General features: G+C 41.7%; 58 protein-coding genes, 2 tRNA genes and 1 pseudogene. 60 read left to right on the top strand and 1 reads right to left on the bottom strand.

The window, feature by feature from the left end; all coding sequences use genetic code 11:
- Positions 1-130 precede the first annotated feature (130 nt).
- From AC20OE_RS18460 to rsmI, 13 genes are all read left to right on the top strand, one after another.
- Positions 131-322: a sigma factor G inhibitor Gin gene (locus AC20OE_RS18460; protein ID WP_024425620.1), complete on the top strand. Its 192-nt coding sequence runs from the start codon at positions 131-133 to the stop codon at positions 320-322.
- 128 nt (positions 323-450) lie between these two features.
- On the top strand, positions 451-1,065 hold the full coding sequence (locus tag AC20OE_RS18455) for a 5-bromo-4-chloroindolyl phosphate hydrolysis family protein (protein ID WP_039175866.1): 615 nt from the start codon (positions 451-453) through the stop codon (positions 1,063-1,065).
- An 18-nt stretch (positions 1,066-1,083) separates the two neighbouring features.
- A complete protein-coding gene (locus AC20OE_RS18450) occupies positions 1,084-2,148 on the top strand; it encodes a toxic anion resistance protein (protein WP_487269073.1) in 1,065 nt (354 codons plus the stop codon).
- A 75-nt stretch (positions 2,149-2,223) separates the two neighbouring features.
- Positions 2,224-3,633 (top strand): aminotransferase class I/II-fold pyridoxal phosphate-dependent enzyme, encoded by a 1,410-nt coding sequence (locus AC20OE_RS18445; RefSeq protein ID WP_487269072.1) that lies wholly within the window; start codon positions 2,224-2,226, stop codon positions 3,631-3,633.
- The gene (gene tmk, locus AC20OE_RS18440; RefSeq protein WP_099662810.1) at positions 3,630-4,268 is read left to right on the top strand and encodes a dTMP kinase; all 639 of its coding nucleotides are present in this window, start codon (positions 3,630-3,632) and stop codon (positions 4,266-4,268) included. Before AC20OE_RS18445 ends, tmk begins: the two co-directional genes overlap by 4 nt.
- Positions 4,269-4,347: 79 nt before the next feature.
- Complete coding sequence (locus tag AC20OE_RS18435) at positions 4,348-4,677, top strand: cyclic-di-AMP receptor (protein ID WP_024425625.1); 330 nt, start codon at positions 4,348-4,350, stop codon at positions 4,675-4,677.
- A gap of 12 nt (positions 4,678-4,689) precedes the next feature.
- The gene (locus AC20OE_RS18430; protein ID WP_039175878.1) at positions 4,690-5,130 is read left to right on the top strand and encodes a YaaR family protein; all 441 of its coding nucleotides are present in this window, start codon (positions 4,690-4,692) and stop codon (positions 5,128-5,130) included.
- A gap of 11 nt (positions 5,131-5,141) precedes the next feature.
- Complete coding sequence (gene holB, locus AC20OE_RS18425; RefSeq protein WP_024427206.1) at positions 5,142-6,131, top strand: DNA polymerase III subunit delta'; 990 nt, start codon at positions 5,142-5,144, stop codon at positions 6,129-6,131.
- Between the two features lie 2 nt (positions 6,132-6,133).
- A complete protein-coding gene (ricT, locus tag AC20OE_RS18420; protein WP_024425628.1) occupies positions 6,134-6,961 on the top strand; it encodes a competence/sporulation regulator complex protein RicT in 828 nt (275 codons plus the stop codon).
- Between the two features lie 14 nt (positions 6,962-6,975).
- On the top strand, positions 6,976-7,329 hold the full coding sequence (gene yabA / locus AC20OE_RS18415) for a DNA replication initiation control protein YabA (protein WP_039175883.1): 354 nt from the start codon (positions 6,976-6,978) through the stop codon (positions 7,327-7,329).
- 55 nt (positions 7,330-7,384) lie between these two features.
- Complete coding sequence (locus AC20OE_RS18410; protein WP_024427205.1) at positions 7,385-8,128, top strand: tRNA1(Val) (adenine(37)-N6)-methyltransferase; 744 nt, start codon at positions 7,385-7,387, stop codon at positions 8,126-8,128.
- Complete coding sequence (locus AC20OE_RS18405; RefSeq protein WP_059376749.1) at positions 8,115-8,414, top strand: GIY-YIG nuclease family protein; 300 nt, start codon at positions 8,115-8,117, stop codon at positions 8,412-8,414. The genes AC20OE_RS18410 and AC20OE_RS18405 overlap by 14 nt, the downstream gene beginning before the upstream one ends.
- Entirely contained in the window at positions 8,389-9,270 is an 882-nt protein-coding gene (gene rsmI / locus AC20OE_RS18400; protein ID WP_058838216.1) for a 16S rRNA (cytidine(1402)-2'-O)-methyltransferase, read from the top strand. The genes AC20OE_RS18405 and rsmI overlap by 26 nt, the downstream gene beginning before the upstream one ends.
- A gap of 45 nt (positions 9,271-9,315) precedes the next feature.
- Here rsmI and abrB read toward each other — a convergent pair whose 3' ends face one another.
- The gene (abrB, locus tag AC20OE_RS18395) at positions 9,316-9,606 is read right to left on the bottom strand and encodes a transition state genes transcriptional regulator AbrB (protein ID WP_087975202.1); all 291 of its coding nucleotides are present in this window, start codon (positions 9,604-9,606) and stop codon (positions 9,316-9,318) included.
- Positions 9,607-10,126: 520 nt separating this feature from the next.
- Here abrB and metG point away from each other — a divergent pair.
- The 47 genes and pseudogenes from metG (at position 10,127) to lysS (ending at position 54,854) form a co-directional block, all read left to right on the top strand.
- Positions 10,127-12,127, top strand: a complete 2,001-nt coding sequence (metG, locus tag AC20OE_RS18390) for a methionine--tRNA ligase (RefSeq protein ID WP_058838217.1) — start codon at positions 10,127-10,129, stop codon at positions 12,125-12,127.
- 81 nt (positions 12,128-12,208) lie between these two features.
- Positions 12,209-12,976, top strand: a complete 768-nt coding sequence (locus AC20OE_RS18385) for a TatD family hydrolase (protein ID WP_058838218.1) — start codon at positions 12,209-12,211, stop codon at positions 12,974-12,976.
- Between the two features lie 244 nt (positions 12,977-13,220).
- Positions 13,221-14,423, top strand: coding sequence for a G5 and 3D domain-containing protein (locus AC20OE_RS18380; protein WP_099662811.1), 1,203 nt, complete (start codon positions 13,221-13,223; stop codon positions 14,421-14,423).
- 161 nt (positions 14,424-14,584) lie between these two features.
- A complete protein-coding gene (gene rnmV, locus AC20OE_RS18375; protein WP_017359323.1) occupies positions 14,585-15,145 on the top strand; it encodes a ribonuclease M5 in 561 nt (186 codons plus the stop codon).
- Positions 15,138-16,016 carry a 16S rRNA (adenine(1518)-N(6)/adenine(1519)-N(6))-dimethyltransferase RsmA gene (gene rsmA, locus AC20OE_RS18370; protein WP_039175905.1) on the top strand — a complete coding sequence of 293 codons (879 nt, stop codon included), beginning with the start codon at positions 15,138-15,140 and terminating at the stop codon, positions 16,014-16,016. The genes rnmV and rsmA overlap by 8 nt, the downstream gene beginning before the upstream one ends.
- A 134-nt stretch (positions 16,017-16,150) precedes the next feature.
- Positions 16,151-17,035 carry a sporulation peptidase YabG gene (gene yabG / locus AC20OE_RS18365; protein WP_024427198.1) on the top strand — a complete coding sequence of 295 codons (885 nt, stop codon included), beginning with the start codon at positions 16,151-16,153 and terminating at the stop codon, positions 17,033-17,035.
- Positions 17,036-17,248: 213 nt separating this feature from the next.
- On the top strand, positions 17,249-17,506 hold the full coding sequence (gene veg / locus AC20OE_RS18360; protein WP_024425637.1) for a biofilm formation stimulator Veg: 258 nt from the start codon (positions 17,249-17,251) through the stop codon (positions 17,504-17,506).
- A gap of 163 nt (positions 17,507-17,669) precedes the next feature.
- Positions 17,670-17,855, top strand: a complete 186-nt coding sequence (locus tag AC20OE_RS18355; protein WP_012008653.1) for a small, acid-soluble spore protein, alpha/beta type — start codon at positions 17,670-17,672, stop codon at positions 17,853-17,855.
- Between the two features lie 146 nt (positions 17,856-18,001).
- On the top strand, positions 18,002-18,871 hold the full coding sequence (ispE, locus tag AC20OE_RS18350) for a 4-(cytidine 5'-diphospho)-2-C-methyl-D-erythritol kinase (protein WP_019743558.1): 870 nt from the start codon (positions 18,002-18,004) through the stop codon (positions 18,869-18,871).
- A 55-nt stretch (positions 18,872-18,926) separates the two neighbouring features.
- Positions 18,927-19,760 carry a pur operon repressor gene (purR, locus tag AC20OE_RS18345; RefSeq protein ID WP_024425638.1) on the top strand — a complete coding sequence of 278 codons (834 nt, stop codon included), beginning with the start codon at positions 18,927-18,929 and terminating at the stop codon, positions 19,758-19,760.
- Positions 19,761-19,798: 38 nt separating this feature from the next.
- The gene (ridA, locus tag AC20OE_RS18340) at positions 19,799-20,176 is read left to right on the top strand and encodes a 2-iminobutanoate/2-iminopropanoate deaminase (protein WP_024425639.1); all 378 of its coding nucleotides are present in this window, start codon (positions 19,799-19,801) and stop codon (positions 20,174-20,176) included.
- A 224-nt stretch (positions 20,177-20,400) separates the two neighbouring features.
- Positions 20,401-20,697: a septation regulator SpoVG gene (gene spoVG / locus AC20OE_RS18335; protein WP_008357439.1), complete on the top strand. Its 297-nt coding sequence runs from the start codon at positions 20,401-20,403 to the stop codon at positions 20,695-20,697.
- Between the two features lie 198 nt (positions 20,698-20,895).
- The gene (gene glmU, locus AC20OE_RS18330; RefSeq protein ID WP_059376744.1) at positions 20,896-22,266 is read left to right on the top strand and encodes a bifunctional UDP-N-acetylglucosamine diphosphorylase/glucosamine-1-phosphate N-acetyltransferase GlmU; all 1,371 of its coding nucleotides are present in this window, start codon (positions 20,896-20,898) and stop codon (positions 22,264-22,266) included.
- 22 nt (positions 22,267-22,288) lie between these two features.
- Complete coding sequence (locus AC20OE_RS18325; protein WP_024425641.1) at positions 22,289-23,242, top strand: ribose-phosphate diphosphokinase; 954 nt, start codon at positions 22,289-22,291, stop codon at positions 23,240-23,242.
- Positions 23,243-23,380: 138 nt separating this feature from the next.
- Positions 23,381-24,007, top strand: a complete 627-nt coding sequence (locus tag AC20OE_RS18320; RefSeq protein ID WP_039175914.1) for a 50S ribosomal protein L25/general stress protein Ctc — start codon at positions 23,381-23,383, stop codon at positions 24,005-24,007.
- Positions 24,008-24,147: 140 nt separating this feature from the next.
- Positions 24,148-24,714, top strand: coding sequence for an aminoacyl-tRNA hydrolase (gene pth, locus AC20OE_RS18315; protein WP_024425643.1), 567 nt, complete (start codon positions 24,148-24,150; stop codon positions 24,712-24,714).
- Positions 24,715-24,769: 55 nt separating this feature from the next.
- The gene (gene fin / locus AC20OE_RS18310; protein WP_003217967.1) at positions 24,770-25,000 is read left to right on the top strand and encodes an anti-sigma-F factor Fin; all 231 of its coding nucleotides are present in this window, start codon (positions 24,770-24,772) and stop codon (positions 24,998-25,000) included.
- A 68-nt stretch (positions 25,001-25,068) separates the two neighbouring features.
- On the top strand, positions 25,069-28,602 hold the full coding sequence (gene mfd, locus AC20OE_RS18305; RefSeq protein WP_039175917.1) for a transcription-repair coupling factor: 3,534 nt from the start codon (positions 25,069-25,071) through the stop codon (positions 28,600-28,602).
- A 139-nt stretch (positions 28,603-28,741) separates the two neighbouring features.
- Positions 28,742-29,278, top strand: a complete 537-nt coding sequence (gene spoVT / locus AC20OE_RS18300) for a stage V sporulation protein T (RefSeq protein WP_003217990.1) — start codon at positions 28,742-28,744, stop codon at positions 29,276-29,278.
- Between the two features lie 190 nt (positions 29,279-29,468).
- Positions 29,469-31,073, top strand: coding sequence for a putative polysaccharide biosynthesis protein (locus AC20OE_RS18295; RefSeq protein ID WP_212044550.1), 1,605 nt, complete (start codon positions 29,469-29,471; stop codon positions 31,071-31,073).
- Positions 31,063-32,547: a bifunctional methyltransferase/pyrophosphohydrolase YabN gene (yabN, locus tag AC20OE_RS18290; RefSeq protein WP_212044548.1), complete on the top strand. Its 1,485-nt coding sequence runs from the start codon at positions 31,063-31,065 to the stop codon at positions 32,545-32,547. The genes AC20OE_RS18295 and yabN overlap by 11 nt, the downstream gene beginning before the upstream one ends.
- Positions 32,544-32,804 carry an RNA-binding S4 domain-containing protein gene (locus AC20OE_RS18285; protein ID WP_008341839.1) on the top strand — a complete coding sequence of 87 codons (261 nt, stop codon included), beginning with the start codon at positions 32,544-32,546 and terminating at the stop codon, positions 32,802-32,804. Before yabN ends, AC20OE_RS18285 begins: the two co-directional genes overlap by 4 nt.
- Positions 32,805-32,877: 73 nt before the next feature.
- Positions 32,878-33,186 (top strand): sporulation protein YabP, encoded by a 309-nt coding sequence (gene yabP, locus AC20OE_RS18280; RefSeq protein WP_024425646.1) that lies wholly within the window; start codon positions 32,878-32,880, stop codon positions 33,184-33,186.
- Complete coding sequence (yabQ, locus tag AC20OE_RS18275) at positions 33,183-33,821, top strand: spore cortex biosynthesis protein YabQ (RefSeq protein WP_106025932.1); 639 nt, start codon at positions 33,183-33,185, stop codon at positions 33,819-33,821. Before yabP ends, yabQ begins: the two co-directional genes overlap by 4 nt.
- An 18-nt stretch (positions 33,822-33,839) precedes the next feature.
- On the top strand, positions 33,840-34,214 hold the full coding sequence (locus AC20OE_RS18270) for an FtsB family cell division protein (protein ID WP_003217952.1): 375 nt from the start codon (positions 33,840-33,842) through the stop codon (positions 34,212-34,214).
- A gap of 82 nt (positions 34,215-34,296) precedes the next feature.
- Entirely contained in the window at positions 34,297-34,692 is a 396-nt protein-coding gene (locus tag AC20OE_RS18265) for a S1 domain-containing RNA-binding protein (RefSeq protein ID WP_008357409.1), read from the top strand.
- Positions 34,693-34,869: 177 nt separating this feature from the next.
- A tRNA-Met gene (locus AC20OE_RS18260) sits at positions 34,870-34,943 on the top strand.
- Between the two features lie 25 nt (positions 34,944-34,968).
- Positions 34,969-35,040, top strand: a tRNA-Glu gene (locus tag AC20OE_RS18255).
- Between the two features lie 203 nt (positions 35,041-35,243).
- The gene (gene spoIIE, locus AC20OE_RS18250) at positions 35,244-37,727 is read left to right on the top strand and encodes a stage II sporulation protein E (RefSeq protein ID WP_058838225.1); all 2,484 of its coding nucleotides are present in this window, start codon (positions 35,244-35,246) and stop codon (positions 37,725-37,727) included.
- 76 nt (positions 37,728-37,803) lie between these two features.
- On the top strand, positions 37,804-38,541 hold the full coding sequence (locus AC20OE_RS18245) for a vWA domain-containing protein (protein WP_034325063.1): 738 nt from the start codon (positions 37,804-37,806) through the stop codon (positions 38,539-38,541).
- Entirely contained in the window at positions 38,525-39,532 is a 1,008-nt protein-coding gene (locus tag AC20OE_RS18240) for a protein kinase domain-containing protein (protein ID WP_144490967.1), read from the top strand. Before AC20OE_RS18245 ends, AC20OE_RS18240 begins: the two co-directional genes overlap by 17 nt.
- Before the next feature lie 96 nt (positions 39,533-39,628).
- Positions 39,629-41,051: pseudogene (tilS, locus tag AC20OE_RS18235) on the top strand (tRNA lysidine(34) synthetase TilS).
- The gene (hpt, locus tag AC20OE_RS18230; RefSeq protein ID WP_008357399.1) at positions 41,048-41,587 is read left to right on the top strand and encodes a hypoxanthine phosphoribosyltransferase; all 540 of its coding nucleotides are present in this window, start codon (positions 41,048-41,050) and stop codon (positions 41,585-41,587) included. The pseudogene tilS and the gene hpt overlap by 4 nt, the downstream one beginning before the upstream one ends.
- A 95-nt stretch (positions 41,588-41,682) precedes the next feature.
- Positions 41,683-43,584: an ATP-dependent zinc metalloprotease FtsH gene (ftsH, locus tag AC20OE_RS18225; RefSeq protein WP_034284252.1), complete on the top strand. Its 1,902-nt coding sequence runs from the start codon at positions 41,683-41,685 to the stop codon at positions 43,582-43,584.
- Between the two features lie 161 nt (positions 43,585-43,745).
- Complete coding sequence (locus AC20OE_RS18220; protein WP_039175940.1) at positions 43,746-44,522, top strand: type III pantothenate kinase; 777 nt, start codon at positions 43,746-43,748, stop codon at positions 44,520-44,522.
- Between the two features lie 14 nt (positions 44,523-44,536).
- A complete protein-coding gene (hslO, locus tag AC20OE_RS18215) occupies positions 44,537-45,412 on the top strand; it encodes an Hsp33 family molecular chaperone HslO (protein ID WP_024425653.1) in 876 nt (291 codons plus the stop codon).
- A gap of 46 nt (positions 45,413-45,458) precedes the next feature.
- Positions 45,459-46,367, top strand: coding sequence for a peptidyl-prolyl cis-trans isomerase (locus tag AC20OE_RS18210; RefSeq protein ID WP_039175942.1), 909 nt, complete (start codon positions 45,459-45,461; stop codon positions 46,365-46,367).
- A gap of 77 nt (positions 46,368-46,444) precedes the next feature.
- The gene (gene cysK, locus AC20OE_RS18205; protein ID WP_024425655.1) at positions 46,445-47,368 is read left to right on the top strand and encodes a cysteine synthase A; all 924 of its coding nucleotides are present in this window, start codon (positions 46,445-46,447) and stop codon (positions 47,366-47,368) included.
- 124 nt (positions 47,369-47,492) lie between these two features.
- Positions 47,493-48,911 (top strand): anthranilate synthase component I family protein, encoded by a 1,419-nt coding sequence (locus AC20OE_RS18200; RefSeq protein ID WP_099662821.1) that lies wholly within the window; start codon positions 47,493-47,495, stop codon positions 48,909-48,911.
- 13 nt (positions 48,912-48,924) lie between these two features.
- Positions 48,925-49,518, top strand: coding sequence for an aminodeoxychorismate/anthranilate synthase component II (gene pabA, locus AC20OE_RS18195; RefSeq protein ID WP_059376328.1), 594 nt, complete (start codon positions 48,925-48,927; stop codon positions 49,516-49,518).
- Entirely contained in the window at positions 49,515-50,363 is an 849-nt protein-coding gene (pabC, locus tag AC20OE_RS18190; RefSeq protein ID WP_059376330.1) for an aminodeoxychorismate lyase, read from the top strand. Before pabA ends, pabC begins: the two co-directional genes overlap by 4 nt.
- A gap of 9 nt (positions 50,364-50,372) precedes the next feature.
- Positions 50,373-51,230 (top strand): dihydropteroate synthase, encoded by an 858-nt coding sequence (gene folP / locus AC20OE_RS18185; RefSeq protein ID WP_487269071.1) that lies wholly within the window; start codon positions 50,373-50,375, stop codon positions 51,228-51,230.
- On the top strand, positions 51,223-51,585 hold the full coding sequence (gene folB / locus AC20OE_RS18180) for a dihydroneopterin aldolase (protein WP_024425659.1): 363 nt from the start codon (positions 51,223-51,225) through the stop codon (positions 51,583-51,585). Before folP ends, folB begins: the two co-directional genes overlap by 8 nt.
- Complete coding sequence (gene folK / locus AC20OE_RS18175) at positions 51,582-52,085, top strand: 2-amino-4-hydroxy-6-hydroxymethyldihydropteridine diphosphokinase (protein ID WP_059376336.1); 504 nt, start codon at positions 51,582-51,584, stop codon at positions 52,083-52,085. Before folB ends, folK begins: the two co-directional genes overlap by 4 nt.
- Complete coding sequence (locus AC20OE_RS18170) at positions 52,037-52,270, top strand: helix-turn-helix domain-containing protein (RefSeq protein WP_024425661.1); 234 nt, start codon at positions 52,037-52,039, stop codon at positions 52,268-52,270. The genes folK and AC20OE_RS18170 overlap by 49 nt, the downstream gene beginning before the upstream one ends.
- Positions 52,263-53,264 (top strand): tRNA dihydrouridine synthase DusB, encoded by a 1,002-nt coding sequence (gene dusB, locus AC20OE_RS18165; protein ID WP_039175955.1) that lies wholly within the window; start codon positions 52,263-52,265, stop codon positions 53,262-53,264. Before AC20OE_RS18170 ends, dusB begins: the two co-directional genes overlap by 8 nt.
- Before the next feature lie 90 nt (positions 53,265-53,354).
- Positions 53,355-54,854: a lysine--tRNA ligase gene (gene lysS / locus AC20OE_RS18160; RefSeq protein WP_034284259.1), complete on the top strand. Its 1,500-nt coding sequence runs from the start codon at positions 53,355-53,357 to the stop codon at positions 54,852-54,854.
- The last annotated feature ends 273 nt before the right edge of the window (positions 54,855-55,127 follow it).

The raw sequence follows: 55,127 nt of genomic DNA, 5'->3' as shown, positions 1-55,127 counted from the left end.
TTTTTAAGAAAAGGAACAAACACTCGATCTGACATGGATACATATACTAAACTACCATCTAAAACATTCTTAATTTTGTATACAATTGAAAGCGCTAGGGCATACTGAAGCTATAAGTGGAGGTGTCACAATGAGCAAAAAAGAGCGAGAAGCGATTTGTTTGATTTGTGAAGAGAAAAAAACAAAGGGAATTTATTTATATCATCAGTTTTTGTGCCGAGAATGTGAGCGAAAGTTAATTTCTACATCGACCTCGGATCCTAGCTATGCCGATTATGTTAGAAAGCTTAAAAATCTTCATACGCCGCCTTTGTATTCATAGACCATTAGATGGTCTTTTTTTATGAGCCATGAAGGATTGGGCCTGTTTTTTGGAACTTAGTTTGGACATCATCCGTAATTAATAATAAGATAAACAGAGAGCCTGATTATTCATAGGAGTCGATGAACATGAAATCAATTTTTTATACATTTATATGGGCCATCCTCTCTACTTTTTTTTCGCTTGTGATTTTAACCGTCAGTATTGGGGTTTTCCATCATCATGTTGGATTATCGATACTGTATGCGATGATAGGGTGGGGCGTGATGTTTGCAGGGAGCAGATGGGTTGCTTTCCAGTTGTTTTTAAAGAAACACGGACTGTCTCGTAGTGATTATGTATATATCAAACAGCATTTAAAAGAAGCAGGACAAAAGCTTGTACGTTTAAAGAAAGCTTTATTTGCTGTGAAAAACGTACAAACGATCAAACATAATTATGAAATTCTCAGACTTGCACGACGAATCTATACGATTACAAAAAAAGAGCCGAACCGGTTTTATGATGCACAGCGTTTTTATTTCGAAAGCTTGGATTCTGTTGTTGAACTAACTGAAAAATATGCACTATTGTATAATCAGCCTGATCGCAGTCATGAGCTGGAAATGACACTTAGCCAAACTCGAGTGACGCTGACAGAGCTGCAAAAGCAATTGACGAATGATTTGCAGCAAGTATTAGGAAGAGACATAGAAGCTCTTCATATTGAGCTTGAAGTGGCAGATAAAATGATAAAGAAATAATGAAAGGAGTCAAACGCAATGAAACCAGAAGATCACATCCGATCATCAACTGCTTCCACTACAAATCTTCAGTTTCGGGTGTTTGATACCTTATCTGATGAGGAGAAACAAGAAGCCATACAGCGTGCCGAGCAGATCCCTGACAATCCGCAAAAGCTGCTTTTCTATGGTACACGTGTTCAGGAACGATTATTGGAACAATCACAACAAATGATGAAATATGTTGAGAAAAAAGATATCGATCAAATAGGAGATGTGCTTGAGGCCTTTTTGCACCAGCTGCATATAGTAGAACCTGAGGATTTACTGCCAAAGAAGCAGGGCTTTTTTTTGAAGTTGTTTCAGCGGGAGAAGCGTTCTACTCAGGAAATCATATCGCGTTTTCAACATGCAAAATCACAGATCGAGAGATTATCAGCAAGACTTCGTTATGCAAAAGGCGGATTAATCTCGGATCATATGTTATTAGAGCGTTTATTTGAAGAAAATCAAACTTATTTCCAAGAGATGACGATGCAGGTTGCAGCAGTTGAAGCGAAAATGACAACTTTAGAAAAGCAGATCATATCAGAAACTCAGCATATTGGTAATCGGACTATAGAGGAGAAATTGATGAGTCAGGAATTCAATGCAGAAGAGTATATGGAGAGGTTGAAGGAACGGAAATATGATTTGCTGTTAAGCCGGCAGATTGCGTTGCAATGTAATGCCCAAATTCGAATGATCCAGCATACGAATCATACATTGGCCAATCACATTCAATCAACTGTTTCTGCATCCATTCCTCTATGGATCAACCAAATGTCGATTGCGTTAACGCATATTCAGCAGCGTGCCAATTCAGCTCTTCAGAATCGTATCCAAAAAACATACGAAAAGGTATCAAAGCAGCAGGGAGAACTTCTTGAAGAAGCAGCTTTTGCACCTATAGATACGTTGAAAAAGGTTCAACGCCAATTAGCAGAAACCTTACAGGAAACGTTACAGGTGAAAGAGCATGGAAGCCAAGAGCGTGCTCAATTGAAAAACAGCATGTATGAGGCAGAACAGAAGCTGACAAATCACCAGCCAATAAAGGAATGAGAATCCATCTTTCGGTTCCCTTGTATGAACGTTATAATAGACATAAGATATCGAAAGTGAAAAGGATCGATTTGTTTGAAAACACCTTTATATACAGCATTAGTACAACATGCGGAAAAGAAACCTTATTCTTTCCACGTTCCAGGACATCACAATGGAGATGTCTTTTTTGATGAGGCACGGACTTATTATGACTCAATTCTTCAGCTGGATGTAACAGAGCTTGAAGGATTAGATGATCTTCATCATCCAACTGGTGTGATTCAAGAGGCTGAACATTTATTGGCAAAGCTATATGGATCAGATCAAAGCTTTTTCCTTGTGAATGGGACAACTGTCGGAAATTTAGCGATGGTGATGACAGCCTGTCGTGCGGGAGATGAGATTTTCGTCCAGCGAAATTGTCATAAGTCTGTTTACCATGCGATTGAGCTTGCAGGAGCAAGACCTATTATGGTAGAAGCTGAGATAGATCAACACCTGCATGTTCCAACACATGTGACGGATGAAACAGTCAAAAAAGCCATAGCCAAACATCCTAATTGCCGGGCGATCGTTTTGACTTATCCGAACTACTATGGTCATGCAGCTGATTTATCAAAACTGATTCACATGTGCCACGAAGCAGGCATGATCGTTTTGGTTGATGAGGCACATGGTGCACATTTTGTATTAGGCGGCGCTTTTCCTCCATCTGCTCTTTCCTATGGAGCTGACGTGGTGGTACAATCAGCACATAAAACCCTTCCGGCCATGACGATGGGATCCTACCTTCATCTTCAGGGGGAGCGAATGGATGCAAAACGTTTGAAAACATTCCTCACGATGCTTCAAAGCAGTTCTCCATCCTATCCAATTATGGCCTCATTAGATGTGGCAAGGGCCTATGTCGAGGAGATCAAGAAAAAAGGGATCTTGGATGGAATGATGAAAGGGCTGGCAGAGCTGAAAAATGAGTTCAACCGTATACCTCAGCTTGAAGTAGTCGAGTCTGAATTGCTTTCTAACGATCCATTAAAATGTGTGATTCGATCAACAAAAGGGCTGACGGGTTATGAACTAAAACGAGTGCTTGAATCAGTGGAGGTTCACCCAGAGCTTGCGGACGAACATCAAGTTTTACTTGTCTTTGGTTTAGGACAGAAGAAGGATATTCCTTTTAACCGAATAGAGCAGGCCCTTAATCAAAGCGATTCATTTCTCAAAGGAAAAGATCATATCCAAAGAGAGGCACTGGCTATTGAGAACAATGAGCATAGACAGGATATAGAAGCCGTCCCATTTGAACATGCAGCAGGCCGGATTAGTGCAGAATCGGTTATACCATATCCACCGGGTATTCCTTTGATCGTTAAGGGAGAACGTATTGAAATCGATCAAATCGCGGCTTTAAGCCGTTTGCTTGGACATCAGGTTCATGTTCAAGCGAGTCAGGTGATTCATCAGAGAAAATTATATGTTTATATAGAAGAGGAGACACTATGAGCGGTATGTTTATTACGTTTGAAGGGCCAGAGGGTGCCGGAAAAACGACAGTGATTCGAAAAGTGTATGAAGAAATGGAACGCCAAGGATATGCAGTCATGGCGACACGTGAGCCTGGCGGCATTGACATTGCAGAGCAGATTCGTGAAGTCATTTTAAATGAAAAAAACACAAAAATGGATGCGAAAACGGAAGCTTTGCTATATGCAGCGGCGAGAAGGCAGCATTTGGCTGAGAAGGTAGAACCGGCATTACAGCGCGGGCAGACAGTTTTATGTGATCGTTTTGTTGATAGCTCCCTTGCTTATCAAGGCTATGCGAGAGGGCTTGGGATTGAAGCAGTAAAATCAATTAATGATTTTGCTATCAATGGCACGATGCCGCAAATGACCATTTATTTTTCTATTACACCTGAGGAAGGGCTAAAGCGAATTGATGCCAACCAGGGAAGAGAAAAGAATCGATTAGACATGGAGACGCTGAATTTCCACCAGCTGGTCAGAGAAGGCTATGAACTGCTTATTGCACAATCACCAGAACGATTCCGTGTAGTGGATGCGTCTCAGCCGATGCAGTCTGTCTATGAAGAAGTCCTCCAATTAATTCAGGACACATTAAAGCAAAATCAAATATGACCTAATTCCCAATCGTTGTTATAATATAGAGGAAGACATCGGCATGTCATCTGTGCCTAAAATAAAGGAGGCCAATCAAATGAAATTAATTGTTGCCGTTGTACAGGACCAAGATAGCAGCAAGTTGTTGAAAATATTGACTGAACATCATTTCGGCGTGACAAAATTAGCTTCAACTGGTGGGTTTTTAAAGTCTGGGAATACGACTTTTATTATTGGTTGTGATGATGTCCGGGTGGATAAAGCATTACAGCTTATAAAAGAAAATTGCCGTAAACGTGATCAAATGATCGCGCCTGTATCCCCAATGGGTGGAAATGCAGATTCATACGTACCATACCCTGTTGAGGTTGAAGTTGGCGGAGCTACTGTATTTATTCTGCCAGTTGAACAATTTCATCAATTTTAAGGATGGGTTGCTGTGAAAATTAATCAAGATATGCGGCTGCGTCTAGAAAAGCGTGAACTTCAAGCATTGAAAGGAAACCAGACATCTGCTTCCTTTAAAGCTTCGATGGAGACGCAAAGCGGCAAACTGCGCTTAGAACAGCTGACGGTCATGCTCAGTGATATCGAAGTGTTCGGTAAAAAGCTGGCGAAGTCACGAAACCTAAAGGATTTGGCTAGGTTTAAAGGACTGGTGAAGCGCTTTGTGAAAGAGACAGTCGATAATGGATTAAATATAGAAACATCAAGGAGCTTTGACATTTATGGCAACACACGTACACTTGCTTTAGTCAAAGCCTTAGATGAAAAGCTGATTGAATTAACCGAGGAAATGATGGACCAAGAGAAACCATCTATTGATTTGCTTGAACGTATTGGAGAAATAAAAGGTTTATTGATTAACCTTTACACATAGAGAGTGATAACATGGCAATTAGCTGGGATGACATGAATGATTTGCAGCCGCGCGTCATGCGGCTGATTTTTAATAGTATTGAAAAAGACCGACTTGCGCATGCCTACTTATTTGAAGGGAAAAAAGGAACCGGTAAGCTGGATGCAGCGATGCTGTTGGCTAAGAGCTTTTTTTGTTTGGAATCAGGAGTGAAACCATGTGAATCCTGTCAAAACTGCAAAAGGATTGCATCAGGAAACCATCCCGATTTACATCTTGTGCAGCCCGATGGCCAATCAATTAAGAAGGCGCAAGTGCAGGCACTGCAGGAGGAATTTACAAAAGCGGGTGTAGAATCTCACCGGAAAATGTATATTATTCTTCATGCGGACAAAATGACGGTCAATGCCGCGAACAGTTTATTGAAGTTCCTAGAGGAGCCCAATCGGGAAACGATGGCGGTTTTAATCACTGAGCAATCGCATAAAATGCTGGATACGATTATTTCAAGATGTCAGATGCTCAGCTTTCAGCCACTGCAGCCACAATCCTTGGAGCAGCAGCTTTTACAAGAAGGCGTATCTCAGCATCTCGCAAGGCTTTTGTCGAATTTAACCAATAATTTAGCAGAAGCACTCGAATTAAGTCGAAATGATCAGTTTGCAGAGTCTAGAGCGAAAGTGATAAAATTGTATGAAGTCTTACACCAGCGAAAAGAACATGCATTTTTTTATATACAGGATCAATGGATGCCTTTTTTCAAAGAGAAAGACCTTCAAGAAACAGGTCTGGATATGCTTTTATTTATATATCGTGATGTATTGTCGATTCAAATAGGAAATGAAGATAAAGTCATTTATCAAGACTTATTCCAGACAATGAAGCAGCATGCGCTGCATTCCACACAGCAGATGGTGACCAGCCAGATCCTTGCTGTATTAGAAGCGAAAAAGAGACTTCAATCCAACGTGAATGCCCAAGGGCTGATGGAGCAATTGGTGTTGATGTTGCAGGAGGGATAAGCTTGTACAACGTAATTGGTGTTCGCTTTAAAAAAGCGGGCAAAATCTATTATTTCGATCCTAATGGATTTCATATAGAAAATGATAGTTGTGTCATTGTAGAAACAGTCAGAGGGGTTGAGTACGGACAAGTGGTCATCGCCAACAAAAAAGTAGATGAACACGATGTGGTTCTCCCTCTGCGTAAAGTCATTCGTGTAGCAGACGAACGAGACCGGCTCATCGTTGAGGAAAACAAAGAAGCAGCGATGACAGCCTTTGATACATGTCTTCAGAAGGTAAGTGAACATGGGCTGGAAATGAAACTTGTCGATGTTGAGTTTACATTTGACCGCAACAAGGTCATCTTCTACTTCACAGCAGATGGCAGAGTTGATTTCCGTGAGCTAGTGAAGGATCTTGCATCAATCTTCAAAACGAGAATTGAACTTCGCCAGATTGGTGTAAGAGACGAGGCAAAAATGCTTGGAGGCATTGGTCCTTGCGGGCGAATGCTCTGCTGTTCGACATTCTTAGGAGACTTTGAACCAGTGTCGATTAAGATGGCAAAGGATCAAAATCTATCGTTAAATCCTACAAAAATTTCAGGACTTTGCGGCCGTTTGATGTGCTGCTTGAAATATGAGAATGATGAGTATGAAACAGCGAAGGAACAATTACCGGATATCGGCGAAACGATTCAGACGTCTAATGGCTCTGCAAAGGTAGTAGGGCTCAATATTTTAGAACGAATTTTGCAAGTTGAATTAACCGGGCAAGAAAAAGTGATAGAATATACATGGGAAGAATTATTACAAGAAGGCGTTGTATCTGCACAAACAACTGAGTAACGAGGTGTGCCACCTTGGATAAAAAGGAACTATTTGATACGGTGATTAATTTAGAAGAACAAATCGGTTCTCTTTATCGCCAGTTAGGTGATTTGAAAAATCATATTGGTGAAGTGATTGAAGAAAATCATCAGCTGCAGATGGAGAATCAGCACTTGCGTGAACGTCTGGATCAGTCCGATCGAGACAAATCGTCTGAGGCAGAGAATGATTCTGCCCAGAAGGCAAGTCATTCTGATATAGGAGAAGGTCATGATAACCTGGCCCGATTATATCAGGAGGGCTTCCATATTTGTAATGTACATTATGGGAGCATTCGTAAAGAGGGAGACTGTTTGTTCTGTCTGTCATTTTTAAATAAAAAATGAGAAAAGGCTTCCGCTGAATCGGAAGCCTTTTTCACAGGAAAAGAAAGGATACATCATGGTTTCGTTAAGAGAAGATGAACGTTTAGATTACCTGCTCGCCGAAGATATGAAGATTATTCAAAGTAAAACTGTGTTTGCCTTTTCATTGGACGCAGTGTTATTAGCTAAATTTGCTTATGTGCCAATCCAAAAAGGGGAAATCATTGACCTTTGTACCGGAAATGGCATTGTGCCATTGCTGCTTTCGACTCGATCTAAGGCCTCGATTACGGGTGTTGAAATTCAAGAACGGTTGTTTGATATGGCCAAAAGAAGTGTGGAGTATAATCAACTTGCGCACCAGATCGAATTGATTCATGGTGACTTGAATGATATGCCGGAACGCTACGGCAACCATAAAGTTGATGTGATTACATGTAACCCGCCATATTTTAAAACACCTTCTAAGGATGAAATCAATGAAAATGAATACTTGGCGATTGCCCGGCATGAAATTCATTGTACATTAGAAGATGTGATTCGTGTTTCTTCCACGCTGCTAAAGCAAGGGGGGAAACTGGCGATGGTTCATCGACCAGGACGGCTGCTTGAGATTGTGGAATTAATGAAGAAATACCGAATTGAGCCGAAACGAATTCAATTTGTTTATCCCAAACAAGGGAAAGAAGCCAATACCATCTTGGTAGAGGGCATAAAAGATGGAAAACCAGATCTGAAAATTCTCCCGCCTCTTTTTGTTTATGGGGAAGATCAGGAGTATACAGATGAAATCAGGACGATACTGTATGGAGAAGCATAATCATTACTTCTATGTATTAAAATGTGTAGATGGCAGCCTGTATGCAGGTTATACAAATGATTTACAAAAAAGATTGATGACCCACAATAGTGGAAAAGGAGCAAAGTATACAAGAGCGAGACGGCCGGTTGAGCTTTTTTATCATGAATGTTTTGCAACCAAAAGAGAAGCCATGCAGCAAGAATATCGTTTCAAAACGTGGACACGGAAAAAGAAAGACATGTATATAGAAGAAATGCGAATGGAAAAGGAGGCGGCACATGAAAAAGACACAGAAAAGCTTTGATGGTCAATCTGACATGGGCATTCTTTATCTCGTCCCAACCCCGATTGGAAATCTAGAAGATATGACGTTCCGAGCGATACAAACGTTAAAAGATGTAGACTATATTGCCGCAGAAGATACAAGGCAAACGAAAAAGCTTTGTCATGTATACGAAATTGATACACCCTTAACGAGTTATCATGAGCATAACAAAGACAGCAGCGGCCACAAGTTAATCGAATGGCTAAAAGAAGGGAAAAGTATCGCGCTCGTGAGTGATGCTGGTTTACCGACGATTTCAGATCCAGGGGCTGAAGTGGTAAGAGATTTTACTAGCATCGGAGGCTATGTCATTCCGTTACCTGGCGCAAATGCTGCACTAACGGCACTCATTGCATCAGGAATCGCGCCTCAGCCATTTTTCTTTTATGGTTTTCTCGACCGTCAAAAAAAAGAAAAGAAAAAGCAGCTTGAAGCCTTGAAGAAACGCCAAGAAACGATCATTTTCTATGAAGCGCCTCATCGGTTAAAAGAAACGCTGACTTTGATGAAGGAAGTGTGGGGAAATCGGAACATCGCCATTACGAGAGAACTAACGAAAAAATTCGAAGAGTTTATTCGTGGGGATTTAGAATCTGTGCTGACATGGGCTGCGGAGAATCAAATTCGGGGTGAGTTCTGTCTTGTAGTGCAAGGAAATGATCAAGCTGAAGAAGAGCTGAATGAAGAAGCATGGTGGACGTCCTTATCTGAAAAAGAACATGTGATTCATTACATAGAGGAAGGATTAACGTCGAAGGAAGCCATTAAACGTACAGCTGTCGAACGTGGTGTGCCAAAGCGCACGATATACGATGCCTATCATATTGAACAATAAAGAAAGGTTCTTGCAAACGGTGCAAGAACCTTTTTTATATGAAACTTATTTTTGTGATTGAAGTTGGTTTTGGATTTCGTTAATGATTTGCTCTGCACCTTCACGGCTAAGAACTAATTTACCATTAGCAAGTTTAAGGTTATCGTCTGATACTTCACCTGTTACTTGGCAAGTCATGTTTGGTTTATATTTTTTTAGGATAATTTTTTCATCATCAACATAAATTTCCAAAGCGTCTTTTTCAGCGATTCCTAGCGTACGGCGAAGTTCGATTGGAATCACCACGCGTCCTAATTCGTCAACTTTACGTACAATACCTGTAGATTTCATCTTCATTCTCCTCCCAAAAAGTTCTTATTACTAAAATAATATTATCTTCGTCATTATTCGACAAATTCCTTACATTCCTAGCATAACAAGGTTTCCATAAATCGTCAATCATTTTGTTTACTATTGTTTGTAAAATATGACTCTTAAAGTCAAAAGACCTTGAAACTACTGCTGTATAAGGATTTTGTAGGCTTTTTCTATGAAAATATAAGAAATGACGAGATCAGATTAACAAGACTTTTGCCCTAATTTAGCCAATTGTAAATCTGGAAATAGATTTCATACGACAATATTCGACAAAATGTCGACGGGTTTGTCGTTTTTTTCGAAAAACTCATCTTTTTCGATCATTTCATCTCGTTCTATGTATATATGCTTGATCTTAAAGGCTAAGATGGTATCATAGAGAAAGCACAAGTGCAAAATTAAATGAATTGATCTGACACATTTTCATGTAATGATGATAACCGCTCTCGTCCATTGGGCGGGAGTTTTTGACATTTACACACACGCAGGAGGTTCCGACATGCCAGAAAAGAAAAAAACGTTTTATCTGACAACACCTATTTACTATCCGAGCGGAAAATTACATATTGGACATGCTTATACGACAGTAGCAGGAGATGCTATGGCTCGTTATAAACGTCTTCAAGGCTATGATGTGATGTATTTAACGGGTACAGATGAGCACGGACAAAAAATTCAGCAAAAAGCTGAAGAACAAAATATCACACCAATCGAGTATTTAGATCCAGTCGTTGAAGACATTAAATCATTATGGAAGAAACTCGACATTTCGAATGATGACTTCATCCGTACAACAGAAAAAAGACATACGAAAATCATCGAGCAGGTATTCCAAAAACTTCTTGATCAAGGCGATATTTATTTAGATCAATATGAGGGCTGGTACAGTATTCCTGATGAGACATTCTATACGGAAACACAGCTTGTTGATGTTGAGCGTAATGAGAAAGGGGAAGTCATTGGCGGAAAAAGCCCTGACAGCGGACACCCTGTTGAATTAATTAAAGAGGAATCATATTTCTTCCGTATGAGTAAGTATGCGGATCGTTTGCTCGATTATTACGAAAAGAATCCATCGTTTATTCAGCCTGAATCAAGAAAGAATGAAATGATTAATAACTTCATTAAACCAGGTTTAGAGGATTTAGCCGTATCAAGAACAACCTTTGATTGGGGAATTAAAGTTCCTAACAATCCAAAACACGTCATTTATGTATGGATTGATGCGTTATTCAACTATTTAACTGCGATTGGCTATGGAACAGATCAAGATGAGAAATATAAAAAATATTGGCCTGCCAACGTACATCTCGTAGGAAAAGAAATTGTACGCTTCCATACGATTTATTGGCCGATTATGTTGATGGCATTAGATCTGCCTCTACCGAAGCAAATTTTCGCACACGGCTGGCTGCTCATGAAAGATGGCAAAATGTCTAAATCAAAAGGGAATGTGGTAGATCCGGTCACATTAATTGATCGCTATGGCCTCGATGCCCTCCGTTATTATCTGCTTCGCGAAGTACCATTTGGTGCGGATGGTGTGTTTACACCAGAAGGATTCGTGGAACGTGTAAACTATGACCTTGCCAATGATTTAGGTAACTTGCTTAATCGTACAGTTGCGATGGTCCAAAAATATTTTGACGGCACTTTAAGCAGCTATAAGGGCCCTGTTAATGAGTTTGATGAAGAGCTGAAAGCAGTCGCTGAGCAAACCGTCAAAGCCTATGAAGAGGCGATGGAAAACCTTGAATTCTCTGTGGCTCTTTCAAATGTTTGGACATTAATCAGCAGAACCAATAAATATATTGATCAAACAGCTCCATGGGTGCTGGCAAAGGATGAAACAAAACGAAAAGAATTGCATTCTGTTATGTATCATTTAGCAGAATCACTTCGAATCACAGCAGTCCTCTTAACGCCATTCCTAACGAAAACACCTGAGAAAATCTTCTTCCAGCTTGGAATTGAAGAAGAGAAGCTCAAAAGCTGGGATAGTATCCTATCATTTGGTGCAATTCAACATGCGACGGTACAAAAAGGCGAGCCTTTGTTCCCGCGTTTAGAGGTTGAAGAAGAAGTAGCCTACATTAAAGAAAAAATGCAGGGAAGTACACCTAAGGTAGAAGAAGAGAAAGTGGAAATCGAAGAAACGGAATTACCTGAGCTGGAAGCTGAAATTGCATTTGATGATTTCTCGAAAGTCGATCTTCGAGTCGCACAGGTTTTGGAAGCAGCCCCAGTGAAAAAAGCGGATCGTCTTTTAAAGCTTCAGCTTGATTTTGGATTTGAAAAAAGACAAATAGTCTCAGGGATTGCCAAACACTATCAACCAGAAGAATTAGTAGGGAAAAAGCTCGTTTGCGTAGCGAATCTTACACCAGTTAAACTCAGAGGGGAAATTTCCCAGGGAATGATTTTAACTGGGGAAACAGGCGGGAAATTGCAGGTTCTTGAAGTAGATCAATCTCTAGCAAATGGAACAAAAATTTTATAAATCAACAAAGGTGTTCCACGTGTAACATTTCGTCGAACACCTTTTGTTTTTTAGGAGAATTGTCGAAAGGAGCAATCAACAATGTTATTTGATACACATGCCCACTTGAATGCAGAACAATATAAGGAAGACTTAGAGCAGGTGATCGAAAGAGCGAAAAGCGAAAAAGTTGAGAAAATCGTGGTGGTGGGGTTTGACCGTCCGACAATTACGAGAGCGATGGAATTAATTGAAGAGTATGATTTCATATATGCAGCTATTGGCTGGCATCCAGTCGATGCTATTGATATGACAGATGAGGATTTGGCTTGGATTAAAGATTTATCTCAACACGAAAAAGTGGTTGCGATTGGAGAAATGGGTCTGGATTACTATTGGGACAAGTCACCAAAAGATGTACAAAAGGAAGTCTTTAGACGCCAAATTGCTCTTGCGAAGGAAGTGAATCTTCCAATCGTTATTCATAACCGTGACGCAACGGAAGATGTCGTGACGATTTTAAAGGAAGAGGGAGCAGCTGAGGTCGGAGGTATTATGCACTGCTTTACGGGCAGCTTAGAAACTGCAAAAGCGTGTATGGATATGAATTTTTACATCTCATTCGGTGGACCCGTGACATTTAAAAATGCCAAAAAGCCAAAGGAAGTTGTAAAAGAGATACCAAGTGACCGGCTTTTGATTGAAACAGACTGCCCATACTTAACGCCAGTGCCATTTAGGGGGAAACGTAACGAGCCAAGTTATGTCAAATATATCGCAGAACAGATTGCGGAGCTGAGAGAAATCAGCTTTGAAGAGCTTGCCGAATTGACAACAAAAAATGCAAAAAAAGTTTTCCGTATAAACTGACAGTATATGATGTCAATCCTTGTTTAAGCTTGTCCAATTGTGAAACATAACGAAAAAGTTCTACACGTTTGCGCCTCCTCATAGGATAAGTTGTCGATAAGTCTTTCTTCCCTTCTTTCCATAAATCTCCCATAATAGGTTTACAATCGAGCATTTTTGTACAGTGGGTGGAAGGGTTGACAGGTTTTGAGATACTCTATATAATCTCTCCGAGGAGAAGGAGGCGTTTTTCATCGTACAAAAAATGAAAAATCTGTTTTCTGTTAAGCTAGGAAAAGGCAAGGTTTTATTACTAGTTGTTTGCTTGCTTTTAGCTGGAACTGGGACGGCTTACGGTGCGCATGAGCTCACTAAGCAGTCTATTACCATTTCAATCAATGGTAAAGAGAAGACAATTCGTACACATGAAGAGACAGTAGCACAGCTGCTTTCAGACCTTGGCATAAGGACCAAGGCGGAGGATTATATCTCTCCAAGTCAAAATACAAAGATTCAAGACAATATGAACATTGTGTATGATGCGGCTATACCGGTTCATCTGACCCTAGATGGGAAAGAGAAAACGATATGGACAACAGATCAGACGGTTGGAGCATTATTGAAGAATGAGAAGATAGATATCGGGAAGCACGATCAAGTCACTCCAGGAAAGAATGACAAGTTAACAAAGGATATGAAGCTTGTGGTTCAGCAGGCCTTCCAGGTCAGCTTAAATGATGGAGGAAAAGATAAAAAAGTGTGGACCACTTCGACTACGGTCGCTGACTTTTTAAAGCAACAAGAGCTGAAGCTCAAGAAGCACGATAAGATCAAGCCTGCGTTACATAGTAACCTTTCTAAAAAGAGCGCAGATATAAAGATCACTCGGGTGGAAAAAGTCACCGATGTAGTGGAAGAGAAAATTGCTTTTGATACCAAACATAAAAAGGACCATTCTCTTGAAAAAGGGAAAGAGAAGGTACTTAAAAAAGGTGAAGAAGGTAAATTGAAGAAGCACTATGCCATTGTGAAAGAAAACGGCAAAGTGGTGTCTAAAGAATTGATTAAAGAAGTGACCGAAAAAGATAGTAAGGACCGATTAGTGGCTATTGGTACACAAGTGACCAAAAAGGAGCCTACAGCGTCCCCTGTGGTTTCACGAAGCAATGAGTCTTCAGGAAAAGAATTTTATGTGGCGTCAACAGCCTATACAGCGAGCTGTGCTGGATGTACGGGCAGAACGTCTACAGGTTTTGATTTAAAAGCGAATCCGGGTGCAAAGGTCATAGCAGTTGATCCGAGTGTCATTCCGCTGGGCTCAAAAGTGTATGTGGAAGGCTATGGTTATGCCGTTGCATCAGACACTGGATCTGCTATAAAAGGGAATAAAATTGATGTGTTCGTCCCAAGTAAGTCGGCAGCTTATCAATGGGGAAATAAACGAGTGAAAATTAGAGTGCTCAAATAAACACATCAAATCATTTATATGAACAGAGGGCTTTGCGCACCCTCTGTTTTTTTGGTTATAATAGAAGCACTGTTTTCTAATTAATTAGACGCAAAAACAGCATGAAAGGTTTCGTTTTTTTAACCAAAAAATGTAGATTGTTTTTGCAAGCGGAGGAATACATGAAAATCAAAGAAATCATTGTGGTGGAGGGTCGTGATGACACTGCCAGAGTGAAGATGGCGGTTGATGCAGATACAATCGAAACAAACGGATCTGCCATTGGCGATACAGTCATACAACAAGTGCGTCTTGCTCAGGAGACGAGAGGGGTCATTATTTTAACAGATCCTGATTTTCCTGGTGAGAAGATCCGTAAAACCATCGCAGAGGCGGTTCCTGGCTGTAAGCACGCTTTTTTGCCAAAGCATCTTGCGAAGGCGAAGCGGGATAAAGGAATTGGTGTCGAGCATGCTTCCTTGGACAGTATTCGTGAATGTCTTGCCCATGTCCATGAAGAAATGGAAGAATCGGAAAGTGACATTACATTAGACGACTTATTTGACGCAGGCCTTATCGGAGGCGAAGCATCGAAACGCCGCCGCGAACGACTAGGAGTGCTTTTAAATATAGGATATACCAATGCGAAGCAGCTGCAAAAGCGCCTTCACATGTTCCAAATAACCAAACATGATTTTATTGCGGCCTTAAAGACCGTCATGCAGGAGGAAGCCGATGAATAAAGATATTGCGACACCCGTCAGAACGAAGGAAATACTGAAGAAGTACGGTTTCTCTTTTAAAAAGAGCTTAGGGCAGAACTTCTTAATTGATACAAATATTTTAGATCGCATTGTCGATCACGCAGAGGTTACAGATGAGACCGGCGTCATTGAAATTGGGCCTGGTATCGGCGCATTGACAGAGCAGCTCGCTAAACGTGCAAAGAAAGTCACCGCTTTTGAAATCGATCAGCGTTTATTGCCTATTTTAAACGATACGCTTTCTCCATATGATAATGTCACGATTATTCATCAAGATGTATTAAAGGCGGATGTGAGAAAGGTCATCGAAGAAAATTTTGCTGACTGTAAAGAAGTGATGGTCGTAGCCAACCTTCCGTATTACGTGACAACACCGATTATTATGAAATTGCTTGAAGAAAACCTTCCATTGAAAGGGATCGTGGTCATGCTGCAAAAAGAAGTAGCAGATCGTATGGCAGCTGTCCCTTCATCAAAGGAATACAATTCATTGTCTATAGCAGTTCAATTTTATACGGAAGCAAAAACGGTGATGGTTGTGCCTAAAACGGTTTTTGTTCCTCAGCCAAATGTTGATTCGGCTGTGATTAAGCTGACTGTTCGTGAAACGCCTGCTGTCTCAGTAGAAAATGATGCGTTTTTCTTTCAATTGATCCGAGCGAGCTTTGGCCAGCGCCGGAAAACATTGATGAATAATTTGATGAACAATTTTCCTGATGGAAAAAAACATAAAGCGATCATCGAGGAAGCTCTTCAAACAGCAGATATTGATGGAAAGCGCCGCGGAGAATCATTATCCATTGAGGAATTTGCCAGATTGTCGAATGTTTTACAAAAAGCCCTATCGTAAGGGCTTTTTTCTTTTGTTCTTCACCACTTCAACTGTTCAGGCATAGGCTAGAAAGAACAGCACATATGAAAGATGAATATGTTTAGGGCAAGACGATACCAACAGGATATGAGCCTGATTGTGGAGTGAAAAGCATGCAATTTCAAATAGGAGATATGGTGACGAGGGCATCCTATCAAATGGATATTATGTTTCGAATCATTCGAATTGATGAGACAGATCAGCACGAAGCCACTGCCATATTGCATGGGAATGAAGTGAGGCTGATTGCTGATGCTAAGATGTCGGATCTCGTCTTGATTCAAAAAGAGGAGCAGTTGACAAGGGAGAAGGACGACGAACGGAAGATTAATGAATCGCTCGACTTACTAAGACAGGATTATCAGCTGCTGCGTGAAAAACAAGAGTATTATACTTCTGGACAATATCAGCATCAGGAGCAGTATTTTCACATGCCTGGAAAGGTCCTTCATTTAGATGGAGATGCTTCATACTTAAAGAAATGCTTAGATGTATATGAACGAATTGGTGTGCCTGTGTACGGAGTGCATTGTCATGAGAAGAAAATGCCAAGTGTGATTGACTCGTTACTTGATCAATATCGGCCTGATATTTTGGTCATTACAGGGCATGACGCGTATTCCAAGCAAAAAGGCGGCGTAAATGATATCGGTGCTTATCGCCATTCTCGTCATTTCGTTGAGACGGTTCAAAAAGCAAGAAAGAAAATTCCTCATTTAGATCAGCTTGTGATCTTTGCTGGTGCCTGTCAATCTCATTTCGAATCATTGATCCAAGCAGGTGCCAATTTTGCAAGCTCACCTTCACGTGTGAACATCCATGCGCTCGACCCCGTCTATATCGTTGCGAAGATCAGCTTCACTCCATTTGTAGATCGAATCAATGTGTGGGATGTGCTTCGTAATACATTAACAAGAGAAAAAGGTCTCGGAGGCATTGAGACGAAGGGTGTTTTAAGGGTAGGTATGCCATATAAAAAAGACCATGAATCGACATAACCCGACTGATTTCAGTCTGGTTTTTTTTATGTGTAAAAAGAAATTTCAAATGGATACATAATTCACCGGAATTTGAGAAAAATAGGGAGGAGAAAAGGTAGAAGTTTGTCAAAATTATTTTGTTGACAATGGCTCGTGTTGGTTGATATAATTTAATTTTTATTTGACAAAAATGGGCCGTTGTTGTATAATTATCTCAGTGAGGTGGATGCAATGGCGAAGACTTTGTCCGACATCAAAAGATCGCTTGATGGTAACTTAGGTAAACGTTTGACGTTAAAGGCTAACGGAGGCCGCCGTAAAACAATTGAGCGTTCGGGCATTTTAGCTGAAACGTACCCTTCTGTATTTGTGATTCAATTAGATCAAGATGAGAATTCGTTTGAAAGAGTTTCTTACAGTTATGCAGATATACTGACTGAGACGGTCGAATTAACGTTCGATGATGCCGCTAGCTCAGTCGCCTATTAATGGGCAGTGAACTTCTTGTTTACTGCTTTTTGTTTTGCCTTTTTTTCTGAATGGGAGTCTGTCCATTTTTTGAAAGGGGTAAAACAAAGGATTCGATACAAAATAAGAAAGCCACAAAAGCAGTGGCACTGATTCGAATTCTCGACTAAAGGGGCTGTTTCGTTTGGGTAGACGCCGAGGCATTATGTCAGATGAGTTCAAATACGAGCTGGCGAAGGATCTTGGATTTTATGATACCGTCAAAAATGGAGGCTGGGGAGAAATTCGTGCGCGTGACGCAGGTAATATGGTCAAACGTGCCATCGAGTTAGCTCAGCAGCACATGGCTCAGGATGAGAATCAACGATAGAAAAATGGTCAGGGATACCTCGGGTGTCTCTGGCTTTTTTTGTTGAAAAAGTCAGTGTGCTGGGCGTAAAAGCCAATATTCATCAGAACCATCAAATGTGATACAATATTGATACTTATGTTTAGATGGAGAAGTAGGTGAAATGTTTGCGTATTTTAGAAAAAGCACCGGCAAAAATTAATCTCTCACTTGATGTTCATGGAAAAAGACCGGATGGATATCACGAAGTGGAGATGGTGATGACAACAATAGACCTTGCAGATCGACTTGAGCTGACGGAGCTGGACAAAGATGAAATCCGTGTATCATCTCATAATCGATTTGTGCCAGATGATCAGCGTAACTTGGCTTATCAGGCGGCTAAATTACTCAAAACAAGGTTCGGTATTCAAAAAGGGGTATCGATTGTCATCACAAAAGCAATTCCTGTGGCAGCAGGTTTAGCTGGAGGCAGCAGTGATGCTGCAGCAGCGCTTCGCGGGTTAAACCGTTTGTGGAAGTTAAATCTCACGTTAGATGAACTAGCTGAGCTTGGAGCGGAGATCGGCTCAGATGTGTCTTTTTGTGTACACGGAGGCACAGCACTAGCGACAGGACGTGGAGAAAAACTGAAGCATATCGCGACACCGCCGCATTGCTGGGTGATTTTAGCGAAGCCGGTGATTGGGGTATCTACAGCTGAAGTTTATAGACAATATGACGCAAGCAAAGTAGAACACCCAAATGTACAGCGTATGATTGAAGCCATTGAAGCGAAAGATTATAAAGAGATGTGCGGCTCACTCGGTAACGTTCTGGAGTCTGTGACATTAAAGATGTATCCGGAAGTAGATATGATCAAAAGACAGATGAAGCGTTTCGGTGCTGATGCTGTATTAATGAGTGGAAGCGGCCCAACTGTATTTGGCCTGATTCAATATGAATCGAAGGTACAAAGAATATATAACGGACTGAGAGGATTTTGTGATCAAGTATACGCTGTCCGCATGATCGGCGAACAAAATGCCCTTGATTAAATCCGTATATTAAGTTATATTATTCATAAATTATTCGGGTTCTGGGGGTAAGTTCATGAAGTTTCGTCGAAGCGGCAGATTGGTGGACTTAACAAATTATTTGTTAGCCCACCCGCACGTACTAGTACCTTTAACTTTTTTTGCAGAACGATATCAATCTGCAAAGTCCTCCATTAGTGAAGACTTAACGATTATCAAACAGACCTTCGAACAGCAGGGAATCGGCACATTGCTTACTGTACCTGGCGCTGCTGGCGGAGTGAAATATATTCCAAAAATTCACCTAAAAGAAGCAGATGACGTAGTAAACGATATCGGAGAGGCATTATCAACTCCTGAACGTGTACTTCCTGGCGGTTATTTATATTTAACCGATGTTTTAGGCAATCCATCGATTCTTGCGAAAATCGGTAAGCTGTTTGCGACCATCTTTGCGGACCGTGCGATTGATGTCGTCATGACCGTTGCGACAAAGGGGATTCCAATTGCCTATTCTGTTGCGGGTTATTTAAATGTGCCTGTTGTGATCGTTAGAAAAGATAATAAGGTAACCGAAGGATCAACTGTCAGTATTAATTATGCGTCAGGTTCTTCTAACCGAATTCAAACCATGTCCCTTGCAAAGCGCAGCTTAGATAAAGGCTCCAATGTGTTGATCATTGATGATTTTATGAAAGCGGGCGGAACCATTAACGGCATGATGAATTTGCTTGAGGAATTTAATGCAAATGTTGCGGGAATCGGTGTTCTTTTAGAAGATGAAGGCGTAGATGAACGTCTTGTTGATGAATATGTCTCGTTGTTAAAGCTTTCAACCATTGATATGAAGCAAAAAATCATTGAGATCAATGAAGGCAACTTCCACGAGTTTTTTCATTCGAAAGCGTAAGCTTTAATTAAACATGTATTTGAATGGGAGAGATTGATATGACAAAAGTTGTTCAAACCAAACATGCACCAGCAGCCATTGGACCTTACTCTCAAGGAATTATTGTCAATAACATGTTTTACAGCTCAGGGCAGATTCCATTAACCCCAGCTGGAGATTTTGTTAATGGAGATATTAAAGAACAAACACATCAAGTATTCCGTAATCTTGAGGCTGTACTTGAAGCAGCAGGTGCTTCCTTTGAAACAGTCGTGAAAGCAACTGTTTTCATCAAAGATATGGAACAATTCGCTGAAGTGAATGAAGTGTACGGTGAGTATTTCCATACACATAAGCCAGCTCGTTCATGCGTGGAAGTGGCAAGACTTCCAAAAGATGCGCTTGTAGAAATAGAAGTAGTTGCATTAGTAAAATAAACAGGCACTCTCGATGAAAGCCGTTTGGTTTCATCATATGCAGGGAAAGACATCATCATGATGTCTTTTTTCATGCTGAGGATGTAAGCGCCGTCACTAATATGACAAATAATGTATAAATATCCCGATATTTCAAAAAAAGTTTAAAAAAAGAGCAGGAGAATCACCACGATCGTTGAATACCTAAGTAATGCTTTTATATTGGGAAAAGGTGGTGAACTACTGTGGAAGTTACTGACGTAAGATTACGCCGCGTGAATACCGATGGTCGCATGAGGGCGATTGCATCCATCACGCTGGACCACGAATTTGTTGTTCATGATATTCGTGTGATTGATGGAAACAATGGGTTGTTTGTTGCAATGCCTAGCAAACGCACGCCTGATGGAGAGTTTCGCGATATTGCACATCCAATTAATTCAAGCACTCGGGGTAAAATCCAAGATGCTGTATTAAATGAATATCATCGCTTAGGCGAAGAGGAAGAGACAATTGAATATGAAGAAGCTGGAGCTTCTTAATCATACTTAAACCTAAAAAGACGGCTTTAAGAGAAAATGAATGTTTTCTTTTAAATGCTGTCTTTTTTGCGTTCTTTCTCTTGTTTCTTAAGTCTTTCATCTGTTAGAAAATTATTGTACTTCCTTTTGTATCCTTGAAATCAGTCTTTATTTAGGATATATTTTTCTATGGATAATAGGGATATTGGAGGCCAATCAATGGATAAGCGGTTCGCAGTGATTTTAGCAGCGGGAAAAGGAACGAGAATGAAGTCGAAGCTATATAAAGTACTTCATCCAGTTTGCGGAAAGCCAATGGTCGAGCATGTGGCAGATGAAGCGTTAAAGCTTTCTTTAGCCAAGCTAGTGACGATTGTCGGTCATGGAGCAGAGGACGTCAAAGAGCAGCTTGGAAACAGAAGTGAGTATGCACTTCAAGAAGAACAGCTGGGAACAGCCCATGCCGTCAAACAAGCAAAGTCGTTCCTCGCGCAGGAAAAGGGAACAACCATTGTCATTTGTGGTGATACGCCATTATTGACAGCGGAAACAATGGAAGCCATGTTAAGCGAGCATCAAAAACATCAAGCGAAAGTCACTATTTTAACAGCACATGCGGATGATCCGACAGGCTATGGCCGAATTATTCGTGACGAAACAGGTGCTGTCGTAAAAATTGTGGAGCATAAAGATGCGAACGATGCAGAGCGTCAAGTGAATGAAATTAATACAGGGACTTATTGCTTTTCAAATGAAGATCTCTTCCGTGTGATTGAGCAAGTGTCGAATGAAAATGCACAGGGTGAATACTACTTGCCAGACGTCATTGAAATTTTAAAAAATGAAGGGCAAACAGTTGCAGCTTATCAAACACCGCATTTTGAAGAAACACTTGGAGTTAATGACCGTATCGCTCTATCACAAGCAGAGCAATTCATGAAGCGACGTATTAATCATCAGCATATGAAGAATGGTGTGACCTTGATTGATCCTGAGAACACGTATATTTCGCCAGATGCTGTCATCGGTGAAGATACAGTTATTTATCCTGGGACGGTCATCAAAGGGAATGTAAAAATCGGTGCAGACGCCACTATCGGGCCAAACACTGAAATTGTTGACAGCATCATCGGAGATCGAACAGTCATTAAGCAATCTGTCGTCTGCGATAGTGAGGTTGGAGTTGATGTGACAATTGGACCGTTTGCTCATATTCGCCCGTTGTCGAAAATTGGCGATGAAGTGAAAATCGGGAATTTTGTCGAAATCAAGAAAACAGTTTTCGGAGACCGCAGCAAAGCATCTCATTTAAGCTACATTGGAGACGCAGAGGTCGGAACTGATGTAAACCTTGGCTGTGGTTCCATTACAGTCAACTATGATGGGAAAAACAAATTCTTAACGAAGATTGAAGACGGCGCCTTTATTGGCTGTAATTCAAATCTCGTTGCACCAGTCACTGTCGGAAAAGGGGCATATGTTGCAGCCGGTTCAACGGTTACAGAAGATGTACCGCAGGATGCATTGTCTATTGCTAGAGCAAGACAAGTCAATAAAGAAGATTATGTGAAAAATATTCATAAAAAATAATCCAAATACCCGGAGGTTTACCATGTCTAATCGTTATGCTGATGCGAATTTAAAGATATTCTCTTTGAATTCAAACCCTGAACTTGCCAAAGAAATTGCCGATCGTATCGGAGTTGATGTAGGAAAGAGCTCTGTTAAACGCTTTAGTGACGGTGAAGTCCAAATCAATATTGAAGAAAGTATCCGCGGCTGTGATTGTTATGTCATTCAATCAACAAGTGCGCCAGTCAATGAGCATATTATGGAACTGCTCATTATGGTGGATGCGCTAAAACGCGCTTCTGCGAAAACTGTCAATATTGTGATCCCTTATTACGGATATGCACGTCAAGATCGTAAGGCAAAACCTCGTGAGCCAATCACTGCGAAGCTTTTTGCAAACTTGCTTGAAACAGCAGGTGCTACACGTGTGATTGCACTTGATCTTCATGCGCCGCAAATCCAAGGTTTCTTTGATATTCCAATCGATAACTTAATGGCTGTGCCAATCTTAACAAACTATTTCGAACAGAAGAACTTGAATGATATCGTTGTTGTGTCTCCTGACCACGGTGGTGTGACACGTGCGCGTAAAATGGCAGACCGCCTGAAAGCGCCAATCGCAATTATCGACAAACGCCGTCCAAAGCCAAACGTTGCTGAAGTCATGAACATTATTGGTAACATTGAAGGCAAAACGGCTATTCTGATCGATGATATCATTGATACAGCTGGTACTATTACACTTGCAGCAAATGCACTTGTGGAAAATGGAGCGGCTGAAGTCTATGCTTGCTGTACGCACCCAGTATTGTCTGGACCAGCAGTAGAACGCATCACAAACTCTAAAATTAAAGAATTAGTTGTGACAAACAGTATTCAATTAACTGATGACAAGAAAGTTGGAAAATTCATTCCGCTTTCAGTTGGGCCTTTGCTTGCAGAAGCCATCATCCGTGTACATGAAGAAGAATCTGTGAGCTACCTTTTCAGCTAATTTTATTATTGAAAAAGGCCCTAGGCATCAGCTTAGGGTCTTTTTGCTTTCGTCAATCACGGGCAAACATGTTTAAAATGATTCGGTTATGGGTAATTATGAGAGTAGTGACAAAAAAGAAATAGGATGGTGCTGAATATGGCAACTTTAAAAGCAAATAAAAGAACTGATTTCAAACGTTCCACACTGCAAAAAATCCGTCATTCAGGACACGTTCCTGGTGTCATATACGGAAAAAATACGGACAGCCTGGCTGTTTCATTAGACAGCATCGATTTATTAAAAACCTTACGTGATGAAGGGAAGAATACAATCATTACCTTAGACGTGGGTGGTGAAACGAAATCTGTGATGGTGACAGAGTTACAAACAGACCCGCTGAAAAACGAACTTGTCCATGCTGATTTCCAAGTCGTTGACTTACAGCGTGAAATTGACGCGGATGTACCAGTGCAGCTGATTGGCGAGTCTAAAGGGGTAAAAGATGGCGGTGTGCTTCAGCAGCCACTATTTGAACTATCTGTTACAGCGAAACCAAAAGATATCCCGCAGAATATTGAAGCAGATATTACAAACTTAGAAGTTAATGATGTATTAACAGTTGCTGATCTTCCTGTTCAGTCATCTTATCAAATCAATAACGATCCAGAAGAAGTCGTTGCATCCATTCTGCCGCCTCAGCAATCAGAGGTTCCTGAGCCAGATAGCGAAGAGGAGCCGCAAGAGCCTGAGGCTATTAAAGAAAAGGATGACGATGGAGAATAACTGGTCATTTAGAGACGTAACCCTCCCGCGGTTGCGTCTTTTGTGCTAGAATGAAAAGAATTCATACGTTTTTACATGAGGCAATCTGATTGGCTCATTTTTTAGGCGTGTGCTGTGTGACAAAGGAGGTTATTGGTTTCATGATTGCATTCGTTGGATTAGGTAATCCAGGAAAAGAATATGAAAAAACAAGACATAATGTCGGGTTTATGACAATAGATGAACTATCGAAAAAATGGGACATTCCTTTAAATCAATCAAAATTCCATGGACAATTTGGAACTGGGTTTGTTTCGGGGCAAAAGGTTCTACTTGTAAAGCCGCTTACATATATGAACTTATCAGGAGAATGTGTGCGTCCGCTGATGGACTATTACGATATTCCCCTTGAACATTTGAAAGTGATCTATGATGATCTTGATTTGCCAACTGGCCGAATTCGCTTACGTACAAAAGGAAGTGCAGGCGGGCATAATGGAATCAAATCATTGATTCAGCATTTAGGTTCACCTGAATTTGACCGATTCCGTATCGGCATTGGACGTCCTCAAAATGGCATGAAGGTCGTTGATTACGTACTAGGACGTTTCTCAGAAGAGGAACAGCCTGACATCGCATCAGCCATTCAATCATCTGTCGAGGCCTGTGAAGCAGCTTTAAAAAAGCCATTTTTAGAAGTGATGAATGATTTTAACAAGAAGGTATAAGAATGATAAGCAAAGCACATACTGATCATAAAATCTCAGCATGGGAGGATCACGTATGGCTTTGCATTATTACTGCCGCCACTGTGGTGTTAAGGTTGGCAGTCTAGATGAATCCGCTGTCCAAAGTGAAGCACTTGGATTTCATCACTTAACAAATGAGGAAAGAAACGATATGATTTCTTATAGGGAAAATGGTGATTTACATGTACAAACCATTTGTGAGGATTGCCAAGAGGCGCTCGAAAGAAATCCTGATTACCATCAGTATCATACTTTTATTCAATAAAAAAGCTTTGGTGTAGATATTAGACCAAAGCGTTTTTCTGTTTTAAACAAACAGGGAGGAGGAGCCAAATGAAAAACATACAATCATTTATCAAACAAAGTGATGATTTTCAGTCCATTTTTAATGGACTAAAGGAAGGGTTAAAAGAACAGCTGCTTGCCGGACTATCAGGCTCCGTCAGATCTTTATTTACAGCCGCGATATCAGACGAACTGAAGCGGCCAATGTTTATTGTGACTCACAATTTATATCAGGCACAGAAGGTAACAGATGATCTAGCAAGTGTGATGCCGGATCGCTCGGTTCTTCTTTATCCTGTCAATGAACTTATCGCTTCAGAAATTGCAGTGGCAAGCCCTGAGCTGAGAGCACAGCGTTTAGATGTCCTGAACCGGCTTGCGAATGGAGAAAACCCAATTATCGTTACTCCCGCTGCTGCGGTGCGCAGGATGCTTCCGCCAGTTGAGCTCTGGAAGGAGAGTCAGATCCATTTAAAGATCGGTGAAGAAATTGATTTGGAGGCGTTTTCAAAACAGCTCGTACAAATTGGTTATGACCGGACGTCAATGGTTGCAGCGCCCGGAGATTTTAGTGTGCGCGGAGGAATCATCGACATCTATGCGTTAACGGAAGATCATCCAATCCGTATTGAACTGTTTGATACAGAAGTAGACTCGATTCGAACGTTTCATTCGGATACACAGCGTTCATTAGAAACCCTTCAAGAAATTAAAATAGGTCCTGCAAAAGAGCTGATTGTGAGAGGTCCTGAACGAGTGAGAGCCATTGAACAGCTTGATCAAGGGCTGGCGAAGAGCTTAAAGAAATTCAACTCAGATCAGCAAAAAGAGCTGCTTCATCAAAATATTTCTGCTGACCGCGAGAAGCTGCTAGAAGGCATCGTGACACAGGAAATGACGAAGTACCTAGCCTATTTCTATGAAAAGCCTGCTAGTTTGCTAGATTACACATCGCAGGATACGATTATTATTTTAGATGAAATCAGCAGAATTCAGGAGATGGAAGAACAGCTTGAACAGGAAGAAGCCGATTGGACAATTAGTCTGCTTGAAGAAGGGAACATTCTTCATGATTTATCTCTTTCTTTCCCGTTCCAAGAACTGATCAATCAGCAATCAAGGTCCATTCTGTACTACTCCTTGTTCCTGAGACATGTCCAGCAGACAAATCCGCAAAATATCGTCAATGTATCTAGTAAGCAAATGCAGAATTTCCACGGGCAGATGAATGTGCTGGCAAGTGAAATTGAACGCTATAAAAAACAGCAGTACACAGTTGTCTTCTTAGGTGCGGATGAAGAGCGGACAGAAAAGCTATCGTCTGTTCTGCATGATTATGACATTGAAGCTGCTCTTGCTAAACCGGACGCTGAGCTTGTGAGCGGACAGGTGTATATTTTACAAGGTGAGCTGCAAACAGGCTTTGAACTGCCGTTATCAAAAATTGCTGTGATCACAGAAGGTGAACTCTTCAAGAAACGTGTGAAAAAGCAGGCACGTAAGCAAAAGCTGACCAATGCAGAGCGAATCAAGAGCTATTCAGAGCTTCAAGTCGGCGATTATGTGGTGCACATTAACCACGGGATCGGTAAATATTTAGGAATTGAAACGCTTGAAATTGGCGGCATTCATAAAGATTATTTAAATATTCATTATCAAGGAAGCGACAAGCTTTATGTACCGGTTGAACAAATTGATCAGGTGCAGAAATATGTAGGATCAGAAGGTAAAGAACCAAAGCTGTACAAACTTGGCGGCAGCGATTGGAAACGCGTGAAGAAAAAAGTTGAAACATCTGTACAGGACATCGCAGATGATCTGATTAAGCTGTACGCAGAACGCGAGGCTAGCAAAGGATATGCCTTTTCGCCTGACCATGAGATGCAGCGCCAGTTTGAATCTGCGTTCCCTTACCAGGAAACAGATGATCAAATCCGTTCGATTCACGAAATTAAGCAGGATATGGAGCGGGAACGTCCAATGGACCGTCTGCTTTGTGGAGATGTGGGATACGGAAAAACAGAGGTGGCTATTCGTGCGGCCTTTAAAGCGATTGCTGACGGGAAGCAGGTAGCCCTGCTAGTTCCGACAACTATCTTAGCGCAGCAGCATTTTGATACAATCATGGACCGATTCCAAGACTACCCTGTCAAAATCGCGCAGCTGAGCCGTTTCCGTACAAGAAAAGAAACAACTGAAACGTTAAAAGGGCTGAAAAACGGGACGATTGATATGGTCATCGGCACACACCGTCTTCTTTCAAAAGACATCGTCTACAAGGATTTAGGGCTGTTGATCATTGATGAGGAACAGCGTTTTGGTGTGACGCATAAAGAGAAAATTAAGCAGATGAAAGCCAATATCGATGTACTGACATTAACGGCTACGCCAATTCCGCGTACGCTTCATATGTCCATGCTTGGCGTGCGGGATTTATCGGTTATTGAAACACCGCCTGAAAACCGATTCCCTGTTCAAACCTATGTGGTTGAGTACAACGGCGCTTTAGTCAGAGAAGCAATTGAGCGAGAATTGGCACGCGGCGGTCAAGTGTACTTCCTTTACAACCGTGTTGAAGATATCGAACGAAAAGCAGACGAAATCTCTATGCTAGTCCCAGACGCAAAAGTTAGTTATGCACACGGGAAAATGAGTGAGAACGAGCTGGAATCAGTGATGATCAATTTCCTTGAAGGTGAATCAGATGTATTGGTCAGTACCACCATCATTGAAACGGGAGTCGATATTCCAAATGTGAACACGCTCATCGTCCACGATGCAGATAAAATGGGGCTTTCTCAGCTGTACCAGCTAAGAGGACGAGTCGGGCGTTCGAACCGTGTCGCTTATGCTTACTTCACGTATCGAAAAGATAAAGTTCTTTCTGAAGTTGCAGAGAAAAGACTTCAAGCCATTAAAGAATTCACAGAGCTTGGATCTGGGTTTAAAATTGCGATGCGTGATTTAACGATTCGAGGAGCAGGGAACTTACTTGGGGCTCAGCAGCATGGCTTCATTGATTCGGTTGGATTCGACCTCTATTCTCAAATGCTGAAAGAAGCCATTGAGGAAAGAAGAGGCGATACAACGGCTCAAGATAAATTCGAGCCAGAAATTGATCTGCAAATTGATGCGTACATCCCAGACACTTATATTTCGGATGGCAAGCAGAAGATTGAGATGTATAAACAGTTCAGAGCAATTGGATCGATTGAAGAGCGAAAAGAGCTTCAGGATGAAATGATCGACCGATTTGGTGAATATCCGCAAGAAGTGGCAGACTTGTTTACGATTGCGACAATGAAGGTGTACGCTGTCCAGGAACGTGTCGAGCTGATCAAGATGGAGAAAGGCATTGTCAGAATGACCCTTGATGAGCAAGCAAGCAGTGAAATCGACGGTCAAAAATTATTTGAGCTCGGCAGTAAATATGGACGTGAAATTGGGTTGGGAATGGAAGGCAGCAAGCTGATTATTTCTGTCCAAACGAAAGGCAAGAAAACGGAGGAATGGCTTGAGGTTGTTCTTAATATGCTTCGAGGGCTTCAAGATGTGAAAAAAGAAACCATTCCATCTTCATAAAATTTTGTTTGTCTCTCGTGTATATTACGTTTGATGTGACGGATACTAAACTCAGGGTCAAGTGGTGAATGTTGCATAAAGTGGACGCTTTTGTTCCATTCACCCAACACATCATCAAACGAAAGAGAGGCAGCAGTGAATGAAAGCAACTGGAATTGTACGCCGTATCGATGATCTAGGTAGAGTGGTTATTCCGAAGGAGATTCGCAGAACATTGCGCATCCGGGAAGGAGATCCGCTTGAGATTTTCGTCGACCGCGATGGAGAAGTGATTTTGAAGAAGTATTCGCCGATTAGTGAGCTAGGAGACTTTGCGAAGGAATATGCTGATGCATTATTCGACAGTTTGGGTCATTCCATCCTGATCTGTGATCGAGATACGTATATTGCTGTATCCGGCAGTTCGAAAAAAGAGTACTTAAACAAATCCATCAGTGATTTACTTGAACGAACAATGGATCAGCGTAATTCTGTGTTAGAAGAAAGCAAAAAAGAAATTCAACTTGTCGATGGTATTGATGATGACGTATCTGCTTATACCATTGCACCTATTGTTGCAAACGGAGATCCGATTGGCGCCGTCGTCTTATTTTCTAAAGAGCGTTCAATGGGAGAAGTGGAGCATAAAGCGGCAGAAACGGCAGCTGGCTTCTTAGCCCGTCAAATGGAACATTAGGTCTAATAACTCTATATCATTTTGATAAAACGAAAAAATGCCGATGAAATCATTTGATTTTGTCGGTTTTTTATATGGGATGAAACAAATCGGGACATGTGCCGTCTACTCCTTAGAAAGAAACGGCTTTTCATTCACGTATGATATAATGAGTTCGTTTAACTGTAGATCTATTTTAAAGGAGTCATCCATGAAAAATGCTGTGAATCAGCCGCATTGGCTTTTCCAGGGTGCGGTGATTTTGACCATCGCAGGCTTGTTATCAAAGGTACTAAGTGCCGTTTACCGTGTCCCGTTTCAAAACATCGTAGGGGACACAGGGTTTTATATTTATCAGCAGGTATATCCTTTCCTTGGTATTGCCATCATGCTTGGTACAACAGGTTTTCCTGTCATGGTGTCCAAGCTTCTGAGTGAGCATGGGGAAGAGAATCGACGGATCATTACAAGGGTATCCTTGGTATATATCACTTTACTGAGCTTGGTCTTATTTCTTTGTCTTTACATAGGAGCAGGCACAATGGCGAGCCTTATGGCAGATAGTCAATTAATTCTGCTCATCCAGATGAGTGCTTTTGTGTTTCTATTTCTGCCGCTCACTGTGATGCTGAGGGGAGTTTTTCAGAGTGACGGTCTGATGCTTCCAACGGCTGTTTCTCAGTTGATTGAGCAGCTCATCAGGGTAGGCGTCCTGCTTGTTTTATCTTTTTATTTCGTGAGGCACGGCTATTCGCTTTATGAAACAGGGGCGGGCGCGGTGTTCTCTTCTATCGCAGGAAGTGCGGCGTCGCTCATTTTGCTTCTTTTCCTTTGGTTGACCTATCGAAAACCGTCTGCTGCAAGTATGTCAGGCAAACAGGCGACACTTCGAAAAAAAGATATTTTGAAGAGTTTGGTGCTGTATACATTGACGATTTGTGTCAGCGGTTTGCTTATTTTATGGATGCAAATGATTGATGCTTTTCATCTGTATGCGTTGCTGCGCAGTGAGGGTCTCAGTGAAGCGGCGGCAAAGGCGGCAAAAGGTGTGTATGACCGAGGTCAGCCGTTCTTGCAGCTAGGGACGGTGTTTGCCATCAGCATCGGAACCTCTCTTGTGCCATTTTTATCGGCAGCCATGAGGAATGGGGAGCATGAAACGATACGGCAAAAAGTGCGGTCATCGGTTAAGACCACGTCGGTATTAGGGATTGGGTCAGCTGTTGGGCTGATTTGTATTTTATCACCAGTAAATACAATGCTTTTTCGTAATGATTTAGGCACAGATGCCCTGCAAATATTCTGTATATCGATTGCGTTTACGTCGATTGCCATTACGCAGGCGGCTTTACTGCAAGGGCTCGGACATACTGTGTATCCCGCTGTTGTGGTGATCATCAGCGTGCTGGTGAAATGGATTCTAACGATTGCGCTTGTTCCGTTATTTGGCATCCACGGTGCCGCATGGTCAACTGTATGTGGTTTTCTCACAGCAGCCGTGCTCAATGCCTTTTATTTGAAGCATAAAGGATGGATTTCATTGAGAGAGCTATTCCCAGTGAAAATTCTTTTATCAGCCGCCTTCATGGCTGTGGTCTTAATGGGATATCAGGCTTTGTTTTCCTGGGTAATCCCTTTTGAAAAACGTCCGTTTTCCGTTTTAGAGAGCCTGACATCAGTTTTTATTGGTGGTTTCGCCTTTTTATATAGTATTCTTAAGCTAGAAGTATTCACGGAAGAGGAATGGAGACTCATTCCATTAGGAAAAAAGATTTTATATTTTAAACAGATGAGAGGGAATCAAAATGGCAGGTAAGATTACCGTCGTCGGTCTCGGGGCAGGCGACATGGATCAGCTGACGCTCGGTGTATATAAGCAGCTGAAGCAGGCGAAAGAAGTATATATGAGAACGCAGGATCATCCGCTTACCGCAGAGTTAATGCAGGAGGTCCCATCTCTCACCTTTTTTGATGAAATTTATGAAAAGCACGATCAGTTTGATCAGGTGTATCAGGAAATTACCGAAATATTATTTGCAGAGGCAGCGGAAAAAGACATTGTGTACGCAGTACCTGGTCATCCATTTGTGGCAGAAAAGACCGTACAGCTGCTTGTCGCCGGGCAGAAAGAGCGCGGGATCGAAGTGTCTGTCGCTGGTGGACAAAGCTTTTTAGATGCGACATTCAACTCCTTGCAGATTGACCCCATCGAAGGATTACAATTCGTTGATGCAGGGGATATGAGAGCTGATGATCTGAAATTAACCCAGCATGTCCTGATTTGTCAGGTATATGATCAGATGACAGCATCGAATGTGAAGCTCACGCTGATGGAAAAGCTTCCTGACGATTATGAAGTTTATATTGTGACTGCAGCTGGAAGCAGTCAGGAACAGATTACTGCCGTTCCTTTATTTGAACTTGATCGAAATGTGTCGATAAATAACTTAACGAGTGTTTATGTTCCTCCAATTAAAGATGAACAGCTGCTTTATCAACAATTTGACACTTTCCGTGACGTCATACGTACATTAAGAGGTCCAGGCGGCTGTCCATGGGATCAAAAACAAACCAATGAGTCACTCAAACCATATTTAATTGAAGAATGCTATGAGCTGCTTGAAGCGATAGATGAAGATGACCCAGATCATATGGTGGAAGAGCTCGGCGATGTGCTGCTGCAGGTGCTACTTCACGCTCAAATTGGCGAAGATGACGGTTATTTCTCAATCGATGACGTCATTCAGCATGTCACAGAAAAAATGATTCGGCGACATCCCCATGTGTTTGGTGACACGAATGTTTCTGGGGCAGCAGATGTGGTGGCCAACTGGGAAAAAATCAAGCAGCAGGAGAAGCCAGAGCGGACCGGTTCTATTTTGCAATCGATTCCGGCGACACTTCCAGCATTAACAAAGGCATATAAACTCCAAAAGAAAGCCGCCAAGGTAGGCTTTGATTGGACAGATGTTCAAGATATTTGGAACAAATACGAAGAAGAAAAGCAGGAATTTCTCGTTGAAGTGGCAGAGAAGACGGACGAAGGTGCAACGAAGCAAATGAAAGATGAATTTGGAGATCTTTTGTTTGTTCTCGTCAATATTGGACGGTTCTATCACCTAGAGCCTGAAACGGCGCTCGCTTCTGCCAACACAAAATTCATGCGGCGTTTTCAGCATATCGAACAAAAAGCAAAGGACATGGGACGTTCATTAGATGACTTAACGCTAGAGGAAATGGACGATCTCTGGAACGATGCGAAACGTATAGAAAGAGGTGAACATACATGAGACTAGATAAGTTTTTAAAAGTGTCCCGTTTAATTAAAAGAAGAACATTGGCAAAGGAAGTAGCTGATCAAGGCAGAATTTCTATTAACGGAACACAGGCGAAAGCAAGTTCTGACGTGAAAGAAGGAGATGAGCTGCAAATCCGCTTTGGTCAAAAGCTAGTGACTGTTCAAGTCAACGAGTTAAAGGACACGACGAAAAAAGAAGAAGCGGCTGGCATGTATACTGTGCTAAAAGAAGAAAAAACAGCAGAATAGGGCTTGTTCTAAATGACCCTCTTATCACATACAATGCAGTAACATGCAAGTATGAGATATGGGGGATGTATAAATGAATCAATATTATAATCAACCTCAAGGCACGAAGCTGTCATCAGACGCGGAGCACAATGTCACAATGCGAAACAGAAAGCATTTAGATATCACTGGTGTCAAACAAGTGGAAAGCTTTGATAGTGAGGAATTTCTGCTAGAGACGGTCATGGGGATTCTCGCCATCCGCGGAGAAAATCTGCAAATGAAGAACCTAGACGTCGAAAAGGGCGTTGTGTCGATCAAAGGGCGTGTCTTTGATTTAATCTATGTTGATGAGCAGCACGGGGAGAAAGCTAAAGGATTTTTTAGCAAGCTGTTTAAATGACGCTGACAGTCCAGTTTTATACGATGCTTTCCATGGCGGCGATGGGCATCTGGCTGGGCGCATCGCTTGATACGTACAAGCTGTTTGTGAACCGGGAAAAAACAGCAAAATGGCTTTTGGCTATACACGATCTCCTTTTTTGGATGGTGCAGGGTCTCTTATTCTTTTACGTCCTGCTGCTGACAAATGAGGGAGAATTCAGGCTTTATATTTTCCTAGCCGTTGCTCTAGGTTTCTCGATGTATCAGGCATTGATGAAACATCTGTATCTCAAGATTCTCAAGTTTATCATGATGTGTGTATATCAGACCGTTCTCTTCCTGAAAAGGCTGGTCATGTCGATTGTCTTCCAGCCGATCCGCTGGATGATCACATTGGTCATAAGTGCTATTCTGTTCTTGCTCCACTCGCTCTTACGTCTAGTTCGTTTTACGTTTCGGCTCGTGTGGAAGGTGCTGTCGATTGTTTGTTATCCGCTCATCTGGTTACTCAATGTGACCATTATTCATCGGATTCCCGAAAAATGGCGAACATCAATGAGATTGTTTTTCTCAAAAGGAGCAGGAATTTTACAAGGGGCCAAGAAATTATCTGGTACCATCAAAACGAAATGGAAACAATTCTGGACAAAGTAAGAGAGGAGGCCTTCAACCTTGAACAAGAGAAAAAGAAATATCGCACAAATTCAAAATGATTATCAAAAACAAATGGAACAGCAAGCACAGCGCTTAAAACGCAAACGTCGCGGACTCCTTAGAAGGCTTACCGTGTTTGGTGTGATCGTGCTCATGTTTGCTGTCTTGGTGACAAGTGCCCTCTGGTCGCAATCGTCTTCACTAAAGGAAAAAGAAGAGAAGAAGGTTGCGCTCGAAAAAGAGTTGAAGCAATTACAAACAAAGCAGGAAGATATTTCTGATGAAATTAAGAAGCTGAAAAGCAAGGAATACGTACTCGAACTGGCACGACGGGACTATTATATGTCCAAAAAAGGCGAAAAAATCTTTGATGTGGGCAATAAGAGCGATTAGCCTTGTTGACACTTAAAATTCAGTTTATGTATAATTGAACAAATGAGATTTTTTTATAAGTCTAAGGAGGAGCACTTTTTTTATGTCGATTGAAGTTGGCAGCAAGTTACAAGGGAAAGTTACGGGCATTACAAATTTTGGAGCTTTTGTGGAGTTGCCAGGCGGTTCAACTGGTCTCGTTCATATCAGTGAGGTAGCCGATAACTATGTAAAAGATATTAATGAGCATTTAAAAGTCGGTGAACAAGTTGAAGTGAAAGTGATTAACGTTGAAAAAGACGGTAAAATCGGCTTGTCCATTAAAAAAGCAAAAGATCGTCCTCAACAACAATCAAGACCAAGCAGAAATGATTTCCGTCCGAAGGAATCGTTTGAACAAAAAATGAACAAATTCTTAAAAGATAGCGAAGATCGCTTAACATCTTTAAAACGTAACACGGAATCAAAACGTGGGGGGCGCGGAGCAAGAAGAGGTTAACTTGTTGCTGCTTTCTATATATTTTCACAACAAAGCATCTGCTGTTCAGCAGGTGCTTTTTTTCATGATCTATCCTACATTTTTTGAGATTTCGTCATTTAATTTATAACTTTCTATTGACGGACAAGCGAATCCTTTGTATTATAGTTCTTGTGCTTCTTAGCGCATTATCATTATGGCGGTGTAGCTCAGCTGGCTAGAGCGTACGGTTCATACCCGTGAGGTCGGGGGTTCGATCCCCTCCGCCGCTATCCTTTTAACTAGAACATAAAGCAAGGCCCGTTGGTCAAGCGGTTAAGACACCGCCCTTTCACGGCGGTAACACGGGTTCGAATCCCGTACGGGTCATCTTCGAAACAGCTTTCTATAGGAAAGCTGTTTTTTTGTGCTTTCGTAAAATTCTGATGAAAGACATCGACTTTCATGAAAGTATGCCTCTTTGACGAATAAAGCGTCGAACGTTTTATGGAAACGACAACTTCTTTTGACAAAATTTCTTTTTCACCTTCGCTATAATGACAAGCAACGAATATCAGGTGGGGGATGAGAAGATGGAAAAACTAGAAAGAAGAACTGATTTAACAGGAGCGGGGTTTGAAAGAATCAGTGCGGGGTTAAAAAAGATGAAAAACCTGTTTCTTCATCACACGCATTCTCTTTTTTTCTATAAAGGGTTTATTTATGTTGTTCTAGGCTTTTTATTAGGACGAGCCTTTATATTATCTGAAATTATGCCGTTTGCTCTGCCTTTCTTTGGTTCCATGCTGCTTATTAAAAGAGATAAGGCAATGCTTGCTTGTCTCGCTTTACTCGCTGGGGCGATGACGATATCACCTCAAAATGCATTGTTTGTGTTTGCATCGCTGCTTATGTTTCTCCTTATGTCAAAGGTGGTTTCTTTCATCATCAAAGACCCAGTGAAAACATTACCGGTTGTCATTGTTCTCTCAATGCTGATTACCCGAGGAGCGTTTGTTTACCTAGAGCAAGGTGCTGTGCAAAGCTATGATTACGTCATGGCGGGTGTCGAAGCAGGACTTGCCTTCATTTTGACACTGATTTTTCTTCAAAGCCTGCCGATTTTTACAGTCAGGAAAATTAAACACTCTTTAAAGGTCGAAGAAATTATTTGTTTTATGATTTTAATTGCCTCAGTTTTAACCGGACTTGCTGGGATCTCATTTCAAGGGATGCAGGCAGAGCATATTTTGTCACGTTATGTAGTGCTGACCTTTGCTTTTATTGGCGGAGCCAGTATTGGTTGTACGGTCGGTGTCGTGACAGGATTAATTCTCGGTCTCGCCAACATCGGAAACCTTTATCAGATGAGTCTTCTTGCCTTTTCAGGTTTATTAGGCGGATTGCTGAAAGAAGGGAAGAAAGCAGGGGCAGCCATCGGCTTAATTGTGGGTTCCTTACTCATTTCACTGTATGGGGAAGGGTCAGCAGGTCTCATGACCACACTGTATGAATCACTTATAGCGGTTGCGCTCTTTTTGCTCACGCCGCAATCAGTCACCTCCAAGGTAGCGAAATACATTCCTGGCACGGTAGAGCATGTACAAGAGCAGCAGCAATATGCTCGGAAAGTACGAGACGTGACAGCAAAAAAGGTAGACCAATTCTCTAATGTATTTCATGCGCTGTCTGAGAGTTTTGCGACATTTTACGAATCTATTCCTGAAGAGAAGAAGCAGGAAGAGGATGTAGATCTTTTTTTAAGTACGATCACAGAACGATCCTGTCAAACGTGCTATAAGAAAAATAAATGCTGGGTGCAGAACTTTGATACAACCTATGAACTAATGAAACAAGTTATGCATGAATCTGATGAAAAAACGTATGAGCATAACCGAAAATTGAAAAAGAAATTTAGTCAGCACTGCTCAAAATCAAAACATGTCGAGGAATTGATTGAAGAGGAGATCGCTTACTATAAAGCCAACCAGACACTGAAGAAAAAAGTCCAAGACAGCAGACGTCTTGTGGCTGAACAGCTGATGGGGGTCTCGCAAGTGATGGAGGATTTTTCCCGGGAAATAAAACGAGAAAGAGAACAGCATTTTATTCAAGAAGAGCAGATGATAGAAGCGCTTCAGCACTTTGGTATTGAAATTCAGCAAGTAGAAATCTATAGCTTGGAACAGGGAAATGTCGATATTGAAATGAGAATCCCATATTGCCAAGGGCATGGGGAATGTGAAAAAATCATTGCTCCAATGCTTTCAGATATTTTAGAAGAACAGATTTTAGTCAAAGCAGAGCAGTGTGCAGAGCATCCAACAGGCTATTGTCATGTTGTGTTTGGCTCTGCCAAATCATATCGAGTGGCTACAGGCGTGGCACATGCAGCAAAAGGCGGAGGACTGGTATCTGGAGACAGCTACAGCATGATGGAGCTTGGTGCAGGCAAGTATGCCGCAGCTATTAGTGATGGAATGGGCAACGGAGCACGTGCTCATTTTGAAAGCAATGAGACGATTAAGCTGTTAGAAAAAATATTGGCGTCAGGTATCAATGAAAAAGTAGCGATTAAAACCATTAATAGTATTTTATCTTTACGAACGACGGACGAGATCTATTCAACATTGGATTTATCGATTATTGATTTACAGGATGCAAGCTGTAAGTTCCTCAAGATTGGTTCAACACCCAGCTTTATTAAACGAGGTGATCAGGTGATGAAGGTACAAGCAAGCAACTTGCCGATTGGTATTATTGATGAATTCGAAGTCGAGGTTGTGAGCGAACAGATGAAAGCAGGAGATCTCTTGATTATGATGAGTGACGGCATTTTTGAAGGGCCAAAGCATATTGAAAATCATGATCTGTGGGTGAAACGGAAAATGAAAAGCTTTAAAACAGAAGATCCACAAGAAATTGCTGATTTATTAATGGAAGAGGTCATTCGAACAAGAGCAGGCCAAATTGACGACGATATGACGGTTGTTGTCATTAGGCTCGACCACAACACACCAAAATGGGCTTCCATTCCGACAGGTACATTCTATCTTGAGAAACAAGAGATTTCTTAAAATATCGTATAATATGAATTTCTTCTGGCGATGATGGGGATATAAGCATTCAGTTACAATCCCAGGAGGAATGAAGATGCGAAAAGGTCACGTCAACCAAATCTTATTGATTACAGATGGCTGCTCAAATCACGGGGAAGATCCGCTTGCGATTGCCTCATTGGCAAAGGAACAAGGGATTACAGTCAATGTCATTGGCATTATGGAAGAAAACAGACACGATCATGAAGCGATGAAAGAAGTAGAGGGGATTGCTCTCGCAGGCGGAGGCATCCATCAAGTTGTCTACGTCCAGCAATTATCTCAAACAGTACAAATGGTCACGAAAAAAGCGATGACACAAACCTTACAAGGTGTTGTGAATAAAGAATTGCAGCAAATACTCGGCAAAGACACTGAAATTGAAGAGCTTCCACCTGATAAGCGCGGGGAAGTAATGGAGGTTGTTGATGAGTTAGGAGAGACGGTTCACCTTCAAGTACTCGTGCTTGTTGATACAAGTGCAAGTATGAAACCGAAGCTGCCGACTGTCAAAGAAGCACTTATCGACCTTTCCATCAGTTTAAATTCAAGAATTGGAGAAAATCAGTTTGGGATGTGTGTATTTCCCGGGAAAAACTCAGATGCAGAAATTGTGTTGAATTGGACGCCTCGATTCGATTCGTTATCATCTATTTTCCCAAAACTGACCACTGGAGGAATCACCCCAACGGGACCAGCACTTCGGGAAGCACTTCAGCATTTCAAATCAGTTCGCTCACGTAAAGGGCTGCTTGAAGCAAAGGAAGAGCATGATGATGAATTCGGTTTCTAACATCCCGTTAGGCACGGTGATTCAAGGGAAATGGCACCACCATCATTACCGTATTGTAAAAGAGCTTGGAAAAGGGGCGAACGGTGTTGTCTATCTGGCCGAATCGCCACATGGGCAAGCGGCCCTTAAAGTGAGTGATGACAGTATGCTCATTGCATCTGAAGTCAATGTATTAAAATCCTTTTCAAAGGCTCCTGTGAAAACCATGGGGCCTTCTTTTTATGATATGGATGATGCGATTTATCCCGGTATGCCTCAAAAACGCTCCTTTTACGTGATGGAATATGTCAGAGGCCCATTACTGCTTGAATTTGTAAAACAAAAGGGTGATGAGTGGATCGTTGTTTTGATGATTCAGCTTTTATCTAGCCTGGCTCATTTACATCAGGAAGGCTGGATTTTTGGTGACTTAAAGCCTGATAATCTCATTGTTTCTGGTCCCCCGGCCACGATCCGGTGCATTGATGTGGGAGGAACGACAAAAGCGGGCAGGGCAATTAAGGAGTATACCGAGTTTTTTGATCGAGGATATTGGGGATTCGGCTCACGAAAAGCTGAACCAACTTATGATTTATTTGCCCTGACCATGGTGATGGTTAACTGTGCGTATAAGAAAGAATTCAAAAAAGGAGCAGAACCAGAAAAGCAGCTTTATCGAGCCATTGAAGGACATCCTTTATTAAAGCGATATGAAAGGGTGTTAAAGGCTGCTTTACAAGGTAAATATCAATCAGCAGCAAACATGAAAAGTGCGATGCTGAAAGAAGGACAGCTGATTGAATCAAGAAAATCACGCCAAAAGAAGCAACAGCAAAAAAACGCGCCAAAACCCGCTGTTAATCAAAATCAACAAGTGGCTTCACGATCGCGGGCTGCAGCAGCAAAAAGAACGTCAGTACGTAAAAAATCAGGCGGACTTTTTGAAACCATTCTTATCGTGTGCAGTGTACTCGCCCTTTACTGTGCATATGTGGTTTTGTTCCTGTTGTAGAGCTGTAAAAAAGCAGGCTTCTTCTTTGCTTGGAGCTACTGAAAGTGATAGGATATGTATATCTTTAAATTACCTGCTCTTTGTGAGGAGGAAGTTGTGAATAGAATTGAATCTTTTTTGAAAAAACATGATGTTTACCTTGAAAATACGACAGTCATTGTCGGGGTTTCCGGCGGACCGGATTCCATGCTTTTACTGCATGAACTTAACAAGCGCCGCAAAGGTTCCTATCAGCTGATTGCAGCCCATGTAGATCACATGTTCAGAGGAGAAGAGTCCTTTGCTGATTTGGCATTTGTTGAGGCTTACTGTAAGGAGCACGAGATCCCTTTTGAATCGTCCCGCATACAGGTCACCCAATATGCAAAAGAAAACCGCTTAAACAAACAGGCAGCTGCAAGGGAGTGCAGATATGCTTTCTTTCGTCAATTGATGGAGCAATACAAGGCTCAATTTATAGCGCTTGCACATCATGGAGACGACCAAGTAGAAACAATGTTGATGAGACTTGCGAGAGGAACTGTTGGTATAGGACTCGCGGGTATCCAAGCAAAACGTCCTTTTCAAAATGGATGGCTGATTCGTCCGCTCATTGGATACTCTAAGGACGACGTGCTAAAAGCTTGTGAAAAAGAACATGTTCCCTATGTCATTGATCAAAGCAATCATACAGATGACTACTTGAGAAACCGGGTAAGAAGACACATTCTTCCCGTGTTAAAAGAAGAGGCACCTCATGTACATGAAAGCTTTCAGTTTGTAAGTGACATGCTGACTGAGGATGAGCAATACTTGCAGGCTTTAACAAAGGTACAAATGAACCAAGTGATAACGAGTCAATCGCCTAAGCAAATTGAGATCAAAACGAAGCCTTTGCTTGACCTGCCTTTGCCTTTACAAAGAAGAGGCATTCAACTAATATTAAACTATCTTTATGAAAACACTCAATCAGCGTTTTCAAACCAGCATATTCTAGGGACTTTAGACTGGTTATCTCATACTGATCAACCGTCTGGATCATTAGATTTGCCAAAAGGTTTACAAGCTGTCAAGTCTTATGATCACTGTATGTTTACCTTTGAACGATCGCATGTAGTAGACCAGTCTTATGCTCTTCACTTAAAGGTTGAGCTTGGAGAAGAGCTTTTTCTCCCAAATGGACAGTCTATCGTCGTATCAAATCATGTTCCGAAGGATGCACGGAACGGAAACCATTTTTTCTTGCTTCAAAAAGATCATGTTCGTCTCCCTTTGATCATTCGCTCACGAAAAAATGGTGATCGAATCAAACTTAAAGGGATGAATGGATCAAAAAAGGTGAAGGATATATTTATTGATAAAAAAGTGCCTCTTGCAGAAAGAGACAGCTGGCCGATCGTCACTGACTCGGATCATCAAATCATCTGGATCCCAGGTCTGAAAAAATCCGTTTTTGAAGAAATTGATATGACAAACAGCGATCTCATTGTATTACAATATAGACAGCACGAAAATTTGTAGGGGGCAAGCAAAAGCATGAAACAAGATATTGAAAAGATTTTGATCTCAGAAGAAGAGATCCAGCAAAAAGTGAAGGAACTGGGTGCAACATTAACCAGCGATTATGATGGTAAATTTCCCCTGGCTATTGGTGTTTTGAAAGGGGCTCTTCCATTCATGGCAGACCTGATCAAACACATTGATACATATTTAGAACTTGATTTTATGGATGTATCTAGCTACGGAAAGTCTACCGTATCTTCTGGAGAAGTAAAGATCATTAAGGATCTAGATACTTCTGTTGAAGGAAGAGATATTTTGATTATGGAAGATATCATCGACAGTGGGTTAACTTTGAGCTATCTGGTAGAGCTTTTCCGATACCGTAAAGCAAATTCCATTAAAATTGTGACATTGCTTGATAAACCAAGCGGCCGCAAAGCAGACATCAAAGCAGATTATGTTGGATTTGAAGTACCAGATGCATTTGTTGTCGGCTATGGATTGGATTTCGCTGAACGTTACCGAAACCTCCCGTATATTGGAGTGTTAAAACCATCTGTTTACGAAGGCTGATCAGCATACGTATACATGAGGTTATTGGTTGTGTTGGAATGATTTTCTATGATACTATTGAACATAGTTGTGCTTACTGTGGGAGGAGGTAAGGAATGAATCGGGTTTTTCGTAATACGATTTTTTATATACTTATTTTATTACTTGTGATAGGGGTCGTTAGTTGGTTAGGATCCCCAAATCAAAAGCCTGAGAACATGTCTTACAGCAAATTTTCGCAAAATCTAAGTGCGGGAAAAGTGGAGAGTATCTCCATTCAGCCTGTAAGAGGGGTTTATGAAATTCGTGGTCAATTAGATGGCGCGAAGAAAGATCAATACTTCATTACCCATGTTCCAGATGGTCAAGGTGTTGACCAAATTTACAGTGCACTGAAGAATACAGATGTAAAAGTAGAACCAGCACCTGAAACAAATGGATGGCTGCAAGTTCTGACAACCATCATTCCGTTTATCATCATCTTTATCCTGTTCTTCTTCTTATTGAACCAAGCTCAGGGCGGCGGAAGCCGAGTCATGAACTTTGGTAAGAGTAAGGCGAAGCTTTACACAGAAGAGAAGAAACGTGTGAAATTTAAAGATGTTGCTGGTGCAGATGAAGAAAAGCAAGAGCTTGTAGAAGTGGTGGAATTCCTGAAGGATCCACGTAAATTTGCGGAGCTTGGCGCAAGAATCCCTAAAGGGGTTTTACTAGTAGGACCTCCAGGTACAGGTAAAACATTGCTTGCGAGAGCATCTGCAGGAGAAGCAGGCGTTCCTTTCTTCAGCATCAGTGGTTCTGACTTCGTCGAGATGTTCGTCGGTGTCGGTGCATCACGTGTACGTGATTTATTTGAAAATGCGAAAAAGAATGCACCTTGCTTAATCTTTATTGATGAGATTGATGCAGTGGGTCGTCAGCGTGGAGCCGGTCTTGGCGGTGGTCATGACGAGCGTGAACAAACGCTTAACCAGCTTCTTGTCGAAATGGATGGTTTTAGTGCCAACGAAGGTATTATTATCATTGCTGCGACGAACCGTGCAGATATTCTAGACCCTGCATTGCTGCGTCCGGGACGTTTTGACCGTCAAATTACGGTTGACCGCCCAGATGTTATTGGCCGTGAAGAAGTACTGAAAGTTCATGCGAAAAACAAACCGCTTGACGAGTCAGTCAACTTAAAAGCCATTGCAAGCAGAACACCAGGGTTCTCTGGTGCAGATCTTGAGAACTTACTAAACGAAGCAGCACTTGTTGCTGCACGTCAAAACAAAAAGAAAATCGATATGCGTGATATCGACGAAGCGACTGACCGTGTCATCGCTGGGCCGGCGAAGAAAAGCCGCGTCATTTCGAAGAAAGAACGTAATATCGTGGCTTACCATGAAGCAGGTCATACCGTCATTGGTCTTATCTTAGACGAAGCGGACATGGTGCATAAAGTAACGATCGTTCCTCGTGGTCAGGCAGGTGGATATGCGGTCATGCTTCCAAGAGAAGACCGTTATTTCCAAACGAAGCCAGAGCTTCTTGATAAGATTGTCGGCTTGCTCGGCGGTCGTGTTGCAGAGGAAATTACGTTTGGTGAAGTAAGTACAGGCGCTCACAACGACTTCCAGCGTGCAACAGGCATTGCAAGAAGAATGGTCACAGAGTTCGGTATGTCTGATAAACTTGGTCCGCTTCAATTCGGTCAATCACAAGGAGGTCAAGTATTCCTTGGCCGTGATTTCAACAATGAGCCGAATTATAGTGAAGCGATCGCTTACGAAATTGACCAAGAAGTTCAGCGCTTCATTAAGGAGAGCTACGAACGTGCGAAACAAATTCTCACTGAGAATAAAGATAAGCTAGAAATCATCGCACAAGCCCTTCTAGAAGTTGAAACATTAGATGCTGAACAAATTAAATCTCTTTACGAAACTGGAAAGCTTCCAGAGCGTGTATACGCAGATGACGAAGAGAAAAACGATGATGTGAAAGTAAACATAAAGAAAAAAGAAGATGAGGAGATCTAATCTCCTTCTGTGAAAGCTGCCGGGATCACCGGCAGCTTTTTTATTTCGATTCATGAATGGATCGGTTTCGAATTGTTTACAAATGGAACTCAATTCGTGTATGGTATGATAGAAAGTCGAAAAATGCTCTTTTTGAGAAACTATTCAAAGTGGTGATGAAGTTGTTACTCGTGATAGATGTAGGAAACACAAATACCGTTTTAGGTGTTTATCATAATGGCGATCTAAACTACCATTGGCGAATTGAAACAAGCCGTCATAAAACAGAAGACGAATTTGGTATGTCCATTAGGGCCTTATTCGATTATGTGGGGCTGATGTTTGATCAAATAGAAGGGATTATTATCTCGTCTGTGGTCCCGCCAATGATGTTCGCACTTGAAAGAATGTGCGAAAAGTATTTTCATCTAACACCCCAAATTGTAGGGCCTGGAATGAAGACTGGATTAAACATCATGTGTGACAATCCAAAGGAAGTCGGGGCAGATCGAATTGTTAATGCAGTAGCAGCAATTCACCTATATGGGGCGCCTCTTATTGTGGTAGACTTTGGAACAGCAACAACCTACTGTTATATCAATGAACAAAAACAATACATGGGTGGAGCGATTGCACCGGGTATTACCATCTCAACAGAGGCTTTATATACAAGAGCGGCGAAGCTGCCGAGAATTGAAATTGTCCGTCCTGATCACATTGTTGGAAAAAACACCATCAGTGCGATGCAATCAGGCATCCTTTATGGATATGTTGGTCAAGTCGAGGGAATAGTGAAACGGATGAAGCAGCAAGCCAAACAAACACCGAAAGTCATTGCAACAGGCGGTTTGTCTACATTGATTGGAAATGAATCAGACTGCATTGATATTGTCGATCCGTTCCTCACATTAAAAGGACTGCAGCTCATTTATGAACGTAATCGTGTCGGTGTATTATAGGAGGTTTAAATCAAATGGATTACTTAGTTAAAGCATTAGCATATGACGGAAAAGTCCGCGCATATGCTGCAAACACAACAGATACAATCAACGAAGCACAAAGAAGACATCATACGTGGCCGACTGCATCAGCTGCCATCGGCAGAACGATGACAGCAACCGTCATGATGGGTGCTATGCTGAAAGGTGAGAATAAGCTAACTGTCAAAATAGAAGGCGGTGGACCAATCGGCGCCATTATTGCTGATGGAAATGCAAAAGGTCAGGTGCGAGGATATGTCTCAAACCCACAAGTTCACTTTGATTTAAATGAACATGGCAAGCTGGATGTTAGACGTGCAGTCGGAACATCTGGAACCTTAAGTGTTGTCAAAGATATCGGGCTGAAGGACCACTTTACAGGACAAACGGAAATTGTTTCAGGTGAAATTGGAGATGACTTCACATATTATCTTGTTTCTTCTGAGCAAGTGCCTTCCTCTGTAGGCGTAGGCGTCCTTGTCAATCCAGATAATTCGATCCTCGCAGCAGGCGGTTTCATCATTCAATTGCTGCCTGGTACAGAAGATGCTGTCATTGAAAGACTAGAAAAGCGTCTGTCAACGATTGAACCAATCTCTAAACTCATTGAAAAAGGGATGACACCAGAAGAAATATTAGAAGAAGTACTCGGTGAAAAGCCTCAAATTTTAGAAACTGTACCTGTCGAATTCTCTTGTAACTGCTCAAAAGAACGGTTTGCAAATGGCATTATCAGCCTAGGGAAAGCCGAAATTGATGATATGATTGAACAAGACGGACAAGCAGAAGCTCAATGCCATTTTTGTAACGAAACGTATGTATTTACAAAAGAAGAGCTAGAAGAGCTACGTGAAGAATTAACCCGCTAAGCTCTAAGCAGCGGGTTTTCTTTTTAGAATGGAAAGGAGACGAAAGATGAGATTAAAAGCAAGAGTGGTATGGACATTTATCCTCGTGTTGCTCATGATTAATGCCGTTGTCATTGCATATGTATTAACAAAGTCACAAATGTCACAGGCTTCTTCTAATGGGAAGAGCGGTGAAGAAATTGCATCGATTGGAAAAGAGAAGGTAACGCGTCAAGAATGGTTAAAGAAGATGGAAGACCGCTACGGAAAGGCAACACTTGAACAAATGATCAATCTGAAGGTGGTCAATCAGCTTGCCAAGCAAAACAAGCTGGACGTGTCTTCGAAAGAGATCAATCGTGAATTGCTTATGCTCAAAGCAGTATCTAATAATTTCTACGAAGATGGACATACAAGTGAGAAGGAATGGAAAGAACAGATTCGTTATCAAATTTTATTAGAGCAGCTTTTAACAAGAGATGCCGTCGTTTCTGAAAAAGAAGCGAAATCGTTTTATGAAAAAAACAAGGACTTATATCAATATGATGATTCATACCGCATTCGCCATATTGTCGTGAAGACAAAGGACGAGGCTGAAAATGTATTGAAAGATTTAAAAGGTGGATCCAGCTTTGAAGCCGTAGCAGCTGAACGTTCAATCGACCGTTACACCTCACCATACGGCGGAGATCTTGGATTTGTGACAGAAGAGCAGGAAAGCATCCCAGCCCTATACATACAAGAAGCTCAAAAGCTTCAGCCAGATGAATGGACGAAAGAGCCAATTCAGACCAAAAACGGGTATGCCATTATTCAGTTAAAAGAAAAATTAAATGGCCGCTCTTTCTCCTATGACGAAGTCAAAGATCAGATTAAAAGGCAGATCGCGATGGAAGATCTAGGTGAAAAGGCGAATGTCAAAACCCTGTGGAAGGAAGCAAAAGTCACATGGTTTTACGATGGCGAGCAGGACTAAAAGCATTGACAAAATTTTTTGAAATTGATAATTTAATATTAATACAATAAAATTACTCGGAGATAGAGGTGTTAGTGATGGCTCGTATTGCAAATTCAGTTTTTGAACTAATAGGAAATACACCAGTCGTTAAATTAAACCGTTTAGTAGATGAAGACAGTGCGGATGTCTACTTGAAACTTGAATATATGAACCCAGGCAGCAGTGTCAAAGATCGTATTGCTTTAGCGATGATCGAAGATGCTGAAGCGAAAGGTACACTAAAAGCCGGCGATACCCTTATTGAACCAACAAGTGGAAACACAGGAATCGGCCTTGCGATGGTAGCGGCTGCTAAAGGAATCAACGCGATTTTGGTTATGCCAGACACAATGAGTCAGGAGCGCCGCAACCTTTTACGCGCTTATGGTGCGGAGCTTGTCTTAACACCAGGTGCAGAAGGAATGAAAGGTGCCATCAAAAAAGCAGAAGAATTGGCAGAAGAGCATGGTTACTTCATGCCTCAGCAATTTAGCAACGAAGCCAATGCGGAGATTCACCGTCGTACAACTGGGAAAGAAATTCTTGAACAGTTTGACGGCGAGCTTGATGCATTTATTGCAGGTGTCGGTACGGGCGGTACGATCACAGGTGCTGGTGAAGTCCTAAAAGAAGCCATCCCATCCATCCAACTTTATGCAGTAGAGCCGACAGATTCCCCTGTATTGTCAGGCGGAAAGCCGGGTCCGCATAAAATTCAAGGAATTGGAGCAGGTTTTGTTCCTTCAATCCTGAACACAGAAATATATGACGGCATCATCCAAGTGAAAAACGAAGATGCATTTGAGCTTGCAAGAAAAGCAGCGAAAGAAGAAGGAATCCTTGGCGGTATTTCTTCCGGAGCAGCTATTTACGCAGCACTTCAAACAGCGAAGAAGCTTGGTAAAGGGAAAAAGGTTCTCGCAATCATCCCAAGTAACGGTGAGCGTTACCTCAGTACACCTCTTTATCAATTCGATTAAACCAATCACCCCAGCATTTGCTGGGGTTTTTTCATGAATTCTGAAGATGGAAAGCAAATACTATTTTCTAAATAAATTGGATTGCATTACAATAAGATTAATGAAAATAAAAAAGGATGATAACATGACACAACGCAGGCCGATGGGCATCAAAATTCCTTTTACGAAAGATGCGTTCTTGAAAAGATACGAACAATTAACTGCTCGTGAAACACATCATGTGCTTCTAGAAAGTGCACGCGGCGGTTCATATAGCATTGCTGGTATTCACCCGATCGCTAAAGCGAAGGGGAAAGATGGGATGACGACCATCCATTATCAAGATGAGGTATTGTTCAAAGAAGGTGATCCATTCAGAGCGTTTACGGATTGGTTTCAATCCCTTCAAACCGAAACAAACGACGAATACCCCGACTTCCAAGGCGGAGCGATTGGGTTTTTAAGCTACGATTATGCTAGATACATCGAGCATTTTAAGATGCTGGCAATTGATGATCTTAAAACACCAGACCTTTATTTCCTCGTGTTTAACGATGTTGCAGTTTTTGATCATGAAGAGAACGCACTGTGGCTGATTACTCACACAGAGGAAGCAGAACCAATGAGTGAAGCGAATCAAAGGCTGGAAGAATGGGAGCGAAAGTGGACAAGCTCTTTTGAAGAATCAGCACAATCACCTGTCAATGAATCTTCTACAGAATTTGTACCAGCAGCACCTTTTACTGAAGAAACCTTTGGAGAAGCAGTAGAGAAAATTAAGCAATATATCGCAAACGGTGACGTGTTCCAAGTGAACTTATCTATCAGACAAGATGAACAGCTTCACACTCATCCGTATGATTTATACAAAACATTACGTCAAGTGAATCCATCTCCTTATATGTCTTACCTGCATACGCCTGACTTCCAGATTGTTTGTGGATCTCCAGAGCTGCTTATTAAGAAAAAAGGGACTCGGCTAGAAACAAGACCAATTGCTGGAACAAGATCACGAGGCAAAGACGACGCTGAGGATCAAGCGCTGGCAAAAGAACTGATTGAAAATGAAAAAGAACGCGCAGAGCATGTGATGCTCGTTGACCTTGAGCGGAATGACCTTGGACGAGTATCTACTTATGGATCCGTAAAAGTGAACGAATTTATGGCGATTGAGAAATATTCACACGTGATGCATATTGTATCCAATGTACAAGGAGAGCTGCGTGATGAATGTGACTCGGTTGATGTCATGAGAGCTGTATTCCCAGGTGGAACGATTACAGGTGCTCCAAAAGTGAGAACAATGGAAATCATAGAAGAACTTGAGCCAACAAGACGTGGGCTTTATACTGGATCTATAGGCTGGTTTGGATTCAATCAAGATATGCACTTTAATATCGTTATTCGGACTGCGTATTGTACAGAAGGAAAAGCCTTTATGCAGTCAGGTGCGGGGATTGTCATAGATTCTGTCCCAAAACATGAATACAAAGAATCCATTAAAAAAGCCTATGCAGTGAAAAAAGCAATACAGTTGAGCAAAGAAGAGACTATTTTGAGTTAGAGGTGAGCAGAGTATGATTTTAATGATTGATAATTATGATTCATTTACGTACAACCTGGTCCAGTATTTAGGTGAGCTTGGAGAAGAATTGATCGTGAAACGGAATGATCAAGTGACCATTCAGGAAATTGAAGAGCTCAAGCCGGATTTTCTCATGATTTCTCCAGGGCCATGCAGTCCTGATGAAGCGGGAATTAGTATGGAGGCGATCAGGCACTTTGCAGGAAGTATTCCGATCTTCGGTGTGTGTTTAGGCCACCAATCCATCGCACAAGTCTTTGGCGGGGATGTTGTTCGAGCAGAGCGCTTAATGCACGGTAAAACGTCAGAGATTAAACATGACGGAAAAGGTGTCTTCACAGGACTTCAAAATCCGCTCGTTGCAACGAGATATCATTCATTAATTGTCAAAAACGAGACGCTGCCAGAGTGCTTTGACGCAACAGCCAGCACGAAGGAAGGCGAGCTCATGGCGATTCGCCATAAAGAATTGCCGATTGAAAGTGTGCAATTCCATCCTGAATCAATTATGACGTCCTTCGGAAAAGAAATGCTGAAAAATTTCATTGAAACCTATCGTAAAAAGGGGCATGAAGTAAACGCATGATCATTTATCTGAACGGTCAGTATATAGAGGAGAAAGACGCGACTCTTTCTCCTTTTGATCATGGTTTTCTATATGGCATCGGTGTATTCGAAACATTTACCAGCCTGGCAGGACAAGTCTTCCTGTTGGATTGGCATCTTGAAAGGCTCAATCAATCATTACGTGACCTTTGCATCGAATCCACAATAGAGAAACCATTTGTACTCGACATCATTCATACCTTATTGAATAAAAACCAAATAGCCGGCGGCCATGCGAGAATTCGCTTGAATGTTTCTGCGGGCAGAGGAAACGGAGTTTCTGCAGATCCTTATGAAGAGCCTGTCGTTTTTGTCATGATCTCTCCTTTCCGTCCAGAATCTATTTTGGATGAGAAAAAGGGAGTCATTCTTCAAACGAGAAGAAATACACCGGAAGGGCCAAGGCGCCTCAAGTCTCATCATTATATGAACAACCTGCTTGCTAAAAGAGAAGTGGGAAATGACCCGTCGTTAGAAGGCATCTTTTTAACAAAAGAAGATGATGTGGCAGAAGGCATTACCTCGAATATCTTTTGGCGAAAAGATGATGTGATCTATACACCGTCACTTGATACAGGCATTTTAAATGGGGTCACTCGTCGATACTGTATGGAAACGCTCCGCGCTATGGGAGCTTCGCTAAAGGAAGGGCGATACCCAGTCTCACATTTGCTCTCAGCTGATGAGGCATGGATGACCAATTCTGTTCAGGGAGTTGTACCGTTCAGAGGAATAGGAGAAATCCACTTTCCCAAAAACAGCCGGACAATTTCAACAAAGTTAAGAATGCAATACACTAAAGAACGTCAAGACCATAAAGAGTAGGTGGACACAATGACACAACAATTGATAAAACAGCCTAAAATCATACAGGCCAAGCACCATACCCTTAGTTATGAAGAAAAGACATTAGTCATGGGCATTTTAAATGTCACACCTGACTCTTTTTCAGATGGAGGAAAGTTTAATCAAGTAGATAAAGCGCTGGCTCATGCAGCGCAGCTGATAGAAGACGGGGCACATATTATTGATATTGGCGGAGAATCGACTCGCCCGGGAGCGGCACTTGTCTCGGAAGAAGAGGAGCTTTCAAGGGTCATTCCGGTCATTGAGAAGATCACAAAAGAATTAGATGTACCTATCTCTATTGATACGTATAAAGCCCGTGTTGCAGATGAAGCGGTGAAAGCTGGAGCCTCCATCATTAACGATGTATGGGGAGCAAAGGCAGATCCCCAAATGGCACATGTGGCAGCGAAGCACAATGTTCCAATCATTTTAATGCACAATCGGCCAGAACGAAACTACACACATCTGATTTCAGATATGATCGCCGATTTGAAAGAAAGTGTCCAAATTGCCCAGCAAGCGGGTGTCCGCGATGACATGATCATATTAGATCCAGGTGTAGGATTTGCGAAAAATAAAGAGGACAACCTGAAGGTCATGAATGAGCTCGAACATTTTTGTCACCTTGGGTATCCACTGCTGTTAGCTACATCTCGAAAACGATTCATTGGTGCTGTCTTAGATCTGCCGCCTGAAGAACGTACTGAAGGAACAGGTGCGACGGTCTGTCTTGGGATTCAAAAGGGCAGTGCGATGGTCCGTGTACATGATGTAAAAGAAATTGTAAGAATGGCAAAAATGATGGATGCCATGCTGAATAAGGGAGGCGCTTATCATCGATAAAGTATATGTAAACGGAATGGAATTTTACGGGTACCACGGCGTATTTGCAGAAGAAAACAAACTAGGGCAGCGATTCCGCGTGGACTTAACAGCTTCACTTGATTTAAGTAAAGCCGGACAAACCGATGACCTCAATGAGACGATCAACTATGCAGAGCTCTACCAAATCTGCAAAAGCATCGTAGAAGGTGAGCCAGTCAATCTCGTTGAAACACTGACAGAAAGAATTGCAAACCAAGTGTTAAAGGACTTTCCGACAGTCCAGGAATGTACAGTGAAGGTGATCAAGCCAGATCCGCCAATTCCAGGTCACTATCAGTCCGTTGCAATTGAAATGACGAGATCGCGCACATGAACAATACGGCATACATCGCACTAGGCTCAAACATAGGTAAAAAAGAAACCTATTTAAAAGAAGCCGTTAGAAAACTGCATGAACATCCAGAGGTTCAAGTGGAATTAATCTCATCAATATATGAAACAACACCTGTAGGCTACGAAAACCAAGATGATTTTTTAAATATGGCCGTGAAAATTACCACTTCACTTCGTCCAGAGGAACTACTGTCTCTTACTCAGACAATCGAGCAAGAGTTAGGCAGAACAAGAGAAGTGAGGTGGGGTCCGCGAACGGCTGACCTTGACATTTTACTTTATAATCGTGAAAATATTGAAACAGAACAACTTGTAGTGCCGCATCCTAGAATGTACGAACGTTTATTCGTTCTTGTTCCGATGAGTGAGATTTGCCCAGAAATCGGCGAAGTACAAATAAATGCCGTAACAGACCAAGAAGGTGTAAGCATATGGAAAAAGACATGTGGGGTAGAAGAATTCGTGCATACCGAAAGCTAAAAGGGTATACTCAGGAAGGGTTCGCGAAAAGACTGGGCATCTCTGTCTCTGTCTTAGGAGAAATTGAGCGAGGCAATCGATTACCAACAAACCAATTGGTTGGTCAAATAGCAGATGCTTTAAATATAACGGTGGAAGAACTTTCGCCAATTCTTGAAGAAGAAAGGAGGGGGAAAAATGTTTAAAATCGGAGATATCGAGATTAAAAACAAAGTAGTGCTCGCGCCGATGGCTGGTGTGTGCAACTCTGCCTTCAGACTGACGGTGAAAGAGTTTGGAGCGGGCTTAGTCTGCGCTGAAATGGTCAGTGACAAAGCGATCCTGATCAACAATGCAAGAACAATGGGTATGCTATACATTGATGAACGGGAAAAGCCTTTGAGCCTTCAGATATTTGGAGGGGAAAAAGATACACTCGTCGAAGCGGCAAAGTTTGTAGACAAGAATACCACAGCGGATATTATTGATATCAACATGGGCTGTCCTGTGCCGAAGATTACGAAATGTGATGCAGGAGCGAAATGGCTGCTTGATCCAAACAAAATTTATGAAATGGTCTCTGCTGTTGTAGATGCTGTAGACAAACCAGTTACAGTGAAAATGAGAATGGGCTGGGACGAAGACCATATCTTTGCTATTGATAATGCCCGTGCTGTTGAACGAGCAGGTGGACAAGCGGTTGCGCTTCACGGACGGACACGCGTGCAAATGTACGAAGGAACAGCGAATTGGGATATCATGAAAGAGGTTAAACAATCTGTATCCATTCCTGTCATCGGCAATGGCGATGTCAAAACCCCTCAAGATGCAAAACGTATGCTTGATGAAACGGGTGTGGACGCTGTCATGATCGGAAGAGCCGCACTAGGAAACCCGTGGATGATCTATCGAACGGTTCATTATTTAGAAACGGGTGAACTGAAAGAAGAGCCAAACGTGCGTGAGAAAATGTCAGTGTGCAAACTTCACTTAGACAGACTCATTGACCTGAAAGGCGAGCATGTGGCTGTCAGAGAAATGAGAAAGCACGCAGCATGGTACTTAAAAGGTGTCCGAGGCAATGCGGACGTAAGAAATCAAATCAATCAAAGTGAAACGAGAGCGGAGCTTGTACAAGTTCTTGATGACTTTACGATCGAAGCCGAGGCAAAAGAGCTTCAAAGTATAAAAGTAGGATAAGACTATCTTTCTTTTTGTAGCTCACTGCTAGTGCATGTACTGGCAGTTTTTCTGCTTTTCTCTGCAAAATACATTATTGGAGTGATATAAATGAGTAATGAAGGGCTTAATAACGAAGAATTAAATGACCAATTTCAGGTCAGACGTGACAAAATGAATAAAATGAGAGAAGAGGGTATCGATCCATTCGGTGAACGATATGACCGTTCTCATCAATCTGCGCAAATTATCGCTGAATATGACGAGTTTTCTAAAGAAGACTTAGAAGGAAAAGCGGCTCAAGTAACAATCGCTGGACGTATGATGACAAAGCGCGGAAAAGGAAAAGCTGGCTTTGCACATATTCAAGACCTAGAAGGACAAATTCAAATCTATGTTCGTAAAGATAGTGTAGGGGAAGAAGCTTACGAATTATTCAAAAGCTCAGACTTAGGCGATATCATCGGTGTAACAGGGACTGTTTTTAAAACAAATGTAGGAGAACTTTCTATTAAAGCGACCAGCTTTGAGGTTCTTACGAAAGCACTTCGCCCGCTTCCTGATAAATATCATGGATTAAAAGATGTTGAACAACGCTATCGTCAGCGCTACCTTGACCTCATTGTAAATCCAGAAAGTAAGCAGACGTTCATTATGCGAAGCAAAATCATTCAATCCATGAGAAGATACTTAGATTCTAAAGGATACTTAGAAGTTGAAACACCAACAATGCACAGCATCCCTGGTGGTGCATCAGCGCGTCCTTTCATTACTCATCACAATGCACTTGATATGCCGCTTTATATGCGTATTGCGATCGAGCTGCACTTAAAACGCCTAATTGTCGGTGGTCTAGAGAAAGTATACGAGATTGGTCGCGTATTCCGTAATGAAGGTGTATCAACTCGTCACAACCCAGAATTCACTATGATCGAGCTGTATGAAGCATACGCAGACTACAAAGACATCATGAATCTGACTGAAAACCTGATTGCTCATATTGCCCAAGAGGTGTTAGGAACAACAACCATTCAATATGGAGAAGATGAAATTGATCTCAAACCTGAATGGAAGAGACTTCATATGGTTGAAGCGGTCAAAGAAGCAACAGGTGTAGACTTCTGGCAGGAGATGTCTGTAGAAGAAGCAAAACAGCATGCTGCTGATCATGGTGTTGAAATCACGAAAAATATGACAGTAGGTCATATTATCAATGAGTTCTTCGAGCAAAAAGTAGAAGAAACATTGGTTCAGCCTACATTCATTTACGGACATCCAGTGGAGATTTCTCCATTAGCTAAGAAAAATCCTGAAGACCCTCGCTTTACTGATCGCTTTGAGCTGTTTATCGTACGCCGCGAGCATGCAAATGCATTCACAGAGCTAAACGATCCAATCGATCAAAGAGAACGCTTTGAAGCTCAATTAAAAGAACGTGAAGAAGGAAACGACGAAGCACATCTAATGGATGACGATTTTGTTGAAGCATTAGAATACGGTATGCCTCCAACAGGTGGTCTAGGAATCGGAATCGACCGATTAATCATGCTTTTAACAAATTCTCCATCAATCAGAGATGTACTGCTTTTCCCACAAATGAGAAACCGCTAATACATCAACCAAAGCGCCATTTTATCTATGGCGCTTTTTATTTTTCATAAAATGAAACTTTTTTTAAAAAAACTATTGCAAGGAAAGAATCCAGATGGTATATTATTATTCGTTGCCGCAAAACAGCAACGAGGTTAAAAAAAGAAATTGAAAAAAGTTCTTGACTTTAACTGATGCAAAATGGTAAGATATTAAAGTCGCTTACGAGCGATAACGAAAATGATCTTTGAAAACTAAACAAGACAAAACGTACCTGTTAATTCGAGTTTTTAT

This window comes from Bacillus sp. SRI_025 (genome assembly GCF_057592095.1).
The sequence above is the reverse complement of the archived record's forward strand: the minus strand, read 5'-3'. Positions and strand labels throughout refer to the sequence as shown.

Bases quoted from the DNA above. Each gene is read 5' to 3' on its own strand.
- folK (WP_059376336.1), top strand. From the start codon at position 51,582: ATGAACAATACGGCATACATCGCACTAGGCTCAAACATAGGTAAAAAA.
- yabP (WP_024425646.1), top strand. From the start codon at position 32,878: ATGAATCAATATTATAATCAACCTCAAGGCACGAAGCTGTCATCAGAC.
- pabA (WP_059376328.1), top strand. From the start codon at position 48,925: ATGATTTTAATGATTGATAATTATGATTCATTTACGTACAACCTGGTC.
- AC20OE_RS18455 (WP_039175866.1), top strand. From the start codon at position 451: ATGAAATCAATTTTTTATACATTTATATGGGCCATCCTCTCTACTTTT.
- glmU (WP_059376744.1), top strand. From the start codon at position 20,896: ATGGATAAGCGGTTCGCAGTGATTTTAGCAGCGGGAAAAGGAACGAGA.
- mfd (WP_039175917.1), top strand. From the start codon at position 25,069: ATGAAAAACATACAATCATTTATCAAACAAAGTGATGATTTTCAGTCC.
- rsmI (WP_058838216.1), top strand. From the start codon at position 8,389: ATGAAAAAGACACAGAAAAGCTTTGATGGTCAATCTGACATGGGCATT.
- cysK (WP_024425655.1), top strand. From the start codon at position 46,445: ATGGCTCGTATTGCAAATTCAGTTTTTGAACTAATAGGAAATACACCA.
- holB (WP_024427206.1), top strand. From the start codon at position 5,142: ATGGCAATTAGCTGGGATGACATGAATGATTTGCAGCCGCGCGTCATG.
- AC20OE_RS18380 (WP_099662811.1), top strand. From the start codon at position 13,221: ATGAAAAATCTGTTTTCTGTTAAGCTAGGAAAAGGCAAGGTTTTATTA.
- purR (WP_024425638.1), top strand. From the start codon at position 18,927: ATGAAGTTTCGTCGAAGCGGCAGATTGGTGGACTTAACAAATTATTTG.
- hslO (WP_024425653.1), top strand. From the start codon at position 44,537: ATGGATTACTTAGTTAAAGCATTAGCATATGACGGAAAAGTCCGCGCA.
- folP (WP_487269071.1), top strand. From the start codon at position 50,373: ATGACACAACAATTGATAAAACAGCCTAAAATCATACAGGCCAAGCAC.
- AC20OE_RS18285 (WP_008341839.1), top strand. From the start codon at position 32,544: ATGAGACTAGATAAGTTTTTAAAAGTGTCCCGTTTAATTAAAAGAAGA.
- hpt (WP_008357399.1), top strand. From the start codon at position 41,048: ATGAAACAAGATATTGAAAAGATTTTGATCTCAGAAGAAGAGATCCAG.
- spoIIE (WP_058838225.1), top strand. From the start codon at position 35,244: ATGGAAAAACTAGAAAGAAGAACTGATTTAACAGGAGCGGGGTTTGAA.
- AC20OE_RS18405 (WP_059376749.1), top strand. From the start codon at position 8,115: ATGGAGAAGCATAATCATTACTTCTATGTATTAAAATGTGTAGATGGC.
- rnmV (WP_017359323.1), top strand. From the start codon at position 14,585: ATGAAAATCAAAGAAATCATTGTGGTGGAGGGTCGTGATGACACTGCC.
- rsmA (WP_039175905.1), top strand. From the start codon at position 15,138: ATGAATAAAGATATTGCGACACCCGTCAGAACGAAGGAAATACTGAAG.
- AC20OE_RS18245 (WP_034325063.1), top strand. From the start codon at position 37,804: ATGCGAAAAGGTCACGTCAACCAAATCTTATTGATTACAGATGGCTGC.
- AC20OE_RS18295 (WP_212044550.1), top strand. From the start codon at position 29,469: ATGAAAAATGCTGTGAATCAGCCGCATTGGCTTTTCCAGGGTGCGGTG.
- lysS (WP_034284259.1), top strand. From the start codon at position 53,355: ATGAGTAATGAAGGGCTTAATAACGAAGAATTAAATGACCAATTTCAG.
- ftsH (WP_034284252.1), top strand. From the start codon at position 41,683: ATGAATCGGGTTTTTCGTAATACGATTTTTTATATACTTATTTTATTA.
- ridA (WP_024425639.1), top strand. From the start codon at position 19,799: ATGACAAAAGTTGTTCAAACCAAACATGCACCAGCAGCCATTGGACCT.
- pth (WP_024425643.1), top strand. From the start codon at position 24,148: ATGATTGCATTCGTTGGATTAGGTAATCCAGGAAAAGAATATGAAAAA.
- fin (WP_003217967.1), top strand. From the start codon at position 24,770: ATGGCTTTGCATTATTACTGCCGCCACTGTGGTGTTAAGGTTGGCAGT.
- AC20OE_RS18240 (WP_144490967.1), top strand. From the start codon at position 38,525: ATGAATTCGGTTTCTAACATCCCGTTAGGCACGGTGATTCAAGGGAAA.
- AC20OE_RS18435 (WP_024425625.1), top strand. From the start codon at position 4,348: ATGAAATTAATTGTTGCCGTTGTACAGGACCAAGATAGCAGCAAGTTG.
- AC20OE_RS18460 (WP_024425620.1), top strand. From the start codon at position 131: ATGAGCAAAAAAGAGCGAGAAGCGATTTGTTTGATTTGTGAAGAGAAA.
- yabN (WP_212044548.1), top strand. From the start codon at position 31,063: ATGGCAGGTAAGATTACCGTCGTCGGTCTCGGGGCAGGCGACATGGAT.
- AC20OE_RS18200 (WP_099662821.1), top strand. From the start codon at position 47,493: ATGACACAACGCAGGCCGATGGGCATCAAAATTCCTTTTACGAAAGAT.
- metG (WP_058838217.1), top strand. From the start codon at position 10,127: ATGCCAGAAAAGAAAAAAACGTTTTATCTGACAACACCTATTTACTAT.
- dusB (WP_039175955.1), top strand. From the start codon at position 52,263: ATGTTTAAAATCGGAGATATCGAGATTAAAAACAAAGTAGTGCTCGCG.
- yabQ (WP_106025932.1), top strand. From the start codon at position 33,183: ATGACGCTGACAGTCCAGTTTTATACGATGCTTTCCATGGCGGCGATG.
- abrB (WP_087975202.1), bottom strand. From the start codon at position 9,606: ATGAAGATGAAATCTACAGGTATTGTACGTAAAGTTGACGAATTAGGA.
- AC20OE_RS18450 (WP_487269073.1), top strand. From the start codon at position 1,084: ATGAAACCAGAAGATCACATCCGATCATCAACTGCTTCCACTACAAAT.
- pabC (WP_059376330.1), top strand. From the start codon at position 49,515: ATGATCATTTATCTGAACGGTCAGTATATAGAGGAGAAAGACGCGACT.
- AC20OE_RS18320 (WP_039175914.1), top strand. From the start codon at position 23,381: ATGGCAACTTTAAAAGCAAATAAAAGAACTGATTTCAAACGTTCCACA.
- spoVT (WP_003217990.1), top strand. From the start codon at position 28,742: ATGAAAGCAACTGGAATTGTACGCCGTATCGATGATCTAGGTAGAGTG.
- AC20OE_RS18210 (WP_039175942.1), top strand. From the start codon at position 45,459: ATGAGATTAAAAGCAAGAGTGGTATGGACATTTATCCTCGTGTTGCTC.
- tmk (WP_099662810.1), top strand. From the start codon at position 3,630: ATGAGCGGTATGTTTATTACGTTTGAAGGGCCAGAGGGTGCCGGAAAA.
- AC20OE_RS18385 (WP_058838218.1), top strand. From the start codon at position 12,209: ATGTTATTTGATACACATGCCCACTTGAATGCAGAACAATATAAGGAA.
- AC20OE_RS18170 (WP_024425661.1), top strand. From the start codon at position 52,037: ATGGAAAAAGACATGTGGGGTAGAAGAATTCGTGCATACCGAAAGCTA.
- AC20OE_RS18325 (WP_024425641.1), top strand. From the start codon at position 22,289: ATGTCTAATCGTTATGCTGATGCGAATTTAAAGATATTCTCTTTGAAT.
- veg (WP_024425637.1), top strand. From the start codon at position 17,249: ATGGCGAAGACTTTGTCCGACATCAAAAGATCGCTTGATGGTAACTTA.
- AC20OE_RS18410 (WP_024427205.1), top strand. From the start codon at position 7,385: ATGGTTTCGTTAAGAGAAGATGAACGTTTAGATTACCTGCTCGCCGAA.
- AC20OE_RS18265 (WP_008357409.1), top strand. From the start codon at position 34,297: ATGTCGATTGAAGTTGGCAGCAAGTTACAAGGGAAAGTTACGGGCATT.
- yabG (WP_024427198.1), top strand. From the start codon at position 16,151: ATGCAATTTCAAATAGGAGATATGGTGACGAGGGCATCCTATCAAATG.